We start from the raw sequence: 57,431 nt of genomic DNA, 5'->3' as shown, positions 1-57,431 counted from the left end.
GACTCCTCACAGGGTCTGGAGGGTGACCTCACTCCTGACTGACCAAGCCGCTGTGTTTTTTGTCTCTTTCACTCCTTCCGCGGAGTGACTCTTGCGTGGTGATGAAGAGCCTAGTCCTGTGCCGGTTCACAATCCTTGCTGATCTCGTCACCGGAAGCGCGCAGCCGCCCCTCCAACCTAGACATCCCGCGCAACTCGTGGGGTCAAGCTCACTGGTCCTGGCAGCCACACGCCATTGTCTGACATCCGCAGGCCATCAGGCGAGCCTTGCCTGTCCTTTTCGGCTGAAGGAAGGTCGCCCTCGCCAATGGTGCCCTCACGAAGCAGACCACGCCCGTCGGCTCAAAGGCCAGATCAACCTTCCCGGACAGTTCGTTAGCGAGCATCCGCTCAATCAGCCGCGTGCCGAACCCTTTACGACTGGGAGGTGTCACTGTAGTGCCATCCCGCTCCTGTCAGCGCATGGCCAAATGCGGGGGATCACCGGGTGTTACCCTCCTGGTAACTGCAACCCGACCTTCTGGGATCAACAGTGCTCCATATTAAGCAATTCCCTTCCGCAGCAGGCGGTTGACCGCTTGGACGACCCGCTCATGCTCCTCCTCCGAGAAGGGGCTGAGGTCGTGCATTTCGAAGCTGTTCAGGCCCTCAATGGCCAGCCAGCCTACCAGCGCCGCGTCCAGATCATCCGACGTGGCTTTCAGGTTTTCCAGGGTCGCCCTGATGACCTCGCGCACAGGATCAAGCAGGCGCGGGTTCTCGGCTGAAGCCGCCAGCATGCCATTGGCGACATCCCTCATTCCGCCCTGGCGCAGCTTGAGCAGTGCTGCCGTGCACAGGCGCGCCTCCAGATTGCGCCCAGGCTCCGCCTGTTCTCGAAGTGCCTCGCGCTCGGCCGAGACCTCGTCGACGAGCCGCTGGACCATGGCCTGAAGCAGCGCTTCTTTCGTGCGGAAATTGTAGAGAAGCCCGCCCTTGCTGACGCCTGCCTTCTCAGCGACGGCGTCCAGCGTCAGCCGTCCCGCACCAATCTCGCTCACAAGCTCCGCAGCCGCGTCGAGGATCTTCTCGCGGGAACTCTTTTGGCGTCGACCACAACCCAACATTCACCACTCTTACGCTAAAACTACCCGACCAAAATACATTCGCCATATCAGCGCCCATTCTTCTGGGGTCAAGGAGATGACGCTATCCAGCGGCTGATGGTCTCGGCGCGGTTCTGTCGCGAGCTTGGCCGATGATTGCTTCCAAACGGAGGTGTGGCTTGGGTGAAGTATGGAGCGGAATGTATTCTCGTTGACAGGCGCACCCGCCTTGGTCCTTATGCCGGAGACGCTGATGGGGTGAGTGCCTGTTGAGGCCCCGCATTCATCTGTTTCGTCCACCTACGTTCGTCGGCACGTGAGCCGATCCGGTCGCAGCCTACCCGGTCAAAACAAGGAGCCCTGGTGAAGACCCTCGTCATCTGTTCCGGCGGACTAGACTCCGTCGCGCTTGCGCACAAGGTTGCGGCTGAGCAAACCCTCACGCGTTGCGTCTCCTTAGACTATGGCAGCGCCACCACGGACGCTGCGGCGCCTGCGTTGAGCGGCGCAGGGCCTTTCACGCTGCCGGCCAGATCGATCCGACGTCGTACGAAGATCCAGACGATTGGATCAGTGCCTGCTGTAAGCACTGGGCCAAACAGCCTTCTTAGATTCGGCGACAAAGCATCAATCTCCTGAAAGGTACATACGTGATCCCTGATCTCCGCCGCCGCATTGAGGGCTTGGCAGTCCTCGCGGGTTTTACCGCCTGTATCCCAGCCGCCAACTGGCTCGTTAGCAACGTCGGCACCGTCTGCGTTCCGGAAGGTCCCTGCCTGATCCCCGTGGCCCCAGGGATTGCGGCTCCCAGCGGCGTGCTGGTGGTCGGCCTTGCCCTTGTGCTGCGCGATCTGGTGCAGCGGCGGCTGGGACGATACTGGGCCTTAGCCGCCATTGGCCTTGGGGCAATCCTCTCGGCAGTGTTTGCTCCTCCATCGCTGATTGTCGCCTCGACCGCAGCCTTCCTGCTGTCCGAACTGGCGGACCTGGGCGTCTACACGCCGTTGCAGAAGCGGGGCCTCGTCTTGGCAGTCGTGGCGAGCAGCCTTGTGGGCTTGGTCATCGACAGCGCAGTGTTTCTGTCCCTGGCGTTTGGCAGCCTTGAGTTCCTGCTGCCGCAGACCATCGGCAAAGCCTGGATGGTGCTGTTGAGCATTCCGGCGATCGCGTGGCTGCGGCGGCGCGACGAGCGGATTGGCATGCCTGTGTATACCTGAGGCACTCATGAGCCAGAGATCTCCATCACCGGAGCCGTCGAATGTTCCCATCGCTATTGTGATTGGGAGCGTGATTGGCGTCCTCGTGACCACAGCGTACCACCTGTCGCAGGATCACCCACAGTACGCTCCCGGAACAGTGCTCCACCACTTCATCCCGGAAATGGCTGCCTTCGCAGCAGGAGGTGCAATCCTGTTTGCGATCGTCGCCCTTGTCCTCAACCGCCGCAGGCGTAAGCGTTAACTCCACTTGCAAAACGCCAGCGTGGCCAAGTGCTGGCCGCGCACATGACGACTGCGGCGGCTGGTCACTGGTGGCAGAAACAAAGCTGCATTACCTCCCACCAAGAGTTCGTTGAGTGTTTCATTGATTGTTTGCCAATGCCTGATGCTGATCTCCGCAGAGTCGTCCTCGTTGTGGAGGACGAGACCCTTGTACGTATGTTCATGACCGACTTCCTGGATGAAGCTGGATTCAAAGTCTTCGAAGCTGCCCATGCTGATGAAGCTTTGGCCGTCCTCCAGGCGCGACCCGATATCCAGGCGGTGGTCACGGACATCGAAATGCCGGCGGGCTCGATGAACGGCTTGGAGCTGACCCGGGTGGTCCAGGAGCGCTGGTCAGGGGTTGGGGTGGTCGTCACCTCGGGGCGCGCCCGACCTAATCCTGACGACCTATCGGACAGGGTGGCGTTTTTTGCCAAGCCCTATCGGCCTGACACCATCATCAACGCCATTCGACAGATGACCGCGCCCCAAGCGGATGAGCGGCAGGTGATCAACACGAACAACTGACATAGGCCGGAGGGTTGCCGTCTTGACCGTCAGCCATGCCCGGAGCTGATCCAAAGGATTAGGCAACAGGCCAATCCGGTTCGCTGGCGCATCGGCCGTGAGTCATGGGGGGAAGTCAGGCGATGGTAGGTGTGCGCCCTAGGCTCGAAGGCACCTAAGGTCGGGAAATGGCACTCCCCGGGCACCGTTGCAGTAACTTGAAAAGGGCATAACGGACCCAGTTTAACGGGCCGCTTGGGCCGCAAGACCGAAGAGCCGATTGACGAGACGGATTTCGCCTGTGGCTCGACGCCCCCCGTCCGATGCAATGACCGCGGCGGATCATGCGCATGATCTCAAAACCCGTTAGGGTCGCAACGGCGGTTTTCATCGTTTGAAAGCCGCGGGTCGGACAGATCACGCGCTTGAGCGCGCCATGATCCGCCTCAATGATGTTATTCAGATATTTCGAGGTGCGTTGCTTGACATCCTTCGACAACAAACCTTCGCTCTGCAGGCGCAGGATTGCCCTGGGATACGACGCCAGCTTATCCGTCGTGATGGAGGACGGTGGATAGTGGCTCATTGCCCTTATGGCTTTACGCAGGAAACGATAGGCGGCGTTGGTATTCCGGCGATCGGACAGCATGAAGGCAATTAACCGACCGTGCTTGTCGACTGCGCGAAACAAGTATTTCCACTTGCCTGCTACACACACGTAGGTCTCGTCCACTCTCCAGGAGCCTGAGCGAGGTCCCTGGTAGAGCCGGATTCGCTTCTCGATCTCTGGCGCATAGCGCTGAACCCAACGGAAGATCGTGGATGGATCAACGGCGACACCACGCTCCTGCATCATTTCGGCGAGATCGCGGTAGCTGATGCCGTACTTGCAGTACCAGCGCACGCATAGAAGGATGATCGTGACCGGAAAGCGACGGCGCTTGAACAGAGACAACAGGACGGCTCCTCACATAGCCGCCCCTCCCTATACCGCCAAGGTTAATGCAACATTCCCCGCGAAGGGCAGGTCGGTTTCATACCCTCGCTTATGCCCACATCCAGTCACCGTCGCGTTAACCTGATGGTGCCGGTGATGGTGCTCCCCATCCCAAGGAGTTCTTCCACTGACCAAATCTAAGGAGGGTTAAGGTGTCAGTGCGAATGTAGGCCGGGCTCAAGGCAAAGGCTTGGCACAGCATGCTCCACGGGAGCGGAACCGAGGACCGCATCCTTGTTGGTAACTTGGAGTGACAGCCTCACCGCAAAGGCAGCCATGTCAGAGGCATCCCGGACCAGGAACCCTAACTCGGACGCATCACCGTTCAACTTTCGAGATCTCATGATCTCAAGCAGGCTTATGGCAGCGGCATTCTTGGCCTGTTCGAGATCATTGAAGGTTGTGCCCTCCTCATCGCGCGAGACGTCACTCCCGTCGGCCAAGTCGAAGTAAAAGCGTTGCATAGTCCACTCCAGAAATCTCAGGTTTGCAGGGCGAGAACCTGTTCCGGCGGAGAGGCTTGGGGTTTAACGCTTGTGCGCCTACGCGCCTCCAGACCTGGTTTCCTCACCTTTCTATTGTGTGTAAATGAGTGGCGCGCAATTGTATATGGATCATTCGTTCAAGGCCAACCTGTCGCAGATGACCAGCGCAGTCTGAGTGCAAAAGGTGCAATGAGGCTCTGCTTCGTTTCACGAACTTGGGCCTGTATAGATCGTGGGCTCGTCCATCAGGAAAGCAGGGGTGGCCAGAGGCGCCTGTTCCCATTCTGTCGCCTTGTACCCTCAGGGGGCTGTTGGGGCTGGATAGTCTACTCCAGAAAGCTGTTGAGGCTGTCGCGCAGGCGGATGAGCTCATCCCTGAGCGCCTGAATCTCCTGCGCGGAGCGGCCACTGGCGCAGACCACGTTGTGCCGGGCCTTGGCGGCCTGCTCCCTGAGGCTGTGGCCCTTAGGCGTCAGGATAATCCTCACCTGACGCTCATCCTGCGGATCCCGCTGGCGGCGCACAATGCCAGCAACTTCCAGCCGCTTGAGCAGCGGGGTCAACGTGCCCGAGTCGAGATGAAGCCGCTCGCCGATGTGCTTCATCATCTGGTCGTCCTGCTCCCACAGCACCAAGAGCACAAGGTACTGCGGGTAGGTGAGGCCGATTTGGTCCAGCCCCGGCTTGTACACGCGGTTGAACGCCTGCGACACGGAATAGGCTGCAAAACAAAGCTGCCGGTCGAGCTTGAGGCTGTCTTCAACGGTGTCGGGCACGAGCGGCTGCGGTTTGGCCAAGGCAAACTCCTAGTGCAAAGATGTTCTTTAACGTACCACTGAATAGCCCGTTAGTATAGTTGCGCGGCATTCTATTGCACGTTAATGATGTTTAACCTGCTCACCACGGCAGGCCTTCGCCCCCACGTTCCTGAGAGCCTGCCATGATCCGCATCCCCGCTCCTTTCCTGAGAGGCTTCGCTGTTTTCTTCATCGGAGCCACCCTCGTGATCAGCCATGCAGCTTTTGCAGCGCCTCAGACGGGCGCCAAAGCTGAGGCATCGATGCAGATGGCTGCCGTGGAGAACCATGATGGCGAGGAGAGCCTGCAAGATGTACAGGGCCTCGAACTGGCCGAGAACTGCTACCTCGAAGTGCAGAAGCATCGCGCGTCACAGGGCAAGGTCGTGTCCCGCATCGTGCACGAATGTGACTGATGCCATTAACCGGATCTTCACCACGTGCAACCGCAAGCCTCGACCTGCAAGCTATTTCAGGCCTGCGGAGCCGCCGGATAGGGTCGAGACCGCGGCTCGTGTTCTCAGTGCCTTGTTGTTGGGCACGGCGGTGAGCGGAGGAGCCTTGCTCCTTCAGGCCGCTCCCGCCCACGCGGAGCGGGAGACCGTGCAGGCTTCAGCGGCGTCCTAGGTCAAACCAGGCAAGTTCATCAAGCCAAATGCTGTTGCGGCGAATGCCTCCAGCCCTCGCCGCGTCTGGGTGGATCCGCCGCCGCTCCCAAGCACAGAGCAGGCGGCGAGCACAGCCGCCCCGGCTAAACTGGTGTCGGAATCTGCTCCTGTTGCTCAAGTGGCGTCTGCTGGAGTACCCGCAGCGCCAACCGACTGCCTGCCCGCTGGCCTGCGCTCCGTGCTGAAAAAGGTAGAGGCGCGCTTTGGCGCGGTGAAGCTGGTGTCCACGACCGAGCTGCACACAGACAATCACAGCCGCGGCAGCGTGCGCCACGAGCTGCATGGCGCCTGTCAGGCCGTGGACTTTAAGGTCAAGGGAAACCGGCAGGCCGTTGTCGCATACCTGCGCTCATACCCCGAGGTCGCTGGCGTCAGCAGCTATGGCAACAACGGCGTGATCCACATCGACCATACCGAGCCGCGGCAGATCGCCCAGCGCTAGAACATGCTGACAGGATACCGAGAGAGTGAGAAAACAATGACTCAAACAATCGACCGAACGGCCGGAGCGCGGCTGGCAGCGATCTGCCACAACCGGATTGAAGAAGAGATCATCCGAGCATATGTCCGTCTTGTCTGTACGCTCGATCAGCCCAATGGGCTGCGGACACAAATTGTTGCGCGTTTTGGCACTCTCGAGATCCGCATGACGGAAGCCTTGCTGGGCGAAGTCCCGCCTCAGGCACCACGCTTCCGCATAGAGATCTATTCTCATGAGAGTGATGCGGTTCTCGACAGCGGTGACTACTTCGAGTTCGATGAGGATGAACTTAGAGCAGCGGTCGATCTCGTCGTTTCAGCTCAGGTGATGCAGTTTCACCTGCATTAAATGGATGCATCTAAACACGGTTGCGGAAAACGGCGCGGCGTTATGCTCACGGCGGCCTATGCACGAAAATTTCGGGTGATCTCAGTTTTCTCTCGCCGTGCGTGCTCGGGTGTCCCCCGGAATTTTGCTCCATCTCTCCCGGTAGCAGCGATAAAACCAGGAGAAATCGTTAAAGCCATAGCCGAATGCAATATCGGAGGTGATGTCACATTAACCTGAGTATGAGCGATAGGCGTGTAGATGGGCTGGCATGATCAAGTCCGTCAGCTACAAACGTCACCGCTTTCCACCCGAGATCATCGCCCATGCTGTGTGGTTGTACTTCCGGTTTCCGCTGAGCCTGCAGCTGGTCGAGGAGATGCTGCTCAAGCGCGGTATTCTCGTCTCCTACGAGACGGTCTGCCGCTGGGCTTTGAAGTTTGAGCCAGACTATGCTCACCGCCTCAGGCGCAAGAGACCAAACTGTCGCGATATTTGGCATCTCGACGAAGTCGTGGTCACGATCTTTGGCCAGAAACACTGGTTGTGACGGGCGGTTGATCAGGATGGCTATGTGCTCGATGAGATCGTCCAGACGCGGCGCGACACCAAGGCGGCCAAACGCTTGCTGAAGCGTCTGTTGAAGAGGCATGGCCGCCCACCGCAACGGATGATCACGGATAAGCTCGGCTCCTATGCGGCCGCCCGGCGCCAAATCATACCGGCGGTTGAGCATCGCTCGCATAAGGGGCTGAATAACAGGGCCGAGAACTCGCATCTCCCGCTGCGAAAGCGGGAGCGCATGATGCAGGGCTTCCGATCAGCAGGAGGCCTACAGCGGTTCACCTCTGTCTTCTCGGCCATGCGCAATCTCTTCGTCCCGCTCCGCTCCCATCGGTCTGCCCTTGCTACCCACCTTCACCGCCTCCAAGCCCTGGCAGCGTGGGAAGCCGCGGCAGGCGTTCTCGCCTGAAGCCGGTGAAGCAGGGCTTGCTGCGGTCCCCGCACGTTTACGTGACACACCCATGGCCGAGGTGATCGTGAGAGCTAATAGTCCAAAAAGGAGCGGTTCCGGTCGTCTGTGTAAATGTCGTGTGGCTCGCCCCCAGTTCGACCCGTAAGATAGAGCACGCTCGCGACACTACCCGTCCTCGTCTCGGGCAGAACTTGACGGCTGACGAAGGGGAATACGCTGCGGATTGTGGCGTCGATGCTGCGGCTGAACCGATCGGCAAAGCTTGGCGAAGTGATGATGTTCATGATCACTTGGCCACTGGGCGCCACGGCTTGCCTGACGGCCCCAAACGCCTCGCGGGTGATCAGGTCCGGCGGCAGGCTGATCCGGTTGGTGAAGGCATCCAGCACGACGACATCATAGGTCTGGGTGTTGCGGCGCAGGAACGCCCGGGCGGATTCCGGCACGAAGGTCTTGTTCGGGGATAGTGGCTGGCGCAAGAAGTGCTCTTCGCTCACCTCTCGCAGGGCAGAATCGATGTCGACATAGGTGTAGGCATGGAAGCGGTCCTCCAGACCGATGGTGAACCCTCCGGCTCCGATCACCAGAATGCGATGGGGCTGATCCACGGCGAGCCGCCTGAGAACCTCCTTCTCGATGAACTTCAGGTAGGCGAAGCGATGCTCGGGATGGGCCGCAATCTTCGAGGAAGGGCTGTTGTTGATGACCAGGAGGCGGCTGTTCTCGGCCGGATTGGTGACGATTCTCACCTCGCTGTAGAGATTGTTGCTGACGATGCCATAAGCCCTGACCGCGGCGGGGCTGTTGATGGCAATGATGTAGAGCCCAAGCGCACCGGCTGTGAGAGCCAGCTTGTTGCGACCCTCCATCTGCCAGCCGATGAGGGTGGCGAGCGCTACCAGAACCCCGAGCGTCAGCGCCACCGTGATATGGACGCCAAAAAAGGTCATGAACACAAGCGTTGAGACCACTGAACCCAGAAACGAGCCTAGGGTAGACAGGAAGAGCATCAGACCCGTGGATCGGGGCAGGTTGGCTCCGGTGGAGCAATAGGCGACCAATGGTATGGTCTGGCCCAAGAGGTAGACCGGATAGACCAGGAACAGCGAGGTGTGAATGGCGGCCTGGAGTAGACGGTGCGTGAGACCGAGGGTGTCGAGGATCTGAAAGAAGGCGGCCAGGAATGGATGGGCCAGCCCGAAGCTGAGGATCAGGGCGGCGATCAGCAGGTTTCGTGTGAGCTGCCGGCGCACGCCGGACTCATCGCCGGGCGCAAAGCTCGCCCGCCCGCCCGCCTCGTAGCCAAAGGCAAGCGGCAGCAGAACCGCCGCAATGACGATGGCGATGGTGTCGGTCGCGTTGCCCACGTAAGGGGTGAGCTGGCGGATGGCAAGGAGTTCCACCGCAAGAACGGCATAGCCTTCAATGGCAATCGCTCCGAGCAGCAGGGGAGAGGAGAACATGAGCGTTTACCTATCTTTGGCTAAGGAACGATACATAGAATATTCGGCATACGCTCCCACTCTGTTGTGACAGGCCCGATGGCCTAGTTGCCAGAACGATGAGATTTGCTATGGCATTACCTGATACCTCCAGCAGTACATACAGGGATGACAACCATGTTCGATAGTCTGCCGGCGGCGTTGCTCAGCCTCTTCTTGGCCGCGTGTGTGCTCTGGCTAATCTGGCAGGCGTTTCGTCGCGTTGTGTCACCCCGCAAGAGAAGGCACGAGCCTTCCTTCATTGATGAACCCATTCAAAGTCGGATCGAGCCGGCTGATCCCCGGACGGCAGCTACGGTGTCGACCATCCCGGATGCAGCCGACGTCCTGGCTCTCAAAGCAGCGATCGACAACTTGGCGCGGCAGGTTACTGCTCTGGAGCAACGCCTTGCAACTGGTCAAACCAGCCTCCCTGCCCAGCCTTTGGCGAGTGACAGGACTGTCGAGCAGAGCCCGGTGATACCATCTGTGTCGCCAGACCATCGGATCTAGTGCAAGGCGCGGATAGCCCGAGCTTCGATGGTATCAAGGGCCTGCAACGGGAGGCCTGCTCAGGCAGGGATCTTCGGACATTCTTGAAGGCGAGAAGACTTCCCTGGGTGACCCGTACCAGACTGTTGTCGTGAAGATAGACAGTGCTCCGATCCCAGGTCTGCGCCAGAGCGCTCGCGGCCGACTCAGAGATCCTTCAAGCTGATAGGTATGGCTCCGGTTCAAAACCTGTTTGGCAATACGCTAGCCGTACAACGGAAAGGACCGTCCTAGACCTAGGATTGGCCAAGGACGGCTGCGTGTTCATGAAGGCACTAGCATGTGCCGACCCGCCGCGCTGACATAGGGTGACAATACGATTATCCGCGGATCCCTAGTCCTTCTTCGCCCAGTAGAACAGGAGCTGGTTGTCGGCGCGCTGGACGAGCTTGACCTTTTTCGACACGCCCCAGGCGAGGGCCTGCTGGTGCAGCGGGATATGGCCATAGTCTTTGGTGGCAATCTCGAAGGCCCTCTTGATCAGTTGATTGCGCTTCTCCGGATCCGTTTCGACCAGGATCTGATCGGTCACTGCATCAAGATCCTTGTTGCAGTACCCGCCGTAATTGGTCTCGCCCCTGCTTGATCCGGGAGCGTCGCGGCAGCCCATGACGTCATAGAGGACATTGTGGCTGTCGAAGGTGCCAGGGGTCCAGCCAAGCAGCGAAACCGAGGTGGTGTAGCCTCCCGACTTGCCAGCTTTGCCAAAATAGAGGGCCTTCGGCTGCGCTGTCAGGTTCACCTTCACGCCAGCCCGCGCCAGCATGCTGACGACGGCCTGACAGATCGCCTCGTCGTTGACGTAGCGGTCGTTCGGGCAGTCCATGCCGACTTCGAAGCCATTCGGATAACCCGCATCAGCCAGGAGCTTCTTGGCACCTTCGAGGTCGTATTTCGGACGCTCGAAGTCCTTCGAGTGGACAAATAGCTCCGGCGCGATCATCAGGGCTGAAGGGGTCGACAGTCCGCGCATGACGCGGTCGCGGATGAGATTGATATCGATCGCCTTGAAGAAGGCCTCCCGAACTCGCACGTCCTTGAATGGGTTTTTGCCCTTTACGTTCGAGAACAGAAGCTCATCGCGGGCCGAATCCATGTTGATGAAGATCGTCCGGAGCTCCGGCCCTGTGAGCACTTGAGCATTAGGAGAAGAATTGACCCGAGCGATATCCTGCACTGGGACCGGTTCGATGACATCAACCTCGCCCGACAGGAGAGCGGCGACGCGGGTGGCGTCACTCGCGATGGGCGTAAAGACGATCTCATCGAGATTGTGCTCCGGCTTGTCCCACCAACCTGGGTTCGGCTTGAAAACCGTCTTGATGCCAGCCTGATGACTTTCGATCCTGAACGGCCCAGTGCCGTTCGCATTCAACGAAGAGAAGCTCGGCGTGGTGGCGGCCGCCGGCGTTGGAGCAGTGGCGTTGTTCGCCTCCGCCCATTCCTTGTCCATGATGTACCAGGTGTCCCACTGGGAATTCAGGATCGGGTTCGGAGATTTGAGCTTCACGTCAATCGTGTGGTCGTCAACCTTGACGAACTCGGCAGTGGTCGGCACGCGAGTCGTAAAGTTTGAGCCCTGCGCCCGCACCCGAGTGGCCGAGAAGATAACGTCTTCCGCATTGAAGTCGTTGCCATTGTGGAACTTGACGCCTTTGCGCAGAAAGAAGCGCCAGGTCAGGCCGTCGTCGCTGATCTCCCAGCGCTCCGCCAGCGCCGGCTTAACCGCGAGGTCCTTCCCGCGCCGCGTCAGACCCTCGTAGACATGTCCCAGGTGGGCGTTCGTGGTGGTCTCGTTGAGCGTATAGGGGTCCAGGGACTTCAGATCGCCTTGGTTGGCGTAGCGTAGGGAAGCAGCCAAGGTGGGCGTAGATAGGGCTGCAAGGATGATCGAGGCGGGGATGAGGACGCGGTTTCGGATCATGAGTCTGTTCTCCACTGGCGGCTTCGCCTGAGGCGATGGCGACGCTCTCGGTTGGTCCGGCCGGAGCCGGAAGCGTCAGCGTGGCAGGAATTCCGAGGACCGTCCAGCAGGAGAGGGGAGCCTTGAGCCCGGTAGCAGCAGGATCGGCCTCTGCCTATCCGCAAAGGCCCATAGCAGGGTCAGGACCGAGAATGGGCCGAACCCGCCGCACCGAACTGCGAGCAACTCAAGTACCGAAAAGCGCCTGGACGCGGGAGTAATGAGTTGCATCGAAAGTTGGTGCGTCCGCGCTATGCAACTCGTTTTAACTGCGGCATTGTCCAAATTCGTATCGCAAGCAATTGACGGAATAGAGGGTGCAACAGTCTCCACGCCCTGAAGTTCTCAGATTGGCACTAGCTGGAAGGTGGTGGAACATCCGCTTTGGATAGGAATAACGGACGTTCCGGTCAGTGAACGAACTGCACCGCCGGAGGTCCCAGCGTACACCGCTGAGCTTTGAGCTGGCAGCGCTACCCATCATGAAGATTTCCATTTGCCATCCTGTCTTGGCTACCCTGCGTCTGAGGGGTGCAGAAGGTGAGGCCATGTGCGCCAGAACACATTGGTGTCGCTACGGCAGGCTCTAACTGTTCCTTTGCGTACCAATCGATACAAAAATAGCTAGACCGCCTCTTTCAATACGTACCGATTGGTATTATACCGGGCGGTACGAAACCGGCGCACTTCAGGTGTCGGCTAATCTCCGAATGAGCGGCTTCACCATGTCAAGTATTTCGAAAACCCAACTCCTGACCGCCCTCGGTACCGTGAGCGTGATTCTGGGCGGGATCTCTCTCTGGTCTACGCTCGGCAGCACGGCCACCCACGGCAGTGACACGGGGTCGGCGCCGTCCGCTACGCCAGCAACAGTTGCCGCCGTCGACAGTCGCGACGTTTCGCTGTGGGAGGAGTACTCGGGCCGCCTTGAGGCGATCGAGCGGGTAGATCTTCGGCCCAGGGTTCCCGGCGCTATCGAGGCGATCCATTTTCGCGAGGGATCACTGGTCAGGAAGGGCGACCTGCTCTTCACGATTGATGCTGCGCCATACATTGCAGAGGTCGAGAAAGCTGACGCTCAGGTCCGCGCAGCCGAGACCAATCTTGCCTTTGCCCGCAGTGAGCTGGAGCGTGGCCTGAAGATGACCGCCAACCAGACCATCGCACAACGCGACCTCGACACACGGATGAACAACGTTCGCGAGGCCGAGGCCAACGTCAGTGCCGCACAAGCAGTCGCCAAGGCCGCGCGCCTCAACATGTCCTACACCGAGGTGCGTGCGCCGATCGACGGACGCGTCGGGAGAATCGAGGTGACCGCAGGCAATCTCGTTAATGGCGGATCCAGCGCGCCGGTCCTGACCACGATCGTCTCGACCAACCCAATCTATGTGAGCTTCGATGCGGATGAACACGCGGTGCAGCGGGTGCTCGAGTCTCTGCCCGCTAAGGGTGACCGGCGCGACTATCTCGCCCGCGTTCCCGTCGAGATGCGCTCAGGACCGGACACCAAGGTCGAGCGCGGCAAGCTTCAGCTCATCGACCATACCGTCAATGGCGCCAGCGGCACGGTCCGCGTGCGTGCGGTGTTCGACAACAGCAACGATCGGTTGATGCCGGGCCAGTTCGCGCGCCTCCGGCTCGGCCAAGCCAAGACAACGCCCGCGCTGGTCGTGCCCGAGCGGGCCATTGGGGTCGATCAGGACAAGAAATACGTTCTCGTCGTCGATTCGGCTCAAAAGGCAAATTACCGCGAAATCAAGCTCGGGGCAGCCGTGGATGGAGGGCGTATCGTCACCAGCGGTCTTAACCCCGGCGAACGGATCATCATCGGCGGTCTTCAGAAGGTCCGCCCGGGCGCCCTGATCACTCCGCAAAGCGAAGGGCCCGAAACATCCGCCGCGCTCGAAACACGGAGTTCTTCCGCTTCCGCGGCGAATTGATCGCATTCCAAAGGCTTGAAGGCCACTGCCATGAACATCTCCCGCTTCTTCATCGACCGTCCAGTCTTTGCCGGGGTTCTGTCCGTGCTCATCTTCGTGGTCGGATTGCTTGCCCTGCGCGTTCTGCCAATCTCGGAATATCCTGAAGTCGTGCCGCCCCAGGTAGTCGTTCGCGCGCAGTATCCGGGTGCGAACCCGAAGGTCATTTCCGAGACCGTGGCTGCTCCGATCGAGGAGGCCGTGAACGGGGTCGAGGACATGCTCTACATGAGCAGCCAAGCGACGACCGACGGCGTACTGACGCTCACCGTGACCTTCGCCCTCGGTACTGATCCGGACAAGGCGCAGCAACTCGTGCAGAACCGAGTTTCGCAGGCCGAACCCCGGTTGCCCGAGGAAGTGCGTCGTCTGGGCGTTACTACCGTCAAGAGTTCGCCGGACCTGATGATGGTGGTTCACCTGCTCTCGCCCGACAGCCGCTACGACGTTACTTATCTGCGTAACTATGCGGCGCTCAATGTCAAGGATCGTCTTGCTCGGATCCAGGGCGTGGGTCAGGTCCAGTTGTTCGGATCGGGCGACTACTCCATGCGCGTTTGGCTGGACCCTCAGAAGATTGCCGAGCACGGTCTCTCTGCGAACGACGTCGTCAACGAGATCCGCGCACAGAACGTGCAGGCGGCCGCCGGCGTGGTCGGCGCTTCGCCCGGCCTGCTGGGGGTCGATCTTCAGCTGTCGATCAATGCCCAGGGTCGTCTTCAGGATGAGGAGCAGTTCGGCGACATCATCGTCAAGACTGGGGGCGACGGGCAGATTACACGCCTGCGCGACATCGCCCGTATCGAACTCGGTGCGGCCGACTACGCTCTGAGGTCTCTCCTGAACAACAAGCCGGCCGTCGCCATTCCAGTCCTCCAGGCGCCGGGGTCGAACGCCATCGAGATCGCCGACAAGGTTCGCGCCGAGATGGCGGACATCAAGGCCAACATGCCGGACGGTATCGACTTCCAGATCGTATACGACACGACCCAGTTCGTGCGCGCATCGATCAACGCGGTAGTCCATACACTGCTCGAGGCCGTGCTCCTGGTGGTGCTCGTGGTGATCCTGTTCCTGCAGACCTGGCGGGCGTCCATCATTCCTCTTGTGGCTGTTCCGGTCTCTATCGTCGGCACGTTTGCAGTCCTGCAGGTCCTTGGGTTTTCTATCAATGCCCTCAGCTTATTCGGGCTCGTTCTCGCCATCGGCATCGTGGTCGACGATGCCATTGTAGTCGTCGAGAACGTGGAGCGTAACATCGAGAAAGGCCTGAGCCCCCGGCAGGCCACCTATCGGGCCATGCAGGAAGTCTCCGGACCAATCATCGCCATCGCACTGGTGCTGGTGGCAGTGTTCATACCGCTTGCGTTCATCAGCGGCCTGACAGGGCAGTTCTACAAGCAGTTCGCCGTCACCATTGCCATCTCAACGGTGATCTCGGCGATCAATTCGCTGACCCTGTCACCTGCCTTGGCGGCCCTTCTCCTTCGCGATCACCATGCGCCCAAGGATCGGCTCACCCGGATCATGGACACGCTGTTCGGCTGGCTATTCCGCCGCTTCAACACGGTCTTCCATCGGGGAACGGGTGCCTATGGCACTGGCGTGAGGCGGGCGATCGCGACGAAGGCCTTGATGCTGTTCGTGTATGTGGCTCTACTGGGTGCGACAGGCTATCTGTTCAAGCTGGTTCCGAGCGGCTTCGTTCCAGGGCAGGACAAGCAGTATCTGGTGGGCTTTGCACAGCTGCCGGATGCAGCGACCCTCGACCGAACGGAGAACGTGATCCGGCAGATGACCGACATCGCCCTGAAACAGCCGGGCGTGGAGCACGCGGTCGCGTTCCCAGGCCTGTCGATCAACGGCTTCACCAACAGCTCGAACGCCGGCATTGTGTTCCTGACACTTGCGCCATTCGAGGATCGTCGGAATCCGAGTCTCAGCGCCGGAGCGATTGCAGGTCAACTGAACCAGAAGTTCGCCTCCATTACAGAGGCTGTGACCGCGATCTTTCCTCCTCCGCCGGTGCAGGGGCTGGGTACGATCGGCGGCTTCAAGCTTCAGATCGAGGATACAGCTGGCCTCGGCTATGAAGCGCTCGACCGGGCCACGAAAGACTTCTTGACCAAGGCCGCAACGGCGCCCGAGCTTGCTGGATTGTTCTCGGGTTATTCGATTAACGTCCCTCAGCTCTACGCTGATATCGACAGGGCCAAGGCGCGCCAGCTCGGGGTTACGGTATCGGATGTGTTCAGCACCCTCCAGATCTATCTCGGCTCGGTCTACGTGAATGACTTCAACAAGTTCGGGCGGACTTACTCGGTGCGTGTGCAGGCAGATGCTTCCTTCCGGTCCCGCGCTGGCGATATCGGCTTCCTGAAGGTGCGTTCCAGTTCGGGTGAGATGGTCCCACTGAAGGCTCTGTTGAACATCCAGTCGAGCGTAGGGCCGGAGCGGGCGATGCGATACAACGGGTTCCTCTCGGCCGACGTCAACGGACAGGCGGCTCCGGGTTACTCATCGGGGCAGGCGCAAGCAGCAGTCGAACGGATTGCGACCGAGACCCTGCCGAAAGGACTCAGGGCCGAGTGGACCGAGCTGACCTATCAAGAAATTCTGGCAGGAAATTCCGGCATTCTGGTCTTTCCAATTGCCATTCTGCTCGTCTTCCTCGTCCTGGCGGCGCAGTACGAGAGCCTGACGCTTCCGGTGTCGATCATCCTGATCGTGCCGCTGGCGCTGTTTGCTGCTCTGGCTGGCGTATGGCTGACTGGGGGCGATAACAACGTGTTCACTCAGATCGGGCTCATCGTCCTGGTCGGCCTCTCTGCGAAGAACGCGATTCTGATCGTGGAGTTCGCCCGTGAACTCGAGTTCGAGGGGCGCACTCCCGTTGAGGCGGCGATCGAGGCGAGCCGTCTGCGTCTGCGACCGATCCTCATGACATCGCTTGCCTTCATCATGGGCGTCGTGCCGCTGGTGGTATCGACGGGGGCGGGGGCCGAAATGCGGGCTGCCATGGGTGTGGCCGTGTTCTCGGGCATGATAGGCGTGACGGCATTCGGTCTGTTCTTCACACCGGTCTTCTATGTCCTGATCCGTCGATTGACGGGGAATCGCCGCCTTCAACATCAGCCTGATCAGATGGCCTCGGATGCTGTCACAAATCTGCATCCTGTGAAGGACTTGGTGAGCTGAACGAATGTGAGGGCGCTGTCTCAGGCAGCCCCTCGATCACTCTAGTCAAACGAATGAGGCGCTTTCCATGAGTCGGTTTTGGAAAAGTCTCCGACTCGTTGCCGCTTTCGCACTATCTCTCGCCATAGGCTTTCTTTCGAGGGATTTGAGCGCGGAGGAGGATTACCAGATCACGAACGAGGTGGTTCTGATAGACGTGCGCGTCTCGCCCGCTAAGGGAGAAAATCGGGCGCAGATTATGTTCCAGCTGGAAAATCGGAGCACTGAACGAGTCTCGTTTGGAGGGATAACGGTCGCTGATGCCAGTCGTTCTCGGATTGTTGCATCGCTCGGTAACGGGACGACCACGACCTTGGACACAATCCCTGTGGCCCCAGGTGAGGTCCTCTCAATGGACGGGGAGGTGCTCTGGATCGAGGTTGATGGGCTCGCCGGGGGCCTTCCACCGGATGGAACAATCGACGCGACAGTAAGCCTTGGAGTTGCCGTCATTCCGATCAGCCTGACGGTCGAAGGGACAAAGAAACTTTCGAACTGAGGAACGGAGAACGATCCAGATTTCAGCGGGGCACAGTTGGCCAACTCCGCATGGCGACATCAACCACTCGTTGGAGTTCCTCGCGCGAAGCGCCCGATGCTGCCCTGACCGCCATCCCCAGGCCGATCGACACGACGTAGCGGGCCCAGTCGGCGGGATCCTCATCACTGGGGAAATCGCCGCCGGCGCGGGCCGTCTCCAAACGATCACGCAGTTTGTTCTCGTTGACTATCCGACGGGCGATGAGCTCTTCGCGGATAGGCTCGCTCGCCTCGCTGCAGGCCACAGCCCCATTCACCCCAAGACAGCCAGGAGGGCTCAAGGGATCGGTCAGGACATCGATATAGCCACGCAGGAGCCGCTCGACCGCTTCACGTGCTGTTGGCGCCTGAAGGGCCACGTGCGCGAAGCACAGGTGCTGGCGCTCATAGAGGTCGAGCGTCCGTCGGAAGAGATCTTCCTTGTTGCCGAACGCCGCATAGAGACTAGGACGCGTGATGCCCATTGCTTCCGTCAGGTCGGAGATAGAGGTGCCCTCGTAGCCTCGACGTCGAAAGACCTGAAGTGCGGTGTGCAACGCCTCGTCAGGGTCGAATTCGCGATGGCGGCCCATGGTTCTCCACATCCTCCTGCCGGTACAATAGGTAAATCTCGGACAGCGCGGTAGTATATCATACTAATCGGTATGGTATATGTTTCTAGGGAGATTTCAAGATCTTATTCCAATGAGTTTCGAATGACTCCTTCAGGTGCGGCAGCAGAATGTCAGGCTGAGGATTGCATGAGCGCTGCGCGAGAAGTCAGGCATTTCCCGCTATGGTTTACGAGAATATTTACTGGCAATTGTGGATCGGGCAGGATCGCCAGCCGAAGACTACTAAGCCGAGGTCAACACGATTGAACAGGGGAAATGGACAACTTAGAGACTTAGGCGGCATCTCTTCTCTTGAGAGGCTAACGGAATGGGATTCGCTTGAGAGTCCTGAAGGCCGCCTTCTGGCACGAGGCTGACCTTAGCCGCACTTCTGCACTGCTGGAAAGAGCGGAACTTCCCACCGAACTCCGCTACTACTTAGTTTGACCCAGAGCAGTCCTTCCCCGTCTAACTTGCTCGGTGGAGCAAAACCACACTGGGCACCGATGCTGCCGCTACCTTCGCTTTAATAGGAGCAAATCGAGCACAGGCCGGCCGACTTTTTATCGCTGGTGACGAACAAACCCTCAAGCGATCCATGACTGTGATCTTTCATCTGGGGCAGGTCAGGCCCCTCGACAGCCGTCGAACCCTACAGAGCGCGGGTTGACCCTGCTCATACGGATGCATAGATGAGAATGAACGTTCATTCTCACAACTTTGGTACTTTATGCCTCATGGCAGATCAGCAAGCTCTCCTCGACCCGAAGGCGGACTCATCTGCTGAGCGTCAGACGCGCATCCTGAATGCCGCCGAGCGCTGCTTCGTCCGCTCCGGTTTTCATCGCACCACCATGCAGGACGTAGCTGCCGAGGCTGGAATGAGTCCTGGTAATCTCTACCGCTACTTCGGCTCGAAGGACGCAGTCGTTCTGGCTCTCGCCGAGAGAGACCGTGCCCGCATCGGAGAGGACTTCGCTGTGTTGTCCCAACCGGGTGACCTCCTGCCTTCCTTGCGCTCCATTGCCCACAAACATTTTGCCGAGGAGCCGCGGGAGCGGGCGGTGCTCTGCCTGGAGATCTGGGCAGAGGCTACCCGCAACCGATCGTTCGCCACTATGTCCGAGGCGTTCGACAGGGACATCTGCGAACGCATGTGCGCCTTGTTCCGGCAGGCGCAGGCCAATGGGGCTATTGCTCCGGAGGTCGACCTGGAAGCGCTCGCGTCCCTGATCGTGACCATTGCCAACGGCCTCTTCGTGCGCCGGGCCGTGGACGCCACGCTGGATGCCGAGCGTGGGGTCGCAAGCCTGATGGCCGTCATCGAGGCGGCCTTTGCCGGGAAGATCAACCTAACACGCACCTGATATCAGGTGCCGGAGATAAGGGTGTCATGATGCGCAGGTTGCACAGTTTGGCGGCTGCCATGGTCTTTCTCCCTCTGGCAGCGTTGGCCGCCCAGCCGCAGGGCGCGCCTGCGCCCGCCGTATCCGTCACGCGCACCGCGGAACGGGAGATCACGGAGCGGGCGGTGGTCACCGGAACGCTTGTACCTCGCGAGGAGGTTCTGGTTGCCCCGGAGCTGGAGGGTTTGCGCATCACGGAAGTTCTGGTCGAGGAGGGGGAAACCGTCACGAAGGGACAGGTTCTGGCCCATCTGGCGACCGATCTTCTCGAAACAGAGCTGGCCCGCAACACCGCCTCCTTCGCCCGAGCCGAGGCGGGGGTCGCCCAAGCCCGCAGCCAGATCGTGCAGGCCGAGGCCGCACAGGTCGAGGCAGCCCAGGCCTTGGAGCGTACGCGCTCGCTCATCAAAGGCGGCAACACGACAGAAGCTCAACTTGAGCAGCGGGTCTCCGCAGCCCGGGCTGCGGAAGGGCGCCTTGCCGCCGCCCGCGATGGCCTGCGCATCGCCGAAGCTGAAAGGCAGTCCGAGGAGGCGCAGAAACGGGAGATCCAAGTTCGCCTCGCCCGTGCCGCGATCAAGGCCCCCCAGGCGGGGATCATCTCTCGTAAGAACGCCAAGGTCGGCGCCACCGCGACCGCCGCAGGCGACCCGCTCTTTCGCATCATTGCGAACGGCGAGATCGAACTCGAAGGGGAGGTGACGGAGACACAGCTCGTTCGCCTGCGTGAGGGCGCTCCCGCTCAGGTGAGCATCGACCAAGGCCGGACAATCGAGGGGCTCGTGCGCAACATCTCTCCGGAGGTCGACCGCGCCACCCGTCTCGGCAAGGTGCGGGTAGCCCTGCCTCGGGATCCTGCCTTGCGCATCGGGGCCTTCGCACGCGGCACCATCGAACTTGCCCGGACAACGGGGGTGGCGGTTCCGCTCAGCACCGTGATCTACAGCGCCAAAGGCGCAGCGGTCCAGATCGTGGTTGATGAACGCATCGAGACACGTCAGGTCCGCACCGGCCTCTCGGCCGACGGCTTCATTCAGGTCGAGGGTATCAGCACTGGCGACCTGGTCGTGACCCGGGCCGGCAGCTTCCTGCGCGACGGTGATGTGGTCCGGCCGGTCCTGGCCGAGTCGGCGCAGGCGGACGGAGTACGGTAATGCAGCTCAACGTCTCCGCCTGGGCGATCCGAAAGCCGATCCCGTCCCTCGTCCTGTTCATCGTCCTGATGATCCTAGGCGTCTTCAGCTTCCAAGGGTTGCCGATCACGCGGTTCCCGAACATCGACGTTCCACTCGTCACGGTTTCGGTCACGCAAGCGGGCGCCGCGCCGTCCGAACTCCAGAACCAGGTCACCAAGCGGGTTGAGGACTCGGTTGCCGGCGTTAACGGCGTCAAGCACATCACCTCGACGATCTCGGAAGGCATCTCCACCACGACCATCGAGTTCCGGCTCGAGATCAACTCGGATCGGGCGGTCAACGACGTGAAGGATGCGGTTGCCAAGGTCCGCTCCGACCTGCCACGCACCATCGACGAGCCTGTCATTCAGCGCTTGGACATCGCCGGTCTCCCGATCGTCACCTACGCCGCCTCCGGCCCCGCCATGACGCCGGAGGAGCTGTCCTGGTTCGTCGATGATGTGGTGGCGCGCCAGCTTCAGAGCGTTCAGGGCGTCGGGCGCGTTGAACGTGTCGGTGGGGTCGAGCGCGAGATCCGGATCGAGCTGAAGCTTGATCGTCTGCTGGCGCTCGGCATCACGGCCGCCGATGTCAACCGACAGCTGCGCCTGACCAGCGTCGATCTTGCCGGTGGGCGCGGCGAGGTTGGCGGGCAGGAGCAGTCTATCCGGACTCTGGGTGCCGCACAAACACTTGGAGACCTCGCGTCCACCAGCATCACTCTCCCGGGCAATCGAAAGGTTCGCCTTGATGAGCTGGCAACCGTCACCGACACCGCTGCTGAGCCGCGCACCTTCGCCCGGTTCAACGGCCAGCCAGTGGTCGCCTTTGCCGTCACGCGCGCGACCGGCGCCAGCGACGCCACGGTCGGCCAGGCGGTCGCCGCCAAAGTCGCCGAGTTGGGTCAGGCGCATGCGGACGTGCGCTTCGACCTGATCGACGACACCGTCGCTTATACGGTGGGCAACTATGAATCCGCCATGCACACTCTGATCGAGGGTGCAATCCTGGCCGTCATCGTGGTGTTCATCTTCCTGCGCGACTGGCGCGCCACCCTGACCGCGTCCGTGGCCCTGCCGCTCTCGGTGCTGCCCACCTTCTGGATCATGAGCACCATGGGCTTCTCGCTCAACCTGGTGAGCCTTCTGGCGCTGACCCTCGTTACGGGCATCCTAGTCGACGATGCCATCGTCGAGATCGAGAATATCGTTCGCCACATACACATGGGCAAGTCGCCTTATCGTGCCGCGCTGGAAGGGGCGGACGAGATCGGCCTGGCGGTGATTGCGATCACGTTCACGATCGTCGCCGTGTTCGCCCCGGTCAGCTTCATGGGTGGCATCGCCGGGCAGTACTTCAAGCAGTTCGGGCTCACCGTCGCGGCTGCGGTCCTGATCTCGCTTCTAGTGGCCCGGTTGATCACGCCGATGCTGGCGGCTTATTTCATGCGGCCGCACAAGCATGTCGAGCAGAAGGACGGGTTCATCATGCGGGCTTACACCCGCTTGGTCGGCTGGTCTGTCCGGCACAAGTTCATCACCTTCATCCTGGGGCTCGCCATCTTCGGAGCATCGCTCTGGTCGACCAATCTCCTGCCGTCGGCTTTCCTGCCGGAGGAGGATATCTCTCGCTCCCTCTTTGTGGCCGAGCTGCCGCCGGGATCGAAACTGAGCGACACGCAGCTGGTGAGCGACGGGATCGCGGAGCGCCTGCGCGCCATGCCCGAGGTGAGGTCGGTGTTTGTTAACGGCGGCCTTCAGCTTCCCGGCAAGAAAGAGGTGCGGCTGGCGACCTTCACGGTGAACCTCGTGCCGAAGGAGGAACGGTCCCTGCGGCAACGCCAGTTTGAGGGGCGTATCGTCGAGGAGTTCCGCGACGTGCCGGACATCCGCTTCTTCGTCCTTGGCGAGGGCGGACAACGCGGACTTCAGCTCATCGTAAGCGGGCCCGACCAGGGTGTGGTGGTCGAGACCGCGGCGAAGCTCCAGCGCGAAATGACGAGCATTCCGACCGTCGAAAATCCCATGTCGACGGCGCCGCTCAACCGGCCTGAGATTCGCATCAGCCCGAAGCCGGATCTGGCGGCGGAGCTCGGTGTGTCGACCGACGTGCTGTCCGAGACGGTGCGGGTTGCAACCATCGGTGACGTCGGGGCCAATCTCGCCAAGTTCAATGCAGGCGACCGGCAGATCCCGATCCGCGTCCAGTTGCCCGAGGCGGTACGCGGCGACCGAGCGTTGATCGACATCCTCAAGGTTCCGGCCAAGGACGGTACAGCCGTCCCGCTCTCGGCTGTTGCCGACATCTCGTTCGGGCAGGGACCAACCTCAATTGACCGCTATGACCGCTCCTTGCGCGTGGCGCTTGAGGCAGACATGCGGGGCACGGATGCGCTCGGCGAGGTGCTCGAGGCCATCTACAACCTGCCGACGGCCAAAAATCTTCCGCCGGGCGTAACGATCAAGCAAACGGGTGACGCGGAGGTCATGACGGAGGTCTTCACCTCGTTCGGTAAGGCCATGGGAGCCGGCATCATGATGGTGCTGGGCGTGCTTATCCTGCTGTTCGCCAACTTCCTGCAGCCATTCACGATCCTGCTGTCGCTGCCCCTGTCGATCGGCGGCGCGATCATGGCGCTGGTGATCACGCATAAAGCGATCAGCCTGCCGGTGGTGATCGGCTTCCTGATGCTGATGGGGATCGTGACTAAAAACGCCATCATGCTGGTCGACTTCGCCATCGAGGAGGTGGCAAAAGGCGTGGACCGCAAAACCGCGATCATCGATGCTGGGCGCAAGCGGGCGCGGCCGATTGTGATGACAACGATTGCCATGGCGGCCGGCATGCTGCCGAGCGCTCTGGCATTGGGTGCGGGTGGTGAATTCCGCGCACCGATGGCCATCGCGGTGATCGGGGGACTGATCGTCTCGACCTTGCTGTCGCTGGTGTTCGTGCCGGCCTTCTTCATCCTCATGGATGACCTGTCGCGCCTGTTCAGTCGCCTGTTCAGCCGGTTCGTTGGGCCAAAAGATGAGCCTGAGACGGAAGCCTTCGACCGAGCAATCCCCGTTGTCCGAGCAGACGCCGATCCCAACCCACGTTCCAGGATCGCTGCAGAATGACATCCCGGGCTGCGCAGGGACGGTGATGTCAAGAATCGAGCGTTGGAGGCATCCGTCCAGCTGCGCGTGCCACGGCATCGCCGAATGCCCCGGATCTGCTTGGCGCGCTCCGCTGACGTGCCTTGCTGCGAGACGTACATGGAATTATGCCCAGTTTGCGTGAGATCTCTCGAACAGCAGTCCTCCAAAGTTTGTACCGTAATGTCAGCTTCTGGCACTCTGACACCTAAGCGCTTGGTCAGCTTCAGCAGTCATGAGTCGACGTCCGTTCACCGGTCGGAAGGTGAAAGGATGACCGATGCTGACGTCCAGGAATTACCTTCTACTTAATTTGCCTGACATCCCTCACGACATCGAGGAATGCCCGCAGTGCCGGTGGCACGGCCCGATGCCCTGGATAATAAACGGCCACTGCCTCTGACCCCTGCATCCAGGAGGACAGGACCGTGCGCAATCGTCCTTCCGCAAGAGCCGCTTCGGCCACCCAATTCGGCACATACGCAATACCCAGGCCTTGCATGGCCGCTTCCACCATTAGGTCCTCATCATCAAGCACCGCCGGTCCGGTTACATCGATGGTCAATTCCTGCCCGGCCCGCTCGAACTCCCACCGGTACAGCCTGCCGCTGGGCATGCGGTGGCCGATGCAGCGATGATGCTGCAGTTCCTCTGGGGTTTTCGGCTCGCCGGCGCAATCGAGATAGGATGGTGATGCGACGCAGACGAACTGTATTAGTCTGGCGAGCGGCACCGCGATCATGTCCTTGGGGATTGATCCGACGAGGCGCACCCCGGCATCGAAGCCCCCTGACACGATATCGATCAACCGATTCTCGACCACGATGTCCACCGTCACGTCGGGAAACCGTTCTGCCATGCGGAGGAGAACATCACGCACGAGAGCGGCCGCGGCCACACGTGGCGCGTTGACCCGGACCGTGCCTGCCACCTGGCCTCGGAAGGCACTGACGGCGTCTAACGCTTCATCCAGCGAAGAAAGGGTTGCTTGTAACCGGTTGAGCAGCTCGAGCCCGGCTTCGGTTGGCGCGACGCTGCGGGTCGTCCGGTTGAGAAGGCGCACGCCCAGCCGATCCTCAAGGCCGCGCATTGCGTGGCTCAACGTCGATGGCGCCGTGCCAAGTTCGTCCGCTGCCCGGCGAAAGCTGCGATGGGTAGCGACAGCCACAAAGGCGGTGAGATCGTTTAGGGAGGGGCGCATCATTGATGGCGATTTTGCATCAACCCATGCCGATTTCAACGTCTAATCGCGCGAACTCGGGGCCGCTATCTCCTGTTCCAGCAAGGCAGGTCCCGGCACTCAATTGGAACGAACTGATGTGCGAGGTTTCATCTGATCTGAATAAGGAGAAAAGAATGTCCAAGCGCGATGCGATCTTCCCTGCCGGCCGGCAGGCGCTTTACGAGATCAACCGCTACTCCGCTGCCATCCGAACCGGCGATCTGCTCTTTCTCTCAGGGCAGGTCGGAAGCCGCGAGGACGGCTCACCCGAGCCTGACTTCGAAAAGCAGGTGCAACTTGCTTTCGACAATTTCGGTGAGGTTCTGCAGGCGGCCGGCTGTACGTTCGACGATATCGTGGATGTGACGACGTTCCATACGGATCCTGAGACACAGTTCGAGACCATCATGTCCGTCAAAGGCAAGGTGTTTCCTCAGAAGCCTTATCCGAACTGGACCGCAGTAGGAGTGAACTGGCTCGCAGGCTTCGATTTCGAGATCAAAGTGATAGCGCGGATCCCAGCGGCCTGAACTGCCACCGGATTTGATCACGCGTTTGACTACGTCCTTCTGCGACCAACTAACCTGACCTATCAGACTCCTGGCACAAAATGGAGCAATTCCCATGGATGTTCGCAAGTTCTCTATCACCGACGCATCGTTTGAGCGCTCGCCTGGCCAAGATGGGGAGGTGTTCGCGGACAATGTGATCGACCAACGCCACGGCGGGCCGATCACCCTCGGATACGGCGGCTCTGTTGCATTAACTTCGGGAGACACAATCTGTAGCGTCCTTGCCCTCATTACCAAATACTACATCCTGTGGCTTGACAGGCTAATGCAACAGAGCCCCCGAAGCCGCGGTACCGGCCAGCTACTCCGATCTCTTCAGTCGATGCGAGCGACCTTTGAAGGAGATCTGGCTGACCGGTGCCACCCTATTCCCGGCAGTTTAAAGATCCCGGTACCCCCGCCTGCGCTTGGCCCGTGCCACCGCCTCAAGCGCCTGGCCAGCCTCACCTTCGCTGGCGAACTCCTCGGCTTTCTCCTGCCAGTTAGTGCTGATCCTGCCCCAGTGGCGCACCAAGCGCACGGTGCCGAATGGATCCCTCTCAATCATGAGGCTGTAAAAGCGCCGGACGCCCTGCTCCGAGTTGATCTACTTCAGCAGGACATCGCCTGCGCAGCGGCAGTGCACGCCTATCGAGCTACCTCTCATAGGGTAACAGGATCTACCAAAACTCTGATGGGCTTTGCCTCCACACGATGTAGTTTGCCGCCCTTTCAGAAGTTAGAGATATCAGATAAGCGGCATGATTATTAACAATCTAAAACGACGCGGCAACAAGGATGAGAATAGACTAGATCACCACACGAGACGCGCTATTGTCGATCTGTACAGAGTGGATCTCAGATACGAACTAGATTTGCTCAAAATTGAATCCAGCAACCTCGACGAAAATGCGAAGAGCGCCCGCAAATTGATGATTTTGATAGAGCATTTTGAAACGCGGCGCCCCTATCTTGACCTTCTCAATGAGCGTTGGGCAATCCAGTGCTATCCGTCTCGTAATGGCACCGTTGCAGTAACGTGAAATGGCAAAGCGAACTCCGTCGATGAGATCATTCAGGCTGCTAGACCGAAGAGCTGATTAATGAGACGGACTTCGCTTGTCGCCTGACGTTTTCGCTGGCTGCAGTGATCGCAGCGGATCATGCGCATGGTTTCAAAGCCCATCAGGGTCACGGCGGCGGTTTTCATGCTCTGGAAGCCGCGCGTCGGCCGGATCACGCGCTTGAGCGCCCCGTGGTCGGCTTCGATGATGTTATTCAAGTATTTCGAGGTGCGGTGTTCGACATCCTGCGGCAGCAGCCCTTCGTCCCGCAAGCGTCGGATGGCCTTCGGATAGGATGCCAGTTTGTCGGTCGTGATCGAGGACGGCGGATAGTCGCTCACCACCCTCAGAGCTGTGCGTAAGAAGCGATAAGCGGCTCCAGTATCACGCCGGCCGGACAGCATGGAGGCAATCAGACGGCCGTGTTTGTCGACCGCTCGAAACAAGTACCGCCAGCGTCCGCCCACTCGCACATAGGTCTCATCCACTCGCCACGAACTTGAACGATGTCCCTGGTGCGGTCGCACCCGATTCTCAAGCTCCGGGGCATAGCGTTGGACCCAGCGAAAGATTGTGCTCGGATCGACGCTAACACCGCGTTCCTGCATCATCTCAGCCAGATCGCGATAGCTGATCCCGTACTTGCAGTACCAGCGCACGCACAACAGGATGATCTCGACTGGGAAACGGCGGCGCTTAAACAAAGACAACAGGGCGGCTCCTCGATTGGCCGCTCTGGATTATACTGCCGAGGTTACTGCAACAGTGCCTGGCCGAGAGCCTGGAGCTGGCGGCCGATGTGGTGGGCCCCGGCACAGGCCTCCATGCCGATCAGGCAGGGCGGGATGTTGGCCAGGCGCTGCGTGAGCTGGGTGCGGGAGAGCTTGATCCGCAGCACGATGGCGCCGCGCTGATCCTGACCGACGAGATGGAAGCTGTTTTTGCCCAGATCGACGCCCAGCGTGGCAATGGCGGCGGAGGAAGAAGACCGTGACATGGGACGTGCTCCTTACGTGGCTCGAAGCCCCACAGCTTACGAACAAGCGGGGCAGAAGCACGGCCGGACCAGCCCATTAGGCGTCATTTCGGGTTACTGAGGGTCAATTGGATCACCAGCAGCAAGCTGGCAGGTGCTGCAGGCTGCACTTCGCTTGGTTAGTCACCCCGAGGTCTATTGTGTGCAGAAGCGTCAGATGAAGTTTCCCTTGAGCGCATCCGCCCACCTGCCTTGCGTAGGCAACGCCCAGCGTCCTGCTCTGCCCATCATTCCCACATGGCGCAAGGCAGTGCGTCGAGCGGGATCTTGAGGTACCGCATCCCATTGTCCTCAGGTATGGGCAATCGACCTCCAGCCATGTTCACCTGAAGAGCGTGCAGGATGAGCTTGGGCATTGGCAGCGTCCCGTCACGTGCTTTGCGAAGAGCAACGAACTGCTCCTCGGTTCCAGCCTGCTTGAGGTGAGTGTTGTGGGCTTTCTGGCTCGTCACCGAACTCTCCCAGGCCGGAGGGCGCCCGCCGGGCCGGTAGTCGTGGCCGGAGAATAGACGAGTGTCGTCCGGCAGGGACAGGATACTCTGGATCGTTCGCCACAGCGCTCGGGCGTCCCCACCGGGAAAGTCGCATCGCGCGGTGCCAAAGTCCGGCATGAACAGCGTGTCGTGGATGAAGGCGGCATCTCCGATCACGTATGTGACTGAGGCCAGGGTATGTCCCGGCGAGAACAGCACGCTCGCCTCCATGTCTCCGATCCGGAACACATCACCATCGGCAAACAACCGGTCCCACTGCGAACCGTCTGTCGGGAAGCCGTCAGGAAGATTGTAGATCTCCTTCCAAAGCCGCTGGACAGCGACCACCTGTTCGCCAATGGCTGTTTTAGCGCCGGTCTGATCTTTCAGATACCCAGAGGCCGAAAAGTGATCGGCGTGAGGATGCGTGTCCAGAATCCACTCGACCGTGAGATCCTGCTCCTGCACGAAGGCGAGCAGAGCGTCAGCGGAGGTCGTCGCCGTGCACCCCGACTTCTCATCATAATCGAGCACCGGGTCGATGAGGGCACAGGCCCCGGAGGACAGATCGGACACCACATACTGAACACTGCAGGTACGCGGCTCAAAGAAGGCGTCGACCCGCGGCTTGCATGCAAGCCGCTCAGGAGCCGGTCGGGACAGGGTCGCTGAGCTCATGGTGTTCCTCCACGGTAGTTTAGGCCCACTCAGTCGAGAGCACGGTAACGCACGCGCTCAGGATTGCGGCTGCGGCACAATGCGAATGTAAGGTCTCGGAGCCTGCCAACCCTGCGGGTAGATTCTACGCGCTTCGTCGTCCGACACAGAGCCGGCAATGATCACGTCCTGTCCTGGCTGCCAGTTCGCCGGGGTTGCGACCCGATGTTGAGCCGTTAACTGGAGCGAGTCGATGACACGCAGAACCTCGTCGAAGTTACGTCCCGTGGTCATCGGGTAGGCGAGCACCAGTTTGATCTTCTTGTCCGGCCCAATGACGAACACGTTGCGGACGGTTTGGTTGTCGGCAGGCGTGCGCCCCTCCGAGGTTCCGGTCGTGCTGGCCGGCAGCATTCCATATAGCTTCGACACTGCCAGATCCGAGTCCCCGATCATCGGGTAGTTCGGCGCGTACCCCTGCGTCTCGTGAATGTCCTCTGCCCAGCGGGCGTGATTACCGACCGGATCGACGCTGAGTCCAATGACTTTCACATTGCGCCGGTCGAATTCAGGCTTGATGCGAGCCATGTAGCCGAGTTCGGTTGTGCAGACCGGGGTGAAGTCCTTGGGGTGGGAAAACAGCACGCACCAAGCGTCGCCAATCCATTCGTGTAAACGGATGCGCCCTTGCGTGGTCTCAGCCTCGAAATCCGGTGCGACGGCACCAATCTGAAGTGTCATAGGGCTCCCCTCTCCCACATCATGAGTACTTACGGACGTTTCGTTGCTAGCTTGACAGTCTATCGCGACAAGGTAAGCGGAAATCTTCAGCTATTTTCGGAGCTTTGTGGAAATTAAGACGAGGCCCAGGCATATTGGACCACAAAGATCATCGTATCTGTCTTTGGCCGCGAGAAGAAGGCCGACCGCCAGATGCCATAATATAACAGTAGCGCCGGAGGCTCCGACGTGCGCCCCACGAGAGAAAGAGCTGCTGGGCCTTTGGTTGCCCTGAAACTCAAGTTGACGCTTGTGGCGCTCGGAAGTTCGCCAAAAGATCTGTGCCGGCGTTTCGCAGCTGTGAACCCGACCACCGCATTTACGGCACAGAATGCCTACAAGTGGTTGGGTGGCAAGTCTGCCCCCCGCATCTCGCAAGTCTACAACGAATGGGCTTCTATCCTTGGAGGGAATTTAACCGAATCCTTCATTGCGGCGGCGTCCTTTGAGGAGTTCGCCACCTCCCTTTCAGCTCATTACAATGTCCCGAGTACGACACTCGCAGAACTCATGCGCGAGGCGTCATCAACCCGACTGGCACCCTCTGTATCCCTTCCCGATGGAGGCCAGTGGTCTACGAGTCAACTTCTAACGGGGCGCTATCTTGCTTTGTCTCTGGCGTGGTCGCAGGCACAGTCCGGTAAGCTCATTCGTGGGCAGGTCGAAATCGGTCGAAATGGCGCATCGGGGCTGAGCCTCACGTACTCAGAAGCGCTTTTTGGGCGGGTCGTCGTAATGGACGGAGCTGTGGTCTGCGATGGACGAACCGCTCAGTCGATGGCGGTCTGTCGTGAAAGTGGGAGATGCTACTTATTTGCGCTTTGTGTTCCACCACCGCCGGCAAACCTGATCGGAGGTGTGTTCAGCGGCTCAGCCTTGCATGACTTCGGCGCTCGCCCATGCGCCTCACGTATTCTCTTCATTCGCGACCACTCAGCGGCTGGTAGCTCCGACAGCAGCCTCTCCACCTATCTGGAGCCGTCGCAGGCCCTCATTGGTCGTGCGCTGGCGGGCCTTGGTTATGGCCCAGAGGAAGAGCGGGTTGGCGTCGCAGACCATCTGAAAACGTTTCTGATGGCGGAGGACAGGGCAGGTCTCCTGGAGGCGACGCCAGAGAGCGTTGGCGCTCTAGGTCTCCTGCTGGACCGGCTCAGCAATACCTGAGAGTCCGTCTCGTAAATCATGAGTGTCGTCCCAAGCGGCGGACGAGGAGCATGACAGAAGCGGCATAAAGGAAGGCCCGGGCTGACGTGAGCGGGCTCTGTTGCATTAGCCTGTCAAGCCACAGGATGTAGTATTTGGTAATGAGGGCAAGGACGCTACAGATTGTGTCTCCCGAAGTTAATGCAACAGAGCCGATAGTCTCGATGGCGGCGATGGCAACGACACATACTATGTCGATTCCTCAGCGGACATTATCGTGGAGAAGGACCATCAGGGCCTGGGTGGCATTGACACAGTCTATAGCACCGCGAGCTATATCCTGCCTGCAGAGGTTGAAAACATTATTTTGACCGGGGCTGCTCATATCAATGCCACCGGCAATTCGGCGGCCAATCTTCTCACCGGCAACTCTGGCAACAACGTTCTCGATGGTCAAGGCGGCGCCGACCTGATGAGCGGCGGCTCTGGTGACGACACCTATGGTGTCAATCATACAGGTGATGTCGTTGTCGAAGCGGCTGGAGGCGGCACAGATACAGTCTTCAGCGCCATCGCCTACACGCTGGGTCAATTCGTCGAGAACTTGGTACTTCAGGGGACTGCCATCACCGGCTCAGGCAATGATCTGAACAATATCATCACCGGCAACGACACTGCTAACAAACTCTTTGGCTTTGCTGGGGACGACATAATCCGTGGTGGCATCGGCAATGATACTCTCGATGGCGGCGCAGGAAACGACACGGCCGTGTTCTCCGGGAACCGTGCCAGCTACACGATCACCGGGATCCTTGAGAACCGGACCGTCGTCAGCAGCACCGAGGGCACGGACTTCCTGCTGTCTATTGAAGCTCTGCAGTTTGCCGACGGTAAGCTCGTTGGAGATGCTTGGGTCCCGAACCCGGTTGCTCCTCCCCCTCCTCCTCCCGCCAATACGGGCAATCAGGTCGTTACACGCACCGGCACGTTCCGTTCCGAGACAATGAATGGGCGGGACAACATCGACGATGTCATGAAGGGTCAAGGCGGCAACGATACGATCAAAGGCCGCGGAGGCAATGACAGGCTTAATGGCGGCACCGGCAATGATAAGATCTACGGCGACAGCGGCGACGACCGTGTCAACGGTGATAGCGGCAATGATTACGTCAATGGCGGCTCCGGCAATGACTGGGTCTATGGCAGTTCCGGAAACGACCGGGTCTATGGCAGCTCCGGAAACGACCGGGTGTACGGAAGTTCCGGGAATGACGTTGTCAATGGCAACTCAGGCGATGACTGGGCTAATGCCGGCTCCGGCAACGACAAGGCCTATGGCAGCACCGGCAATGACCGAGTCTATGGCAGTTCCGGGCACGATACGGTCGATGGCGGCTCTGGCAACGACTGGGTTTATGGCGACAGCGGCAATGACCGAGTCTATGGCGGCACCGGCGATGACGTAGTCAACGGCGGCTCCGGCAACGACCGGCTCTATGGTGGCGCTGGCAGCGATGCTTTCGTGTTCAACTCGAAGCTCGGGACCGCCTCGACGGATCGCAAGGTGAGCTTCGACAAGATCGTCGACTTCAATGCCAAGTACGACAGCTTCCTGCTCGACAACGCTGTGTTCAAGAAGCTCGGCAGCGGGACGCTCTCCAACCCGATGCAGCTGGACCAGGAGTTCTTCGTCACCGGCAGCAAGGCACGGGAGCGGGACGACTACCTGATCTACAACAAGAAGACGGGTGTGCTCTCCTATGATGCGGACGGCTCCGGCTCAAGGGAAGCGGTGGAGTTTGCCCAGCTGAGCAAGAACCTCAAACTTACCTACAAAGACTTCTTCGTCATCTGACGGTATCTGACGACGTTTTATCCGAAGAGCCCCGGCCGAAAAGCCGGGGCGCTTTTCCGCTCTCCGCCTTCTATGCCCAACATTGGCTTGAAGTGGACTCAATGCAACGAGATGATCCGTTTCCCCTGGATCTGGTTCCCTTACGAGCCCGCAAAGCAATCTTGCAGGTGTTTGAGGGGCGCTGCCCCAACAAGGACGAAATAGCGAGGGTTCCCGATTGCCTCTGGCTGAAAAATCCTGGCATTGGACCAGCGGCTCTTAGGAGAATCCACAGTGCCATCTCCGATCCGGAAATTCCAAACAAAACGCTTTCAGCTGCTCATTTAACTGATATCGAATTGCTGAAACGGCTACGTTTTTTTCAGGATGAACTCCGATATATACATGATACGATTGAGCAAAGAGTAGTAAATGCTAGAGAGCCGAAAGTGGAGAAACGTACACATGAGGGCGACGCAAAGTAAGATTATTTCAATTAACGGTAGTTATTGAATCAGACGGCAGTTCCTTACAAACTGAGTCTACATCGTTCTACTAACCATTCTTGACGAATTTCCTCACTCGCCGGCGCGGCAGACAGGTGGGCCTCGATATCCAATCCGCCACTCACCTCTAGCTTGTCCATGAACAGGCGGTACGGTAGTTCTCGCATCCCAAAAGTCGCGTCTCAGGGGCAAACTGCTTCAGTGTGTGCTGTGTCTGACCCTTCGATCCACCATGGTCCCAGATCCGCAGATCGAGAAAATGAAGCGTGGCCACGTTGTTGCCCTATTCAACATTCACAACCCTGACCGTAGAGTTCTGAAGTACGAACGCCCCTCAATGAACAACTGATGAGTGGCTGTCGATTTTTGGCGAAGTTCAGCGTATCTTCTCAGTACAGTGGCCGTCCTGGCCCTGCGTATTCCATCATACGATCCATCGAGATCTTGAGGCTCCACATCGCTGGGGCACGCTCATCTATGGGGACAATCATATGGCTTTGAATGCTTCCTCCGCGCCCAGCGGCAACTTCAACTTGTCCAATTGGAAGATCACCCTCCCGGTCGATCAGAACGGCAGGCTCAGTGGCACTGCCGTCGAGGTGCAGAACCTCAGCGACTACAAGAATTCAAAGTACTTCTACACCGGTTCCGACGGAGCGATGGTCTTCTACGCTCCCGTCAATGGCGCCACCACCAAGGGCTCCTCCTACGCTCGGTCTGAGCTGCGCGAGATGAACGGCTCCGAGAAGGCGGCCTGGAACCTATCCAGCGGTGGGTTTATGAGCGCCACCCTTGAGGTTGATGCTGCACCAAACCGAGATGGCGTCGGCGGCAGGCTGGTCGTCGGGCAGATCCATGGTCAGGACGATGAGCTGGTGCGTCTCTACTGGGAGAACGGCACGGTCTACTTCGTCAACGATCAGGCAGGGTCAGGCAACTCCGAGACCAAGTTCACGCTCAAGGACAGCACGGGTGCCACGCCCGACGTCTCTCTCAATGAGAAGTTCTCCTATACGATCAACGCCAAGGGCTCGACTCTTGACGTTGACGTCTACGCTGACGGCAAGGTCTACGAGTCCAGCACCAAGATCAACTCAGTCTGGCAGAGCGACACCTTCTACTTCAAGGCGGGGGCCTATCTCGGCGCAAATGAAAGCAATGGCTCTGGTGCGGGTCAGGCCTCGTTCTATGCCCTGGATGTGAACCACGATGGCAGGGTAACGACACCCACGCCGACCGATGCTGAGCCAACACCTGCCGATTCGTCGCCAACACCGGCCCCGGTCGACCCAATTCCTGAGCAGTCGGAGGAACCCACGCCGACGCCTGATCTGGTCTCGCCTGACCTGCCGACGACCACGAAGACCATCACCGGCGACAGCGGTGGCAACAGCCTGAGGGGCACGTCCGGCAGTGACCTGATCGACGGCAAGGGCGGCGACGACACGATCTGGGCCAAGAACGGCAGCGACATTCTGAGCGGCGGTTCAGGCGAGGATGCCTTTGTCTTTGACACCAAGTCCGGCAACACCAACGTCGACACCATCCTGGACTTCAGCCCTGACGAGGACACCATTCGCCTTAACGACTCGGTGTTTACGATGCTGGAACAGGGTAAGCTCTTGAGCGGCAACTTCGTGATCGGCGACGCGGCCAAGGACTCGGACGATTACATCATCTACAACGACGAGACAGGTGCTCTGTCCTACGATGCCGACGGAGAGGGGGCAGGCGCCGCGGTGCAGTTTGGCGCCATTCACAACCTGGCGAAGCTCGCGGCAAGCCACTTCATCGTAATCTAAGCACAAGCATGCCTCGCGAGTGGCCTCAGCCCGAGCTGAGGCCATCTCTCCTTGACGCAGCGATCGCCCAGAATAGACCTATCAGAGTGATGGGATCTAGCGTCTTGTGGTCCTGCTCCGCTTTTGTGGAGAGCGGTTTAGTAGCTATCCGGCCAGCCTTTCGAACTGAACCGGACTGACATAATCCAGTGTCGAATGACGCCGGACAGGGTTGTAGAAGCCGTCCCAGTTCCGCGTTGAACCGACGGGTTTAAGGTTCCGCAGCCGTAGACAGTGCCTGTCATCCGGGATGTGCTCCTTCTATCCGGATAGACCTCGTAACCTTACGTCGATGCCGACAGCCTAGAACACCAGCGGCGCCTTCAAGGCCTCGGTGATGAGATGCCGTTGGCCTGGATCGTGTGGAGCGTCTGTTTCATGGCCCCGCTCCGGAAGACTCCATGGCTGCGCGTCTTGTGCGGGCAAGACTCGGGAGTTGCAGCGTAGTGGCCAGTACGCCGAAGGTGGCCCCCAACCCCACCACTCCGCTCCAACCAAGCTCTTCCCAGGCGACGGTCGACGTGGCCGATCCAATGGCGCCTCCGACGAACATGAAGCTCATCAGGACTGTGTTGAGGCGGGCTTGAGCCTCGGGGCGCAGGGCAAAGACGATGTGCTGGTTCGATACCAAGGCCGACTGCATCGCAAAGTCCAGAATGATGACGCCCATCACTAGGCCGATGAGGGAGGTCCACAGGCCGAACACGAGCCAGGATGCAAAGGTGAGTGCCGCGCCCAGCGCGACCACCGGGGCTGGCCCCCGGACATCGGCGAAGCGGCCGGCCAGCGGAGCGGCGAAGATCCCTGTGGCGCCGACGATGCCGAACAGGCCGGTCACGTCGGCACCGAGGCCGAAAGGCGGTCCCTGGAGTCGAAAGGCCAGGATGGTCCAGAAGGCGGTGAAGGCTGCAAAAATCAGGGATTGGGTGAGTGCTGCGAGCCGCAAAGCGGGAAATTCGCGCCACAGGTGTATGATCGAGCCGAGCAATCTGTGATAGCCGAGACGCGAGACTGGTGGGGTGTGCGGCAGGACGGCCATCATCAGCGCCCCGGCCACTAGGGCCATGGGTACCCCAAGCCAGAACATGGCTCGCCAGCCGCCATGGGTCGCGACGAAGCCGGCGAGCGTCCGGCTCAGGAGGATCCCGGTCAGGATTCCGGCCAGGATCGTGCCGACGGTGGCCCCTCGGCGCTCCGGGGCGGCAAGATGTGCAGCCAGCGGGACGATCTGCTGGGCGACCGTCGATGCTATGCCGAGGAACAGGGAAGCCGTCAGGAGCGAGGCTGCATTCGGCGCAGCCGCCGCCAAGGCCAGGGCAACGGCCAGGACTCCGAACTGGACCACGATCAATCTTTTGCGCTCAAGGATGTCGCCGAGAGGCACGAGAATAAGGAGGCCGATAGCGTAGCCGAGTTGGGTTGCCGTCGGCACCAGCGGTGACAGGGGGCCGGGCAGGTCAGCCTCAATGAGGCCGAGCATGGGCTGGTTGTAGTAGATGTTGGCGACCGCGATTCCGGCTGCGGCGGCCATGACGAAGATGACCGACCGGGTCACGACGGGAGAGGGACGCTCTGCCTCTTCAGGTTGCTTCATTGTCCATGCCCTAAGTGTATGGAAGGGTGTTCGGAGCAGAATCCGCTTACTGGCCCGTCCAGTGTGATGAGAGCAGCCTTTCCTTTCGACTCAGCGTTCTCCCGACCCATCATGATCCATGCCTTTCCGTACCATCAGATGGAACGGCGATTGCGAACCGGTTTAGCGTCATCGAGACGAAACGGTAGCGGCCGAAGAGCCATATGCGGAGATCGGTCATTGATCACCAATCCGCCGTGACGAGGCTCTCCTGGAGCGGGGCCGTAGCCGCAACTGCATCGACAATGATGTCGGCAACCGCCTCCGGCATCGACAGCAGCGACATATGGCTGGCGTTCAGCTCCGTGGTTTTCGCTTCCATCCTCGCCGCCAGCTCACGCTGGAGATCGACGCTCACAGCCCGATCCTCGGTCGAGACAACGTACCAATTCGGTCGTGCAGTCCACGCAGCCTCGGTGACCTTTTCTCCGAACGTGGTCTTCGCCAATGGGGCCTGAACGACTGCCAGCACACGCGCCTCATCCCCCGGCAGGTCTTGGGCGACATCGTGCACGAAGCCGTCTACACTCATGCGCAGGAAGTTTGTCCCTTCCTCGGTGATCCGGGACAGCCCCGGCGGGGCGGCATGCGCCCCGACCGGGTCGCCGACCGACTCACCGGCTTCGGGCGCGAAAGCCGCGACAAAGACGAGCGCCTTCACCTTGGGGTCAACACCCGCCTGCGTGATCACGGCGCCGCCCCAGCTATGTCCGACAAGGACGACCGGACCCTTGATGGCGTCCAACGCCCGCTGCGTGGCGGCGACGTCCTCGGCGAGCGACGTCGTTGGGTTCTGGACGGCAATGACCGGGATGCCCTTGTTCAGGAGGAGGGGAATGACGTGCTGCCAACTGGACCCGTCCGCCCAGGCTCCATGCACCAGGACGACGGTCGGTTCTGAACGATCCATTGGATACTCCTAAGATGAAATGGGTCCGAAGAGGGCGGGTTGAGGCTCAGCCTTTCACGAAGGCGAGCAGATCCGGGTTGATGACGTCGGCATGTGTCGTCAGCATTCCATGCGGATAGCCCTTGTAGACCTTGAGAGTGCCGTTCTTCAGAAGCTTTACAGACTTGAGCGCGGAGTCGGCGATCGGGACGATCTGGTCGTCATCACCATGCATGACGAGCGTCGGCACCGAGATGGCCTTGAGATCTTCCGTCTGGTCAGTCTCCGAGAAGGCCTTGATGCCGTCGTAATGGGCCTTGGCCGAGCCAATCATGCCCTGGCGCCACCAGTTCTGGATCACACCCGGATATACCTTAGCGCCCTCGCGGTTGAAGCCGTAGAACGGTCCCGTCGCCACGTCGAGGAAGAGTTGGGCCCGGTTGTCGGCGACACCCTTGCGAAAACCGTCGAACACCTCGATCGGCAAGCCTTCCGGATTCTTCTCAGTCTTGAGCATCAGCGGTGGAACGGCGCTGACCAATACCGCCTTAGCGACGCGGCCCGCGGGCTCGCCGTGCTTGGCCACATAGCGGGCAACCTCGCCGCCGCCCGTCGAGTGGCCGATGTGGACAACGTTCTTCAGGTCGAGCGCTTCGACAACCGCGAAGGCGTCGGCGGCGTAATGGTCCATGTCGTGGCCTTCGCTGACCTGGGCCGAGCGGCCGTGTCCTCGACGGTCATGGGCAACGACGCGATAGCCGTGCTGAAGGAAGAACAGCATCTGTGCGTCCCAATCGTCGGAACTGAGAGGCCAGCCGTGGTGGAACATGATCGGCTGGGCATCCTTCGAACCCCAGTCCTTGTGGAAGATTTCCGTGCCATCCTTGGAGGTGATCGTCGCCATGGTGAGCGTTCCTTTCGGTGGAGTTGGTGGTGTGGCCGCTTCCGGTGAACCCGGCAGTGCGAGGGAGGCGGTGAAGGCCGCTGCCGCCGCCAACGTGTCACGGCGGGTCGGGAGATGGGAGAACGAGGGGGGCAGACATCGGGACTTCTCCTGGGTCAGGTTGTGGTGGGCTTCCCGCGCGGCTTGTCGGCGCCGAGGAAGTGCTGGACCAGAGGCTCGTCCGGTCCCTGGTGGAATCGGCGCGCCTGGGACTGGATGTCGGCGTCGCTCTTCGACACGCGCCTGTGCTGGCGTAGGTGTTCGGCCCAGGACTCGACGAAGAACCACTCCACTAGGCGTTCTGGATCGGCGGCGTCCTCGGAGATGCCCCAGGCATAGGCCCCGTCCCGGCGCCGCTCCTCGGAGAGTCGGTAGAGGGCGGTGAGGAAGGCCGCACGATCCTGCGGGAGGATCCGGTAGGTGATCATGATCATCACCGGACCGCGATCATGGGCAACCGGCTCAGCGATGGCTGGCTCCGGCCAATGCAGGGAGGGCGTGAGGTCGCTTTCGCCTTTCGGCAGCGGTGCTCGATGGGCCAGGATCCCACTCAAGGCCAGAGCGACGCCAGCGACGATCAGGGCCGCGTCTGTGCCGGTCTCCTGGGCCACGAGACCCCAACCCAGGCTCCCCGCCGCCATGGCGCCGTTGAAGGCGGTGAGATAGATCGCCAAGCCACGGCCCCGGATCCAATTCGGCAGGATGGCCTGCATGGTTCCATTGAGGGTGGTCAGCATCGTGATCCAGGCTGTCCCGAGCACGAAGGTCGCGAGCAGGCCCACGACTTCGAGGTCCGTCAACGCGAGAAGGATGGTCGCGCCTGCGGTAACCACGGTTGCGGCCAGAACCAAACCGTCCTGACCTAGGCGCGCCCGGGCGCGGGGCATCACAAGGGCGCCGCAGATCGCTCCGGCTCCGACGCTGCCGAGCAGGAGACCATAAAAGCCTGGACCGCCGCCGATCTCCTGGCGGGCTACGAGTGGCAGCAGCGCCCAGACTGCGCTGGCAGAGCCGAAGAACAGAACCGTGCGCCAAAGAATCCGGTGAAGGCTGCGGCTGGCGCGGGCATACCGGAAGCCTGCCCGCAGGGCTCCACCAAAATGCTCACGCAGACCGGCTTCGGCATCGGCCTCCCGTCGCCACCACAGGAGGGCGGCACTAACAATTGCATAGGTCAGCACATCGACGCCGTAGACCGCCGCCGCGCCGAGCGCCGCCAGGATGAACCCGCCAAGCGCCGGGCCGATGGAGCGGGCGATGTTGATGCCGAGGGAATTGAGCGCCACAGCTCCCTTGATGTCGGCTTTGGGCACCAGCTCCGGCGTGATCGCCTGCCAGGCAGGGGTCGCCAGCGCAGCCCCTGTGCCACCGAGGAAGGTGAGCAGGACTAGGCTCTCCATCGTGGCATTGCCGGTCCAGGCCAGGATGGCGAGAGTGGAGCTGACGAGGCCGAGGCCGACCTGGATCATGATCAGGAAGCGGCGGCGGTCGAGGATGTCCGACAGGACGCCGGCGGGAATGGCGAAGAGAAAGACGGGAAGCGTCCCAGCCGCCTGGATCATCGCCACGGCGGCGGGCGAGGCCGACAGGTCCGTGACGAGCCAGGAGGAGGAGACATCGCGCATGAAGGTGCCGATGTTGCCGAGCACAGTCGCGGCCCATATCACCGCGAATAGGCGGTGGTGCAGCGGTGCGAAGGTGCCGGGAGGAGGGGCGGCCCCATTGGCTAGGGTGGTTCCGGTTCCACTCATCAGCGCGGTCCTGCGCCGTTGACGAACAGGGCTGATACGGCCAAGCCGCCGACGATGGCAACATGCTCAAAGAAGGTGGCGGTCTGGCGGCCCCGATCCAGACCGTCGAACATCCAGAATGGATGCGCCAGGAACGTCGCGAGAGCCGTGAACACGGCGAGGATGCCGGCTCCGAGCCAGCAGAAGCGGCGCGTCAGGAATAGGACCGAGCCGCCGAGTTGCGTGACGATGACGGACGCAGCGACGAGAACGGCCGGTTGCAGCCCGAGACCCGCAACCTCCCCGGTTGTGCCGGCAAAGTCGACCAGCTTGACGACGCCGCTAATCAGGAACGGCGAGGCCAGCGCAAGCCGGGCGATGAAGGCGGCGCCGGGCACGGCCAGCACCTGGGCGATAGGGCGGGGGACGGTGACGTCATGCATGGCACATCTCCCTCAAAAGGCCCAGCAGGAGCAGCCGAGCACGCCCCAGAATGAGCGCGCATCGGATGTGGGCGTGCTGGCGCCCCAGGCGCTGGCATGGGAATGGCCATGCACGCCGCAGGAGCTGGCGCAAGCGCAGGCCGCCGCCGCGAAGGCATACTTGCGGGCCTCGTCACTGCCGGCCCGCTTCTGGTAACCGCCATAGCTCCGCACCGGCGACCAATCCGGCATGGGTGGGGGCAGCGAAGGGGCGAGATCCTTGAACTCGGCGTCGCCATGCACAGGCTTGCCGCCCAACAGTGTCAGAATCGACGTGATGTCCTGGATTGCATCCTCCGGCACGGCAAAGTAGTCGTCGGAGAGCACCGCCAGGTCGGCCAGTTGGCCTTGCCGGATCTGACCTTTCTTGCCGGCCTCGTTGGAGAACCAGGTGTTGGCCTCGGTCCACAGCCGCAGGGCACTTTCACGGTCGAGGCGATTGGCGCTCGGATAGAGCGTCAATCCTCCCAGCGTCTTGCCGGTCACAAGCCAGGACAGTGACACCCACGGATTGTAGGAGGCGACGCGGGTCGCGTCGGTTCCGGCGCCCACGGGAACGCCGGCCTCCAGCATGCGCTTGATGGGCGGTGTGCGCTCGGCCGCCTTGTTGCCGTAGTGCTCGACGAAGTCCTCGCCCTGGAACGCCATGCGGTGCTGGACCGCGATGCCGCCGCCAAGCGCCGCGATGCGGTCGATGTTGCGGTCGTCGATGGTCTCGGCATGGTCGAAAAACCAGTGCAGGCCATCGAAGGGAATGTCACGGTTCACCGTCTCGAACACGTCGAGCGCCCGCGTGATGGTCTCGTTGTAGGTGGCGTGCAGTCGCCACGGCCAGCGGTTCTCGACCAGCAGGCGCACCACCGGCTCCAAGTCCCCCTCCATGTTCGGCGGCATCTCGGGGCGCTCGACCTTAAAGTCCTCGAAGTCGGCCGCGGAGTAGACCAGCATCTCGCCGGCGCCGTTGTGGCGGTAGAGGTCGTCGCCCTGGCCTGGCTTCACCTGATTGGACCAGCTGTCGAAGTCCTTGATCTCTTCCTTCGGCTTCTGGGTGAACAGGTTGTAGGCCAGGCGGACCGTGAGCTGGCCATCCCGGTGCAACTCCTCGATGATCCGGTAGTCATCCGGATAGTTCTGGAAGCCGCCGCCAGCATCGATCACGCCGGTCACGCCGAGGCGGTTCACCTCGCGCATGAAGTGGCGCGACGAGTTCTTCTGGTACTCGGGCGGGAGCTTCGGGCCCTTCGCCAGGGTGGCGTACAGGATGGTGGCGTTGGGCCTGGCGATCAGCAGGCCCGTGGGGTTGCCGCGCGCATCGCGCTGGATCTCGCCGCCGGGCGGGTTCGGCGTGTCCTTGGTGTAACCAACCGCCCGCAGGGCTGCGCCGTTGAGCAGGGCGCGGTCGTAAAGATGCAGGATGAAGACGGGTGTGTCGGGCGAGACGGCATTGATCTCATCGGGGGTCGGGAGGCGCTTCTCGGCGAACTGATGCTCGGTGAAGCCGCCCACCACGCGCACCCATTGCGGCGCCGGTGTGCGGTCCACCTGTTCCTTGAGCATGCGCATGGCATCGGCCAGGGAACGCACGCCGTCCCAGCGCAGCTCCATGTTGTAGTTCAGCCCACCGCGGATGATGTGCATGTGGCTGTCGATCAGGCCCGGGATGACGCGCCGGCCCTTGAGGTCAATCCGCTGCGTGGTCGGTCCGGCGAGAGGCATCACCTCCTGCTCGTCGCCGACGGCCGCGAAGCGTCCGTCCCGGATGAGCAGCGCCGATGCTTCGGGCTTCTGACGATCGAGCGTAGTGATCTTGCCATTATGAAGGATGAGATCAGCGGACGTGTTCATGAATTGCGCCTCGGTCCATTCAGGAAGTGAGAGCCCGGCCGCCAATGCACCAAGCCCGTTGACGACGCTGCGTCGATTGAGGGAGCTCACCATTGCAGTTCTCCGGCCAGGCGCGATCCTATGCACTTCCGGTGGTTGGGAAGGGTGAAGCGGCGCGGAATCATGATGCCTTACTCTGCCCATCACCTGCCCGTCCGGAGGGCCTTCCGCCTTGCGGCAGGTGGCCGAAGACGTGCGGACGGACCTGATGCAGCCAGGACTGTGCCGGCGATTCCTTCTGCCAGATGCCCTTGAGGAGCGGCGGGATCTGCTCTCCGACGAGAATACCCAGCAGGCCAATCAAGGCGACCATGGGCGGCGCTGGAGAGCGCACGTTCAGCATGCTGTAGATGACGCCAACCAGGAGGCCGGCCCCAAGCGACATGAGATAGATTCTCATTGCATTCTCCCTAATGAATGCTTGGGGAGGGCGGCGCATCGGCATTGATGCGCCGCCAACTCGCGCAGAGGCCGGTTCATGGTCTGACAGGCTTAGACAAACCAGCCCTGAACCAGATTATTCAGCGGCCTGAGCGTGGGAACCCTCGCTCGCGCCGAACATCGTCTTGGCGTAGATGATGCCGAGCCCATAGGCGCCGCCAAACCTTTTCGCGATACCGGTGGTCATGTCGTAGGTCTCGGTACGAGCCCAGTCGCGCTGGAGTTCGAGCAGGTACTGCAAGGATGTCATGGGTCTGGCGCCTGCCTGGATCATTCGCTCCATCGCCCGCTCGTGCGCCTCCTCCGAGACGTCGCCGCAAGCATCGGCGATGACGTAGACCTCGAAGCCTTGATCGATCGCTGACAAAGCCGGGCCTACGATGCAGACCGACGTCCACAGACCCGTCAGCACTATCCGGTTCTTACCGATCTCGTTGATGCGTTCGATCACGGTGGCATCTTCCCAGGTGTTCATCGACGTGCGGTCGAGAAGAGCCTGCCCCGGGAACGCGTCGGTAATCTCAGTGAACATTGGCCCAGAGAAGCTCTTCTCGGCCACCGTCGTCAGGATGGTCGATACACCGAAACCCGCCGCTGCGTGGGCGACGAGCGCCGCGTTGTTGCGCAGCATCACCGCGTCGATCGACTTGGTCGCGAACGACATCTGCGACTGGAAGTCGATCATGATGAGCGTGTGGTCCTTCGGTGCGACGAGCTGTGCGCCGGCGGTCGGTGTGGCATTGGTGGTCATGGTCTTCTCCTTCGTTGAGCAGGATTTGCGGCATCATGGGATGCGACAGGAGGCTTCTTCAGGCCCGGAGCACTCCTCTTCCGTGACGCCAGATACGCAGGTGACTGATACGAGGTCTGTTCTTGCCCGGCTGGGCCCAGAGTTACCGCCGTTGGGATCCTTTACCCACAGGCCCCTCGGCATGATCGACGGCCGATAGGATGCACGATAGAAGCTCATCCGCCTCCAACGGCTTCGCGATGTAGCACTTGATGCCTTCCCCCAGTGCCTGTGGGCGGATGCGATCCTCGGGATAGGCTGTCATCAGGATGGTCGGGATCGTAAAACCAGACGCGGCGAGGTCTCGATGAAGCTCGAACCCGCCCATCCCAGGCATCCGCACGTCCGTGATCAGGCAGTCCATCTTGTGCAGATCCTCCGATCTCAGGAGCGCGGCCGCCGAGTCGAATCCCGCAGCAGCAAACCCCAATGCCTTGACCAGATCGACGGTGGCATCGCGGGCGGATTCATCATCATCCACGATCGCGATCAGCAAGTCGCCCACCATCTGGCTCCTTATGAAACCCCGGAAGATCATGTGACCTCGGCCCGGGCTGGCGGCGTGACAACTCCAACGCCGAGCTGATCATCGCAAGGGCGGGCGGATGAGTTCAATCGAACTGTGGTAGCGGGTGTCTACGCCTTTCCGGTAGCCGCGTTGAGACTATCGGCAATCCGGACAAGGTCCGCGAGGGAGGGGGCGTTCATCTTGCGCATGACTTGGGCGCGATGGACCTTCACAGTCATCTCGCTCAATCCCAACCCAGCCGCGATCTGCTTGTTCAACATGCCGGTCACGACTAAAGCCATCGTCTCCTGCTCCCGCGGCGTCAGCGAAGTGTATCTCGCCCGCAATTCCGTGAGCGCCTCCTCGTCTGCCCGGCGGCGGCGATCAAGCGCGATCCCCGCATGGACCGCATCGAGCAGGTCCTGATCTCGGAACGGCTTGGTGAGGAACTCGATCGCCCCTGCCTTCATGGCGGCGACCGACATCGGGATGTCACCGTGGCCGGTGATAAACACGATCGGAAACCTGATGCCAATGGATTCCTGCAATCGCTGGAACTCGAGCCCGCTGGTGTCAGGCAGCCGGACATCAAGAACGAGGCAGGTAGGTAGGTCGATGCGGTGGTCACCCAGGAACGCCTCGACTGAACCGTAGGAGCGCACCTCGTGACCGACCGAGCGAAGGAGGTCCTCGATCGACTCGCGGACATAGAAGTCATCATCAATAACGTAGACGATCGAACCGTTCTTGTTCATCGGCTTGATCCTCAACGGCGAATGTCCGATACAGCGTTGCAGGGTAATGTGAGATGGAAGACCGCGCCGTGCGGGATATTATCAGCCACCCATAGCCGCCCGCCGTGGTCTTCGATGATGGATCGGCTGAACATCAGCCCCATGCCCATGCCCTCCGGCTTTGTGCTGAAGAACGGATCGAAAATTCGGTGCCGGAGGTCGGATGCGATGCCCAGGCCGTTATCCTCCACCGTCACCAAGACCTCTCCCTCTCCTGAGCGGGACCTGACCTTAATGATCCGGGGACGATCGGTGACGGAACTCAATGCATCAACGGCGTTTGCGATCAGGTTCAAGATGACCTGTTCCATTTGCATTGGGTTGACGGTGACGGGAAGTGCTCCCTCAAGATGGGTCCGTATCGAGACACGCCTAAGGCGCGTCTCCTCCTCGGTCCGCAACAGGACACCCTCGATGAGACGGTTCAGGTCGATTGGAACACGCTCCCGGGTGTCCGTTCTGAAGAGATTTCTGATTCCATTGACCACATTGCGGGCGCGGTGACCATCGCGCACCACCCGCTCTAGGGCGGATCGCGCCTCCCCGACGCGTGGCACGTCATTGTCGAGCCAGCGTAGGCCAGCGCTGGCATTGGTGACCATGCTGGCCAGTGGTTGGTTGATCTCGTGCGCGATCGAGGCCGATAGGGCCTCCATAGCCGTGAGCCGGCTCTCCCGGGCCAAGCGCTCAGAGCGGATGGAACGAACCAATTGAGCATGCAAGGCTGTCGTCTCGGACAGGAGGACGAGCAGTACCACGCTGGCAGATGCCAAGCCAAACAGGCGACCTGCCCACCAGCCGACGCTCAGCCGCGTGGCGCCGCCGAGATATGAGATCAAGAGGATCTCGATCAGTAGCGTGCCGAGCACCACCATCAGCCAAAGATCGAGCGTCGAACGCAGCCGAGTCCAAAGCACTGCGAGGCTGGTCAGATAAATCCCCACTGATGCTGCGGGAACAACGTGCCAGAGCGGGGCCACCTCCCGCGTATTGAGCATGAAGGCTGGAAGGTTCTCCGCACGCAGGGCCAAGGCGAGGGTCAAGACCGATGTCAGGGTGGCAACCAGGGCGATCCAGCCCACGATGGCGTGACCAGAGGCCTTCCTTGGTCGGTCCCAATCCTTCTCGTCCTTCATAAGGGCGAAGGCGAGAACGGAGAGGGCGAAGCCGAGACGCCGCGCCGCGGCGATGACGGCAGTGATCTGGAGGTTTGGTTCGAGCCCCAGCGTGGTGAACACCCCGGGAAAGCTCAGGGCCCATGGAATCGCCAGCAGGCCCGAGAGGAGATAGCCGGTTGCCAGGATGAGTATGGCCCGCGAACGGTCGATCGAGAAGAGAGCGAAGAGAAGGGCTGACGTGAGCAACTCGACGAGGAGCGCTGCCGCCGCGTAGGCCGGGATCAGGATCTCGGTTCCCGGAAGGCTGAGGCGGGCGAAGGGTGCGGAAAGCAGCATCGCCGCCATCAGAGCGGCAACGATGCCCACTGCGAGTCGCCGTTGGCTTCGGTTGGGCGATGCGGTCGACAAAAGGAAAGGGTGCTGGCCTTGCGCTTCAATCATCGACGCGTCGCGATCCTTACGGTTGCGGGATTTTTACGGGAAATACCTTTTGAATGGAAGGAGCTGCTGGACACGCAGAGATATGAGCTCGACATTAAGGTCTATGCGGGGGCTTGGTTCCCCGTTTCAGGTTGGGCTTGGATGGACCGCCCTTGGCCGATGGGCTCCCGACCTGGTGCTTAACAACGCACGCCTCTATCGCGGGTCAACACCCGAAGGGCAGCCATCTGTACGTCATCGACAACAAGGCCATTTTTGCTGCCAAGGGTACGCCCGAGATGCCAGTGTTGCCAAACAGGCGAGAAGTCGTTTGACCTGATGATCGCAACCATAACGCGATTTTTTGTTAGCGACTCGACCACAGGGATCGTCCCGGATGCGCGCCATGAGCTATCGCGGAAAACCCAATGCCGACGAGTGCAATGGTACCCTCCTTTCTGGCTTCCTCTTGAATGCTGTAACGGCACCGACATATGGTTGCGCCGACTGGTTGCCAGACGGAAGGGCCGCTCATGGCACGGAGCTGAGGTTGATGGAACGTCCGCTTCAGACAGGAATACCAGTCCTTCCAGAAGGACAGGGGACTTTCAAAGCCTGACCCCTAGCGGCCCGAGAGGCATTGCCCGTGAGGCCGGTCCGGAACGAAGTTAATAAGGGGAATCCCTCAGTGGACGGTCAGTTTCCAGCTTGGCAAGTTGGGACTATCCTGCTCGTCTTCTTTGCCTTGAGTTTCCATGACCTCATTACCTTTCACTCCTGATGACGAGGCCATCCGGTACCTAGTAGAGACCCTCACGGAGAGCGGGCAGGCGGTGTCCATCTTCGATGCTGACGACAATCTCCGGTACGCCAACAAGACTTATCAGGGCATGTTCCTGGGCAACTACAACGGTCCGTTCACCTTTACCGGCATCGTTCGCCACGCCCACAGAAACGGGCTTGGCGTCCGGATCGATGACGATGATGTCGAAGCCTTCCTTGCAAGAACCCTGCCGCGGCGCCGCAGCGTTCCTCGCAAGTCCTTCGAGACCGATCTTGTGGATGGCCGTTGGTTCTGGATCGATCACACGGTGCTCCCGAACGGCTGGGTGCTGTCCGTGGGCGCCGACATCACAAATTTGAAGAACAATGAGAAGTCCCTGCGCCAGGCCCATGAGGCGGCGCTCAAGGCATCACAGACCGATCAGCTCACGGGGCTACCGAACCGCCGCCATATCCTGGGACTGCTGGACGAGGCGCTCGCCGCCAGCGAGGCGACGGGAACAGGCTTGTGCGTTGCCGTGATCGACATCGACCACTTCAAGGCCATCAACGATGCGCATGGGCACGAGGCAGGCGATGCTGTCCTTGAGCATTTCGCGCAGTTCTGCCGAGCGAGGGTACGGGCACAGGACCGCTTGGGGCGCACTGGTGGAGAGGAGTTCCTGCTGCTGCTGCCCGAGGTTCGGCTCGATGATGCCGTGCGCATCATCGATCGCATCCGAGACGGCTTTCCCGCGGCGGTGTTGAGCCACAGCGGACTCGAACTGCCTTGCACCTTCAGTGCTGGAGCGACTGAAGCTCTGCCCGATGACGACCGCAGCTCGATCCTCCGTCGAGCCGACCGGGCCCTATATGCCGCCAAGGAGGAGGGAAGGAACCGCACCAGGATCAGCTCTGAAGCAACACGCTGAGAATGCCGATCACCTCCTAGCGTGCATTTGACCAGTGCGTCGATCAACGCACTTCCGGTGATCGCCTATGGCGTCGAAAACCCAGTACTCAGGATAGAGGGTGAGGGATGTCGACTTCATCCAACTGCGCCATGGCAGGAAGGCCGGTTCGTGGCACCCCTAGGACTAAAGCCTGAAGTCAGCAGTCCTCGCGGAACCAGACGCTCCGCAGGGTTCGGGAATTTCGATGCCTGACCCGGAGCTGACCTCTGCTGCTTCGCGGAGAGTGGAGCACATCAGTCAAAAAATAGGCCCAAGGGGCTCACGCTGTTTCTGCCCTGCTCTCGCCTCTGCTTTCCTCTCGCTCGCAAGTGCCTCCAGCGCCCGCTGTAATGCAGCCGTCAAATCGCGCGGGGCAAACGGCTTGAGCAGAAGCTCACTCTCAACGACCTCGCCACCTTCCAGTCTTTCGCTGTATCCCGTCATCAGGATTACAATCAGATCGGGCGAAGCAGCCTTGGCAAGCCTTGCCAGGCTAATCCCATCCATCTCGCCGGGCATGACAATATCCGACAGCAGGATGTCAAAGGACGCTCTGCGCAGGATCGACATCGCCTCAGTCGCGGAGTGTGCTTGCTTTACAATGCAGCCCTGTTCCTCAAGGGCATTGGCAGCCAAGGCCGAGATGTCGGGATTGTCGTCCACAACGAGGACGTTCAAACCCGCAGGAAGCGAAGGCAACTCTTCGCTCTCGGCAACTGGCGTCACCAATGGTTCGCGTGATCGTGGGAAATGCAGTGATAGCCCTGTGCCTCTCCCAAGGGCCGTATCGAGCTTCAGCCTGCCTCCTGACTGATGAACAAAGCCATACACCTGTGCCAGCCCGAGACCGGTTCCCTTGCCCATCTCCTTGGTCGTGAAGAACGGCTCAAACACCCGGGCTGCGATGTCCTGGCTCATGCCGGTGCCAGTATCGCTCACCGTGAGGCAAACCTCCTCTGTGTCAGGGAGGTTTTGGCTCTGGATGCGCAGTACGCCGCCATTGGGCATGGCGTCCCGGGCATTCACGGCAAGGTTGATGAGAGCAACATGGAACTGATCCGCGTCGACCTTCACGGGCCATAGCTGCGGATCGAGGTCCAGTTCCACTGTAATGTCGTCGCGAAGAGAGTGGGGCAGCATCCCTCCAATCTCGACAAGCAAGCGGTTGAGGTCCGTAACGGCAGGGGAAAGTGTCTGGCGGCGGCTGAAGGCGAGAAGCTGGTGCGTGAGTGCTTTGGCGCGGTCAACGGCAAAAACAGCATTATCGATATAGCGCGCACGCCGTTCCTCCCTGGCCCGGCGCAGCATGTCGAGGCTGCCCATGATTATGGTGAGAAGATTGTTGAAGTCGTGAGCGATACCTCCGGTCAGGCGACCCAGGGCCTCCAGGCGCTGCGTATGGTGGAGGCGTGCTGTGGCCGCTACCTCCCGCCGCACAACCCAGACCGCGCCAATCATGGCAAGCGTCAGCACCAGGGCTAGGCCAAACAAGGACGCAATGATGGGCAAGCGCACGGGGGCCAAGCGGCGATCCAGGTAAGCCTGATCAAAGGCCACCATCGTGAGAAAAGGGTAGCGCTCCGACGTGGTGAAATAGCCAACGCGTGCGACATTATCGATGGCGCTGAGGTCGTCGAAGCGGCCGTTCCGCTCCTCGACGATCTTTTGGAACCGCGGCAATGCGGAAAGGTCCTGCGCGTAGCTTGCCTCTGCCGCGCTGCGGACCCGCACGATGCCATCAAGGCCCACCAGCGCGACCATTCCTTGTCCGCTGATGTTGAGGCCACCATAGAACGAGGTGAAGTCTCTCAGGTCATAGGAGGCCACCAGAATGGCATGAAGATTGCCCTGATCATCGCGAACCGCTCGCGTGAACTGGATTGTCCAGAGATTCGAGATGCGTCCCAAAACAGGAGGGCTGATATAGAGGCCATCTACCCGGTTCTCGCGATGGACACGGATATGCATCCGGTCGGAGACGTCAACGCGCTCGGGCTCAGGGGTAAGATTGCTCACCAACGCTCGTCCATCCGGGCCGACAACCGCCAGTTGGACAATTGCGCTTGGCAGGTTAAGGCTGCGAAGCCGCTCGAAAAGCTCACCTGGCGTCGCCTGCGGGGTGAACCCTGTTGCGAAGTTCTTCAGGAATCCGTCAACTGAGTCCGATGTGCGCTCAAAGTTAGCGAGCAACAGACGCGAGACCCGTTCCGCATTGGCGGCCGCCTCGTCGGCCATCTGGTGCTTGGTTTGGCGCAAGGTGCCAAACCCCACCAAGCCGAGGCCGATACAAAGTATCGCCCAAGCAAAGATGATCCACAAAAGGGCCCGCTTCCCGCTCAGGATCTCCGCAATATTGCGCAACTCGAAACGCCCCAAGTCATGTGGATTCAGCCATACCCGTAAAATTACAACGGGAACAGCAGGCTCTCTCTAAACCATGTGCTGACGCCAAGAGCTAGAACTGTCCAGTGCCGTCCGAGGCTAATTGCCGAGGTTCCTATCGGGCGGAACCTTTTCCGGCAGGAGCATCGAACACTCTGAAGCGCGTTGATTGTCGCGATCTACCCTCAGCGGAACATTGTTGTGTGCTGGATTACGCGCTAGCCCAAGCACCCCACGAGTCTGATCTGACGACCGTAAACCCAATTCAGCCTCTGCGTCGGAACCAAGGGGTGTGTCAAAGGTTGCTACAAGTTCTCGTTCCCGCTTGATGACACCTAGTGACCATCCGCAAAACCCGCAACGTCTCGCTCACTCCTGAGCTGGAGTCCCTCATTGATAGCAAGGTCGCCTCGGGCCGCTACCGCAGCGCCAGCGAGGTGGTGAAAGCCGCCTTGCGGCTGCTGGATGAGCGCGAGCGTCAGGTTGAGCAGCCGCTCAGGCACGGTGCCGTAGAGCGCGCACCATGCTGATGAACTTCCCAGCCAAGCAGCTGCCGGCCGTGCATGACTTCCTCCAAGGTGGTGGACAGATGGGCGCCCGCATGCGCGCGCACGACTGGTCCACATCACCGCTGGGGGAGCCGGCACACTGGCCCCAGTCGCTGCGGCATTATGTCGAGCTGATGCTCAATGCCAAGCAGGCGATGTTTGTCGCCTGGGGGCCTGAACTCGCTTTCCTCTACAATGACGACTATGCACCAATCTTTGGTGTCAAGCATCCTGGCGCCCTTGGCCGTCCCTTTGCTGAGGTGTAGGCCGATATCTGGGGGCAGATCGGCCCCATCGTCGAGCAGACACTCTCCGGACAGGCGAGCTGGTTCGAGGACCTCCTCATCCCCATGGAGCGGCACGGCCGCAGAGAGGATGCCTGGTTCAGCTTCTCCTACACGCCCATCCGCGATGAGAGCAGCCAAGTCGCCGGCATGTTCTGCGCCGCTGTTGAGACGACGGGCAAGGTTCTTGCTGAACGCCGAGCCATGGCTGAGCGCGAGCGCCTGCAGCAACTGTTCCAGCAAGCGCCAAGCTTCATGGCAATGGTCCGAGGGTCCGACCACGTTTTTGAGCTCGTGAACTCATCCTACCAGCAACTGATCGGCCACCGCGAAGTGCTCGGAATGCCGGTACGGGAGGCGCTGCCGGAGCTTGTGGAGCAAGGCTTTATCGAATTGCTGGACGAGGTCTACCGGACTGGAAGAGCATTTGTTGCGAACGCAATCCCGATTTCGCTTCAGCAGGTGCCGAGTGGAGCGGTCGAGCAGCGTTTCCTGAACTTTGTGTACCAGCCCATCACCGATGCTTCCGGCCAGGTCACCGGCATCTTTGGTGAGGGCTACGATATCACCGAGCAGGTCCAAGCTGAACAGGCGCTGCGGGAAAGCGAGGAGTTCAACCGGCGTATCCTGGAGAGCTCCAGCGACTGCATCAAGGTGCTCGACACTGACGCTCGGCTCCAGTTCATGAGCACGGGTGGCATGGAGGTCATGGAGGTCGACCACTTCGGCGCCATTCAGGACTGCGATTGGCGCAGCTTCTGGTACGGTCCTGAGCACGCTAAGGCGCGTGAGGCTGTTGAGACCGCTCTTGCCGGCGGTATGGCCCGCTTCCAGGGGCCGACGCCAACCTTCAAAGGCACGCTCAAATGGTGGGATGTGGCCGTTACTCCGATCACTGGGCCTCATGGAAGCGTCGAGAAGATCCTGTCGGTTTCCCGCGATATCAGCGACCTCAAGAAGGTCGAGGAGGCCCTCCGCAAGAGCTAGGCGCGGCATCGGGCGATCATTGAGGCGACGCCGGAATGCGTGAAGCTGGTGGCGGCTGATGGCAAGATCCTGGAGATGAACCCAGCTGGCCTTGCCATTCTGGAAGCAGGCGATCCCGCTGTGCTGAGGGGCGCCAGTGTGCTCGATGTCATTGCTCCTGAGTTCCGGCAGGAATGGCGAGCCAATCACGCGCGAGTCTGCAAGGGTGAGAGCGGGGACTAAGAATTCGACATCATCAGCCTCAAAGGCACGCGTCGGCACATGGAGACGCATGCGGTCCCGCTGACGATGCCGGACGGCTCTGTGGCGCATCTGGCGGTGACCCGCGATATCAGCGCCCGCAAGCGCGCCGAAGAGCACCAGAAGCTGCTCATCAACGAACTGAACCACCGGGTGAAAAACACGTTGGCCAGCGTGCAGTCGATCACCGTGCAGACCCTGCGCACTGCCACAACAGCGGACAGCGCCAAAGAGGCTCTCGAAGGCCGGCTGCTGGCTCATTCCCGTGCGCACGACGTGCTGACGCGGGAGAACTGGGAAGGGGCAGGGCTTCGCGAGATCATCGGCCGGGCGGTTGAGCCCTACAACAGTTCGGGCCAGGACCGGCTGCATGTGGAAGGACCTGAGGTCAGGCTCTCGCCTCGCATGGCTCTGGCGCTGGCGATGGCCTTGCAGGAGCTGGCGACCAACGCGGTGAAGTATGGCGCGCTTTCAAACCTGACGGGTCAGGTCCGGATCACATGGAAGGTCGAGCAAAAAGACGGGCAGCCCTGCATGGATCTTGAGTGGGCGGAGAAGGGTGGGCCACCCGTTCATGTGCCAAAGCGGCGCGGCTTCGGCACACGGTTGATCGAGCGCAGCCTTGCACATGACCTCGGGGGCACGGCCCAGATCAGCTTTGAGCCGGATGGCCTCCGCTGCACCGCCCATGCGCCCTTGGCATAAGGCTACCTCGCTAAGGCAACAGGGACGGAGCAGTCATCAACGCTGTCGTGCTCAGGCTGGGATGAGGCCGTGCCGGAGCATGATCTCCCTGACCTGCGCCAAGTCGGGCTTGCCCGGAACGTTCACTGCTGCAGCAACCTCCTCAAAGTAGCGCCGCCCGATTGAGCCTGGTGTCAGAACCACCAGTGCCCGTGCAGTCGGCTCATGCAGGTTCTCGTGGTGGTGCACGCTCCCGCGCGGAATGAAGATGACCTCACCGGAGTGCAACTCACGCCTGTCCCCATCCAAGGTCATCGTCAGGGTTCCTTCCAGTCCATACACGGCCTCGTCCACATCGCGGTGGAAGTGCGGGGCCGGCACGCGAGCTTTAGGCGGGACGGTGAACTCGAACATGACGAGGTCGCCTGAGCCCTGCGTTTCGTCGACCAGGAACCGCAGATCCAAGTCACCAATCCGCACCGTGTTGCTGCTGATGCCTTCCATGATGCGCTCCTCTGATGTAAAGTCGCTTTATGTCCGCAAACATAAAGCGACTTTACAATGGGTGCAAGTGCGTTTGAACACACTAAGGGACCTGGCGCGGGCGCGGACAACGGCCCTCCGTTCGTGGGAGCCCTGCTGCGCCAATGCTGGCGGCGGGTGCGCGACCGGATCCAGGACGCCATTCGGGCAGCTGGTTTCGATGACCTGCAGGAGGCGCACCTTGCCGTGTTCACTTATCCCCTGCCTAACGGGGTCCGGCCGGCGGACCTGGCACGGCGGATGGGGATGACACCGCAGGCCACCAACTACCTGATCGCTCAAGTCGAGGCGCTCGGATATCTCGAAAGACGCGCCGCAAAGGGCAGTGACCGGCGCCTGGTCTACCTGACGGAGCGCGGCTGGCAGGTGGGTGAGGCCATTTTCGCCTGCCTGCGCGAGCTACACGCAGAATGGGCTGACGAGGTAGGGCAGCAGAGGTTCATCGAGTTTATAGACGTTTTGCGACACCTGGCAGCCGAGGAACGGGCGCCAGGCTTTCCAAATAGGTCATGCGGCAGGTGATCTGTGCTTTGAGATGCGTCGTCCGCACCGCTCAACGGCATGTAGGCCGGGGCTCCCCCCTCAGATTGAGTGTTCGAGTGGGACGTCAGCATTTGACAGTTACTGTTGAAAACCCGCCTTCGGCGCCCAGACACCTGCGGATGACATTGGGGCACTGGCGTGGCCACACCGTCAGGTATGTTGATGCTGTTAAACTGGCGCTTCTCGAAAGTAACGTTTGGATTCACTCGTCCTGCCTAAGACACCCGTGACCGACAACTTTGCCTTTGTTGCTCCCATGCTTCTATGATCGCCTTCAACAAGGGTGCGGAGCACAGACAGGGTGCCCGTTTTTAGTGCTGAACAACCGAAGCTGCTTCATCTGCACTATTGATGCTCCCCGGTTGCGACGGCGGACGTGTGAAATTTGCGGCAGAGTTGACACCAGAGACAGGACGCTTACTTAGGCGTGCTGAACTGCAAAGCTCGCAAGCGCCATTTTGGCGAGCGGTCTGCCCATCGGTCTTTGGATTGCACGGAGCGCCCATGTCTGCCGTTCTCAAGCGTAACAATGTCAAGATTTTCGGTCGTGGCAAGCAGCCTATGCTCTTCGCCCACGGCTATGGCTGCGACCAGAACATGTGGCGCCTCATCACGCCGGCTTTTGAGGACCGGTACAAGATCGTTCTCTTCGATCATGTGGGGCACGGCCAATCGGATGCGACGGCTTTTGACCAGGTAAAATACGGCTCGTTGAGTGGGTATGCCGATGACGTGCTGGCGATCTGCCGTGAGCTCGACCTGAAAGACGTTATCTTCGTCGGGCATTCGGTCAGCGCCATGATCGGCATTCTCGCCGCCATCAAGGAACCGGAGCAGTTCGACCGGCTCGTCCTGATTGGTCCCTCGCCGCGCTACATCAACGACGGCGACTATGTGGGCGGGTTCAAGCAGGAGGACATCGAGGGCCTGCTCGATTTCCTCGACAGCAACCATCTCGGCTGGTCGAGCACCATGGCTCCCGTGATCATGGGCAACCCGGACCGGCCGGAGCTCGGCGAGGAACTAACCAACAGCTTCTGCCGCACCGATCCGGAGATCGCCAAGCACTTCGCCCGCGTGACGTTTCTCTCCGACAACCGGGCCGACCTGCCCATGGTGAGGACGAAAGCTCTCATCCTCCAGTGCTCGCAGGATGCGATTGCCCCTGAGGCAGTCGGGCGCCACATGCACGAGAACCTCCCGGGCAGCGCGTTCGTTCAGCTCAAGGCCACGGGACACTGTCCGAACCTGAGTGCGCCCGAGGAAACAATCGCCGCCATGGAAGCTTTTCTGCGCGATCCGGCTCCGGTCAAGGCCGTCGCATAGTGACAATGGACCAGGGCTCACTGATCGAGACGGCTGAGGAACTCTACGAAAGCGCCCCCTGCGGCTACCTGTCGACCCTGCCGGACGGCACGATCATCAGAGCCAACCAGACGTTCCTCACCTGGATCGGCATGGAGCGGCAGGATGTCGTCGGCCACAAGTGCTTCCAGGATCTTCTGAGCGTCGGCGCTAAGATCTTCTACGACACGCACCTGACGCCGCTCCTGCGGATGCAGGGCTTCGTGAATGAGATCGCGTTCGATCTGACCTGCACCGACGGGCGGGTCCTGCCGGTTCTGGCCAACACGGTCCAGAAACGGGATGCGAACGGCCGTCCGATGGTTCATCGCATCACCCTCTTCAACGCTACCGACCGGCGCAAATACGAGCGGGAGCTGCTCCTGGCGCGACAGAAGGCCGAGCAAGCCACCGAAGAACTCAAGCGCCTGAACGAGACCCTTGAGGAGCGGGTGGCCCAGGAAGTCGCCGAGCGCCTGAAGGCCGAGGAGGCTCTGCGACAGGCGCAGAAGATGGAGGCTATCGGTCAGCTCACTGGCGGCATCGCCCATGACTTCAACAACCTGCTCACCATCATCGTCGGCAACATCGAGCTTCTCCAGCGCCGCCTGCCCGAGGGCGCGGACCGCCTCCAACGGGCGGCCACCCACGCCATGGAGGCGACGCGCCGGGCCGCGACCCTGACCCAGCGGCTCCTGGCCTTCTCCCGGCGCCAGCCGCTCGATCCCAAGCCCATCGACGCCAACAAGCTCGTGGCCGGCATGTCCGACCTCCTGCGCCGGACGCTGGGCGAGGTGGTCGTGCTGGAGACGGTTCTCGGGGGTGGTCTGTGGCGCTCTCAGGCCGACCCGAACCAACTGGAGAACGCGATCCTGAATCTCGCGGTGAACGCCCGCGACGCCATGCCGGACGGCGGCAAGCTCACGATCGAGACCGCCAATGCCCGCCTGGACGAGGCTTATGTGGCGGCTTTGGCCGAGCCTGTTCCGCCTGGGCAGTACGTGCTCGTGGCTGTCTCCGACACCGGGACCGGCATGGACAAGGCCACGATGGAGAGGGTGTTCGAGCCATTCTTCACCACTAAGGAGGCAGGCAAAGGAACCGGACTGGGCCTGAGCCAGGTATACGGCTTCGTGAGGCAATCCAACGGCCATGTGAGGATCTATAGCGAGTTGGGCGAAGGGACGACGATCAAGATTTACCTGCCGCGCCTGATCGGCTCCGATGAGGAGCCTGCCGAGATGCCCGCGAAGAGCCCCGCGATGGTGCGAGGTGCCGGCGAGACCATTCTGGTTGTGGAGGACGAGCCCGATCTGCGCACCTACACCACCGAGGCGCTGCGAGATCTCGGATACCGCGTCCTTGAGGCTGCTGACGGTCGAGGAGCTCTGGAGATCGTTGAGCAGCATCCGGAGATCCAACTCCTCTTTACCGATGTTGTTCTGACTGGAGGGATGAACGGGCGTGCGCTCTCAGACGAGGTGTCCCGGCGCAGGCCAGGGCTGCCGGTTCTGTTCACCACGGGCTACACCGCGAACGCTATCGT

51 protein-coding genes and 4 pseudogenes are annotated in these 57,431 nt (G+C 60.7%); 29 read left to right on the top strand and 26 right to left on the bottom strand.

From position 1 onward, the window contains the following. Positions 1-542: 542 nt before the first annotated feature. Positions 543-1,106, bottom strand: coding sequence for a TetR/AcrR family transcriptional regulator (locus JQC81_RS16235; RefSeq protein ID WP_203272837.1), 564 nt, complete (start codon positions 1,104-1,106; stop codon positions 543-545). Positions 1,107-1,448: 342 nt separating this feature from the next. On the opposite strand from JQC81_RS16235, the pseudogene JQC81_RS33195 reads away from it, so the two are divergent. From JQC81_RS33195 to JQC81_RS16215, 4 genes and pseudogenes are all read left to right on the top strand, one after another. Then, a pseudogene (locus JQC81_RS33195) lies at positions 1,449-1,553 on the top strand (7-cyano-7-deazaguanine synthase QueC); the annotation flags it as partial. Positions 1,554-1,735: 182 nt separating this feature from the next. Further along, the gene (locus tag JQC81_RS16225) at positions 1,736-2,302 is read left to right on the top strand and encodes a VUT family protein (protein ID WP_203272836.1); all 567 of its coding nucleotides are present in this window, start codon (positions 1,736-1,738) and stop codon (positions 2,300-2,302) included. A gap of 7 nt (positions 2,303-2,309) precedes the next feature. Beyond that, complete coding sequence (locus JQC81_RS16220; protein WP_203272835.1) at positions 2,310-2,546, top strand: hypothetical protein; 237 nt, start codon at positions 2,310-2,312, stop codon at positions 2,544-2,546. 44 nt (positions 2,547-2,590) lie between these two features. Beyond that, positions 2,591-3,097 (top strand): response regulator, encoded by a 507-nt coding sequence (locus JQC81_RS16215; protein ID WP_312887532.1) that lies wholly within the window; start codon positions 2,591-2,593, stop codon positions 3,095-3,097. A 222-nt stretch (positions 3,098-3,319) separates the two neighbouring features. Here the strand turns inward: JQC81_RS16215 and JQC81_RS16210 are convergent. The 3 genes and pseudogenes from JQC81_RS16210 to JQC81_RS16200 all read right to left on the bottom strand — a co-directional run bounded on the left by JQC81_RS16210 (position 3,320) and on the right by JQC81_RS16200 (position 5,355). Then, positions 3,320-4,031: pseudogene (locus tag JQC81_RS16210) on the bottom strand (IS6 family transposase). A gap of 197 nt (positions 4,032-4,228) precedes the next feature. Then, the gene (locus tag JQC81_RS16205; RefSeq protein ID WP_203272834.1) at positions 4,229-4,537 is read right to left on the bottom strand and encodes a DUF6894 family protein; all 309 of its coding nucleotides are present in this window, start codon (positions 4,535-4,537) and stop codon (positions 4,229-4,231) included. A gap of 347 nt (positions 4,538-4,884) precedes the next feature. Further along, positions 4,885-5,355 (bottom strand): MarR family winged helix-turn-helix transcriptional regulator, encoded by a 471-nt coding sequence (locus JQC81_RS16200; protein WP_210347186.1) that lies wholly within the window; start codon positions 5,353-5,355, stop codon positions 4,885-4,887. A gap of 143 nt (positions 5,356-5,498) precedes the next feature. On the opposite strand from JQC81_RS16200, the gene JQC81_RS16195 reads away from it, so the two are divergent. From JQC81_RS16195 to JQC81_RS16180, 4 genes and pseudogenes are all read left to right on the top strand, one after another. Continuing rightward, entirely contained in the window at positions 5,499-5,771 is a 273-nt protein-coding gene (locus tag JQC81_RS16195; protein WP_203272833.1) for a hypothetical protein, read from the top strand. Positions 5,772-6,114: 343 nt separating this feature from the next. Further along, the gene (locus JQC81_RS16190; RefSeq protein WP_203272832.1) at positions 6,115-6,465 is read left to right on the top strand and encodes a D-Ala-D-Ala carboxypeptidase family metallohydrolase; all 351 of its coding nucleotides are present in this window, start codon (positions 6,115-6,117) and stop codon (positions 6,463-6,465) included. A 3-nt stretch (positions 6,466-6,468) separates the two neighbouring features. Further along, positions 6,469-6,852, top strand: a complete 384-nt coding sequence (locus JQC81_RS16185; protein ID WP_203272831.1) for a hypothetical protein — start codon at positions 6,469-6,471, stop codon at positions 6,850-6,852. Positions 6,853-7,102: 250 nt separating this feature from the next. Then, positions 7,103-7,804: pseudogene (locus JQC81_RS16180) on the top strand (IS6 family transposase). Positions 7,805-7,878: 74 nt separating this feature from the next. Here the strand turns inward: JQC81_RS16180 and JQC81_RS16175 are convergent. Continuing rightward, on the bottom strand, positions 7,879-9,270 hold the full coding sequence (locus JQC81_RS16175; RefSeq protein ID WP_203272830.1) for a fused MFS/spermidine synthase: 1,392 nt from the start codon (positions 9,268-9,270) through the stop codon (positions 7,879-7,881). 904 nt (positions 9,271-10,174) lie between these two features. Further along, positions 10,175-11,764 (bottom strand): ABC transporter substrate-binding protein, encoded by a 1,590-nt coding sequence (locus JQC81_RS16170; RefSeq protein WP_203272829.1) that lies wholly within the window; start codon positions 11,762-11,764, stop codon positions 10,175-10,177. Between the two features lie 764 nt (positions 11,765-12,528). On the opposite strand from JQC81_RS16170, the gene JQC81_RS16165 reads away from it, so the two are divergent. The 3 genes from JQC81_RS16165 to JQC81_RS16155 all read left to right on the top strand — a co-directional run bounded on the left by JQC81_RS16165 (position 12,529) and on the right by JQC81_RS16155 (position 17,521). Then, positions 12,529-13,746: an efflux RND transporter periplasmic adaptor subunit gene (locus JQC81_RS16165; protein WP_203272828.1), complete on the top strand. Its 1,218-nt coding sequence runs from the start codon at positions 12,529-12,531 to the stop codon at positions 13,744-13,746. Between the two features lie 30 nt (positions 13,747-13,776). Next, positions 13,777-16,983, top strand: a complete 3,207-nt coding sequence (locus JQC81_RS16160) for an efflux RND transporter permease subunit (RefSeq protein WP_203272827.1) — start codon at positions 13,777-13,779, stop codon at positions 16,981-16,983. Between the two features lie 67 nt (positions 16,984-17,050). After that, positions 17,051-17,521, top strand: a complete 471-nt coding sequence (locus tag JQC81_RS16155) for a hypothetical protein (protein ID WP_203272826.1) — start codon at positions 17,051-17,053, stop codon at positions 17,519-17,521. 22 nt (positions 17,522-17,543) lie between these two features. Here JQC81_RS16155 and JQC81_RS16150 read toward each other — a convergent pair whose 3' ends face one another. Then, complete coding sequence (locus JQC81_RS16150) at positions 17,544-18,134, bottom strand: TetR/AcrR family transcriptional regulator (protein ID WP_203272825.1); 591 nt, start codon at positions 18,132-18,134, stop codon at positions 17,544-17,546. A gap of 758 nt (positions 18,135-18,892) precedes the next feature. Between JQC81_RS16150 and JQC81_RS16145 the strand changes: the two genes are divergently transcribed. From JQC81_RS16145 to JQC81_RS16135, 3 genes are read left to right on the top strand one after another with little or no spacing between them, the layout of a single operon-like run. After that, the gene (locus tag JQC81_RS16145) at positions 18,893-19,522 is read left to right on the top strand and encodes a TetR/AcrR family transcriptional regulator (RefSeq protein WP_246520462.1); all 630 of its coding nucleotides are present in this window, start codon (positions 18,893-18,895) and stop codon (positions 19,520-19,522) included. Positions 19,523-19,581: 59 nt separating this feature from the next. Further along, complete coding sequence (locus tag JQC81_RS16140; protein ID WP_246520461.1) at positions 19,582-20,715, top strand: efflux RND transporter periplasmic adaptor subunit; 1,134 nt, start codon at positions 19,582-19,584, stop codon at positions 20,713-20,715. Next, on the top strand, positions 20,715-23,858 hold the full coding sequence (locus JQC81_RS16135) for an efflux RND transporter permease subunit (RefSeq protein WP_203272824.1): 3,144 nt from the start codon (positions 20,715-20,717) through the stop codon (positions 23,856-23,858). Before JQC81_RS16140 ends, JQC81_RS16135 begins: the two co-directional genes overlap by 1 nt. Positions 23,859-24,180: 322 nt before the next feature. On the opposite strand, the gene JQC81_RS16130 is transcribed toward JQC81_RS16135, so the two are convergent. Continuing rightward, positions 24,181-25,080: a LysR family transcriptional regulator gene (locus JQC81_RS16130; RefSeq protein ID WP_203272823.1), complete on the bottom strand. Its 900-nt coding sequence runs from the start codon at positions 25,078-25,080 to the stop codon at positions 24,181-24,183. 152 nt (positions 25,081-25,232) lie between these two features. Between JQC81_RS16130 and JQC81_RS16125 the strand changes: the two genes are divergently transcribed. After that, complete coding sequence (locus JQC81_RS16125) at positions 25,233-25,628, top strand: RidA family protein (RefSeq protein WP_203272822.1); 396 nt, start codon at positions 25,233-25,235, stop codon at positions 25,626-25,628. Between the two features lie 421 nt (positions 25,629-26,049). On the opposite strand, the gene JQC81_RS33185 is transcribed toward JQC81_RS16125, so the two are convergent. Beyond that, entirely contained in the window at positions 26,050-26,256 is a 207-nt protein-coding gene (locus JQC81_RS33185; protein ID WP_312887535.1) for a WGR domain-containing protein, read from the bottom strand. Positions 26,257-26,410: 154 nt separating this feature from the next. On the opposite strand from JQC81_RS33185, the gene JQC81_RS16115 reads away from it, so the two are divergent. After that, positions 26,411-26,692 (top strand): hypothetical protein, encoded by a 282-nt coding sequence (locus JQC81_RS16115; RefSeq protein WP_203272821.1) that lies wholly within the window; start codon positions 26,411-26,413, stop codon positions 26,690-26,692. Between the two features lie 32 nt (positions 26,693-26,724). On the opposite strand, the gene JQC81_RS16110 is transcribed toward JQC81_RS16115, so the two are convergent. The 4 genes and pseudogenes from JQC81_RS16110 to JQC81_RS16095 form a co-directional block, all read right to left on the bottom strand. Next, positions 26,725-27,423: an IS6 family transposase gene (locus tag JQC81_RS16110; RefSeq protein WP_312887531.1), complete on the bottom strand. Its 699-nt coding sequence runs from the start codon at positions 27,421-27,423 to the stop codon at positions 26,725-26,727. 62 nt (positions 27,424-27,485) lie between these two features. Continuing rightward, positions 27,486-27,710: pseudogene (locus JQC81_RS16105) on the bottom strand (IS110 family transposase); the annotation flags it as partial. A 266-nt stretch (positions 27,711-27,976) separates the two neighbouring features. Continuing rightward, positions 27,977-28,900: an MBL fold metallo-hydrolase gene (locus tag JQC81_RS16100; RefSeq protein WP_203272820.1), complete on the bottom strand. Its 924-nt coding sequence runs from the start codon at positions 28,898-28,900 to the stop codon at positions 27,977-27,979. Positions 28,901-28,957: 57 nt separating this feature from the next. Further along, entirely contained in the window at positions 28,958-29,620 is a 663-nt protein-coding gene (locus tag JQC81_RS16095) for a peroxiredoxin (RefSeq protein ID WP_203272819.1), read from the bottom strand. Between the two features lie 261 nt (positions 29,621-29,881). Between JQC81_RS16095 and JQC81_RS16090 the strand changes: the two genes are divergently transcribed. From JQC81_RS16090 to JQC81_RS16075, 4 genes are all read left to right on the top strand, one after another. Continuing rightward, a complete protein-coding gene (locus tag JQC81_RS16090) occupies positions 29,882-30,823 on the top strand; it encodes a hypothetical protein (protein ID WP_203272818.1) in 942 nt (313 codons plus the stop codon). Between the two features lie 256 nt (positions 30,824-31,079). After that, positions 31,080-32,657: a calcium-binding protein gene (locus JQC81_RS33875; protein ID WP_203272817.1), complete on the top strand. Its 1,578-nt coding sequence runs from the start codon at positions 31,080-31,082 to the stop codon at positions 32,655-32,657. A gap of 101 nt (positions 32,658-32,758) precedes the next feature. After that, a complete protein-coding gene (locus JQC81_RS16080) occupies positions 32,759-33,121 on the top strand; it encodes a hypothetical protein (RefSeq protein WP_203272816.1) in 363 nt (120 codons plus the stop codon). Positions 33,122-33,633: 512 nt separating this feature from the next. Beyond that, positions 33,634-34,944: a polysaccharide lyase family 7 protein gene (locus JQC81_RS16075; RefSeq protein ID WP_203272815.1), complete on the top strand. Its 1,311-nt coding sequence runs from the start codon at positions 33,634-33,636 to the stop codon at positions 34,942-34,944. Between the two features lie 415 nt (positions 34,945-35,359). Here the strand turns inward: JQC81_RS16075 and JQC81_RS16070 are convergent, their stop codons facing one another. From JQC81_RS16070 to JQC81_RS16020, 11 genes are all read right to left on the bottom strand, one after another. Then, the gene (locus JQC81_RS16070) at positions 35,360-36,577 is read right to left on the bottom strand and encodes an MFS transporter (protein ID WP_203272814.1); all 1,218 of its coding nucleotides are present in this window, start codon (positions 36,575-36,577) and stop codon (positions 35,360-35,362) included. Positions 36,578-36,800: 223 nt separating this feature from the next. Then, on the bottom strand, positions 36,801-37,526 hold the full coding sequence (locus tag JQC81_RS16065; protein ID WP_203272813.1) for an alpha/beta fold hydrolase: 726 nt from the start codon (positions 37,524-37,526) through the stop codon (positions 36,801-36,803). A 46-nt stretch (positions 37,527-37,572) separates the two neighbouring features. Continuing rightward, positions 37,573-38,409 carry an alpha/beta fold hydrolase gene (locus JQC81_RS16060; protein ID WP_246520458.1) on the bottom strand — a complete coding sequence of 279 codons (837 nt, stop codon included), beginning with the start codon at positions 38,407-38,409 and terminating at the stop codon, positions 37,573-37,575. 155 nt (positions 38,410-38,564) lie between these two features. After that, a complete protein-coding gene (locus JQC81_RS16055; protein WP_203272812.1) occupies positions 38,565-40,199 on the bottom strand; it encodes an MFS transporter in 1,635 nt (544 codons plus the stop codon). Continuing rightward, a complete protein-coding gene (locus tag JQC81_RS16050; protein ID WP_203272811.1) occupies positions 40,199-40,621 on the bottom strand; it encodes a DoxX family protein in 423 nt (140 codons plus the stop codon). The genes JQC81_RS16055 and JQC81_RS16050 overlap by 1 nt, the downstream gene beginning before the upstream one ends. A 12-nt stretch (positions 40,622-40,633) precedes the next feature. Then, positions 40,634-42,505, bottom strand: a complete 1,872-nt coding sequence (locus JQC81_RS16045; RefSeq protein ID WP_246520467.1) for an amidohydrolase — start codon at positions 42,503-42,505, stop codon at positions 40,634-40,636. Between the two features lie 160 nt (positions 42,506-42,665). Beyond that, positions 42,666-42,944, bottom strand: a complete 279-nt coding sequence (locus JQC81_RS16040) for a XapX domain-containing protein (RefSeq protein ID WP_203272809.1) — start codon at positions 42,942-42,944, stop codon at positions 42,666-42,668. Positions 42,945-43,061: 117 nt separating this feature from the next. Then, positions 43,062-43,736 carry a hydrolase gene (locus tag JQC81_RS16035; RefSeq protein ID WP_203272808.1) on the bottom strand — a complete coding sequence of 225 codons (675 nt, stop codon included), beginning with the start codon at positions 43,734-43,736 and terminating at the stop codon, positions 43,062-43,064. Between the two features lie 142 nt (positions 43,737-43,878). After that, the gene (locus tag JQC81_RS16030; RefSeq protein WP_312887530.1) at positions 43,879-44,280 is read right to left on the bottom strand and encodes a response regulator transcription factor; all 402 of its coding nucleotides are present in this window, start codon (positions 44,278-44,280) and stop codon (positions 43,879-43,881) included. 131 nt (positions 44,281-44,411) lie between these two features. Next, the gene (locus tag JQC81_RS16025; RefSeq protein WP_203272806.1) at positions 44,412-45,038 is read right to left on the bottom strand and encodes a response regulator transcription factor; all 627 of its coding nucleotides are present in this window, start codon (positions 45,036-45,038) and stop codon (positions 44,412-44,414) included. 11 nt (positions 45,039-45,049) lie between these two features. Further along, positions 45,050-46,636, bottom strand: a complete 1,587-nt coding sequence (locus JQC81_RS16020) for a sensor histidine kinase (protein WP_203272805.1) — start codon at positions 46,634-46,636, stop codon at positions 45,050-45,052. A gap of 734 nt (positions 46,637-47,370) precedes the next feature. Here JQC81_RS16020 and JQC81_RS16015 point away from each other — a divergent pair. Beyond that, positions 47,371-48,309 carry a GGDEF domain-containing protein gene (locus JQC81_RS16015; RefSeq protein ID WP_203272804.1) on the top strand — a complete coding sequence of 313 codons (939 nt, stop codon included), beginning with the start codon at positions 47,371-47,373 and terminating at the stop codon, positions 48,307-48,309. A gap of 279 nt (positions 48,310-48,588) precedes the next feature. Here JQC81_RS16015 and JQC81_RS16010 read toward each other — a convergent pair whose 3' ends face one another. Further along, positions 48,589-50,586, bottom strand: coding sequence for a hybrid sensor histidine kinase/response regulator family protein (locus JQC81_RS16010; RefSeq protein WP_203272803.1), 1,998 nt, complete (start codon positions 50,584-50,586; stop codon positions 48,589-48,591). Between the two features lie 464 nt (positions 50,587-51,050). Between JQC81_RS16010 and JQC81_RS16005 the strand changes: the two genes are divergently transcribed. The 5 genes from JQC81_RS16005 to JQC81_RS15985 all read left to right on the top strand — a co-directional run bounded on the left by JQC81_RS16005 (position 51,051) and on the right by JQC81_RS15985 (position 53,476). Then, positions 51,051-51,242: a type II toxin-antitoxin system ParD family antitoxin gene (locus JQC81_RS16005; protein ID WP_203272802.1), complete on the top strand. Its 192-nt coding sequence runs from the start codon at positions 51,051-51,053 to the stop codon at positions 51,240-51,242. Then, positions 51,236-51,526 (top strand): hypothetical protein, encoded by a 291-nt coding sequence (locus tag JQC81_RS16000; protein WP_203272801.1) that lies wholly within the window; start codon positions 51,236-51,238, stop codon positions 51,524-51,526. The genes JQC81_RS16005 and JQC81_RS16000 overlap by 7 nt, the downstream gene beginning before the upstream one ends. 84 nt (positions 51,527-51,610) lie before the next feature. Continuing rightward, the gene (locus JQC81_RS15995) at positions 51,611-52,531 is read left to right on the top strand and encodes a PAS domain-containing protein (RefSeq protein WP_203272800.1); all 921 of its coding nucleotides are present in this window, start codon (positions 51,611-51,613) and stop codon (positions 52,529-52,531) included. A gap of 15 nt (positions 52,532-52,546) precedes the next feature. Beyond that, a complete protein-coding gene (locus JQC81_RS15990; protein WP_312887534.1) occupies positions 52,547-52,753 on the top strand; it encodes a PAS domain-containing protein in 207 nt (68 codons plus the stop codon). Between the two features lie 39 nt (positions 52,754-52,792). Next, a complete protein-coding gene (locus tag JQC81_RS15985; protein WP_203272798.1) occupies positions 52,793-53,476 on the top strand; it encodes a sensor histidine kinase in 684 nt (227 codons plus the stop codon). A gap of 51 nt (positions 53,477-53,527) precedes the next feature. On the opposite strand, the gene JQC81_RS15980 is transcribed toward JQC81_RS15985, so the two are convergent. Further along, a complete protein-coding gene (locus JQC81_RS15980) occupies positions 53,528-53,959 on the bottom strand; it encodes a cupin domain-containing protein (protein ID WP_203272797.1) in 432 nt (143 codons plus the stop codon). 57 nt (positions 53,960-54,016) lie between these two features. On the opposite strand from JQC81_RS15980, the gene JQC81_RS15975 reads away from it, so the two are divergent. From JQC81_RS15975 to JQC81_RS15965, 3 genes are all read left to right on the top strand, one after another. Continuing rightward, positions 54,017-54,520, top strand: coding sequence for a MarR family winged helix-turn-helix transcriptional regulator (locus tag JQC81_RS15975; protein WP_203272796.1), 504 nt, complete (start codon positions 54,017-54,019; stop codon positions 54,518-54,520). A gap of 525 nt (positions 54,521-55,045) precedes the next feature. Further along, positions 55,046-55,867 (top strand): alpha/beta fold hydrolase, encoded by an 822-nt coding sequence (locus JQC81_RS15970; protein WP_203272795.1) that lies wholly within the window; start codon positions 55,046-55,048, stop codon positions 55,865-55,867. Between the two features lie 5 nt (positions 55,868-55,872). Then, a partial coding sequence (locus tag JQC81_RS15965; RefSeq protein ID WP_210347185.1) for an ATP-binding protein occupies positions 55,873-57,431 on the top strand: 1,559 nt, incomplete at its 3' end.

It is taken from the genome of Microvirga arabica, assembly GCF_016811235.1.
GTDB lineage: Bacteria > Pseudomonadota > Alphaproteobacteria > Rhizobiales > Beijerinckiaceae > Microvirga > Microvirga arabica.
This window is presented reverse-complemented; position numbering and strand designations above follow the sequence as displayed.

Bases quoted from the DNA above. Each gene is read 5' to 3' on its own strand.
- JQC81_RS16060 (WP_246520458.1), bottom strand. From the start codon at position 38,409: ATGGCGACGATCACCTCCAAGGATGGCACGGAAATCTTCCACAAGGAC.
- JQC81_RS16020 (WP_203272805.1), bottom strand. From the start codon at position 46,636: ATGATTGAAGCGCAAGGCCAGCACCCTTTCCTTTTGTCGACCGCATCG.
- JQC81_RS16195 (WP_203272833.1), top strand. From the start codon at position 5,499: ATGATCCGCATCCCCGCTCCTTTCCTGAGAGGCTTCGCTGTTTTCTTC.
- JQC81_RS16055 (WP_203272812.1), bottom strand. From the start codon at position 40,199: ATGAGTGGAACCGGAACCACCCTAGCCAATGGGGCCGCCCCTCCTCCC.
- JQC81_RS15995 (WP_203272800.1), top strand. From the start codon at position 51,611: ATGGAGCGGCACGGCCGCAGAGAGGATGCCTGGTTCAGCTTCTCCTAC.
- JQC81_RS16000 (WP_203272801.1), top strand. From the start codon at position 51,236: ATGCTGATGAACTTCCCAGCCAAGCAGCTGCCGGCCGTGCATGACTTC.
- JQC81_RS16015 (WP_203272804.1), top strand. From the start codon at position 47,371: ATGACCTCATTACCTTTCACTCCTGATGACGAGGCCATCCGGTACCTA.
- JQC81_RS16025 (WP_203272806.1), bottom strand. From the start codon at position 45,038: ATGAACAAGAACGGTTCGATCGTCTACGTTATTGATGATGACTTCTAT.
- JQC81_RS16125 (WP_203272822.1), top strand. From the start codon at position 25,233: ATGTCCAAGCGCGATGCGATCTTCCCTGCCGGCCGGCAGGCGCTTTAC.
- JQC81_RS15975 (WP_203272796.1), top strand. From the start codon at position 54,017: ATGGGTGCAAGTGCGTTTGAACACACTAAGGGACCTGGCGCGGGCGCG.
- JQC81_RS16100 (WP_203272820.1), bottom strand. From the start codon at position 28,900: ATGAGCTCAGCGACCCTGTCCCGACCGGCTCCTGAGCGGCTTGCATGC.
- JQC81_RS16130 (WP_203272823.1), bottom strand. From the start codon at position 25,080: ATGATGCGCCCCTCCCTAAACGATCTCACCGCCTTTGTGGCTGTCGCT.
- JQC81_RS16175 (WP_203272830.1), bottom strand. From the start codon at position 9,270: ATGTTCTCCTCTCCCCTGCTGCTCGGAGCGATTGCCATTGAAGGCTAT.
- JQC81_RS16140 (WP_246520461.1), top strand. From the start codon at position 19,582: ATGGTCTTTCTCCCTCTGGCAGCGTTGGCCGCCCAGCCGCAGGGCGCG.
- JQC81_RS16145 (WP_246520462.1), top strand. From the start codon at position 18,893: ATGGCAGATCAGCAAGCTCTCCTCGACCCGAAGGCGGACTCATCTGCT.
- JQC81_RS15985 (WP_203272798.1), top strand. From the start codon at position 52,793: ATGGAGACGCATGCGGTCCCGCTGACGATGCCGGACGGCTCTGTGGCG.
- JQC81_RS15980 (WP_203272797.1), bottom strand. From the start codon at position 53,959: ATGGAAGGCATCAGCAGCAACACGGTGCGGATTGGTGACTTGGATCTG.
- JQC81_RS16185 (WP_203272831.1), top strand. From the start codon at position 6,469: ATGCTGACAGGATACCGAGAGAGTGAGAAAACAATGACTCAAACAATC.
- JQC81_RS16165 (WP_203272828.1), top strand. From the start codon at position 12,529: ATGTCAAGTATTTCGAAAACCCAACTCCTGACCGCCCTCGGTACCGTG.
- JQC81_RS16135 (WP_203272824.1), top strand. From the start codon at position 20,715: ATGCAGCTCAACGTCTCCGCCTGGGCGATCCGAAAGCCGATCCCGTCC.
- JQC81_RS16065 (WP_203272813.1), bottom strand. From the start codon at position 37,526: ATGGATCGTTCAGAACCGACCGTCGTCCTGGTGCATGGAGCCTGGGCG.
- JQC81_RS16080 (WP_203272816.1), top strand. From the start codon at position 32,759: ATGCAACGAGATGATCCGTTTCCCCTGGATCTGGTTCCCTTACGAGCC.
- JQC81_RS16115 (WP_203272821.1), top strand. From the start codon at position 26,411: ATGATTATTAACAATCTAAAACGACGCGGCAACAAGGATGAGAATAGA.
- JQC81_RS16075 (WP_203272815.1), top strand. From the start codon at position 33,634: ATGGCTTTGAATGCTTCCTCCGCGCCCAGCGGCAACTTCAACTTGTCC.
- JQC81_RS16050 (WP_203272811.1), bottom strand. From the start codon at position 40,621: ATGCATGACGTCACCGTCCCCCGCCCTATCGCCCAGGTGCTGGCCGTG.
- JQC81_RS16160 (WP_203272827.1), top strand. From the start codon at position 13,777: ATGAACATCTCCCGCTTCTTCATCGACCGTCCAGTCTTTGCCGGGGTT.
- JQC81_RS16155 (WP_203272826.1), top strand. From the start codon at position 17,051: ATGAGTCGGTTTTGGAAAAGTCTCCGACTCGTTGCCGCTTTCGCACTA.
- JQC81_RS16045 (WP_246520467.1), bottom strand. From the start codon at position 42,505: ATGAACACGTCCGCTGATCTCATCCTTCATAATGGCAAGATCACTACG.
- JQC81_RS16220 (WP_203272835.1), top strand. From the start codon at position 2,310: ATGAGCCAGAGATCTCCATCACCGGAGCCGTCGAATGTTCCCATCGCT.
- JQC81_RS16215 (WP_312887532.1), top strand. From the start codon at position 2,591: ATGACGACTGCGGCGGCTGGTCACTGGTGGCAGAAACAAAGCTGCATT.
- JQC81_RS16070 (WP_203272814.1), bottom strand. From the start codon at position 36,577: ATGAAGCAACCTGAAGAGGCAGAGCGTCCCTCTCCCGTCGTGACCCGG.
- JQC81_RS16095 (WP_203272819.1), bottom strand. From the start codon at position 29,620: ATGACACTTCAGATTGGTGCCGTCGCACCGGATTTCGAGGCTGAGACC.
- JQC81_RS15970 (WP_203272795.1), top strand. From the start codon at position 55,046: ATGTCTGCCGTTCTCAAGCGTAACAATGTCAAGATTTTCGGTCGTGGC.
- JQC81_RS16235 (WP_203272837.1), bottom strand. From the start codon at position 1,106: ATGTTGGGTTGTGGTCGACGCCAAAAGAGTTCCCGCGAGAAGATCCTC.
- JQC81_RS16035 (WP_203272808.1), bottom strand. From the start codon at position 43,736: ATGACCACCAATGCCACACCGACCGCCGGCGCACAGCTCGTCGCACCG.
- JQC81_RS16040 (WP_203272809.1), bottom strand. From the start codon at position 42,944: ATGAGAATCTATCTCATGTCGCTTGGGGCCGGCCTCCTGGTTGGCGTC.
- JQC81_RS16170 (WP_203272829.1), bottom strand. From the start codon at position 11,764: ATGATCCGAAACCGCGTCCTCATCCCCGCCTCGATCATCCTTGCAGCC.
- JQC81_RS16205 (WP_203272834.1), bottom strand. From the start codon at position 4,537: ATGCAACGCTTTTACTTCGACTTGGCCGACGGGAGTGACGTCTCGCGC.
- JQC81_RS16150 (WP_203272825.1), bottom strand. From the start codon at position 18,134: ATGGGCCGCCATCGCGAATTCGACCCTGACGAGGCGTTGCACACCGCA.